This window comes from Flavobacterium sp. HTF, assembly GCF_003105115.1.
GTDB lineage: Bacteria > Bacteroidota > Bacteroidia > Flavobacteriales > Flavobacteriaceae > Flavobacterium.
Window position 1 is genome coordinate 1 of the sequence record NZ_QETH01000033.1, and the last position, 46,527, is coordinate 46,527.

Annotated in this window: 34 protein-coding genes and 1 pseudogene; 23 read left to right on the forward strand and 12 right to left on the reverse strand. The window is 33.6% G+C overall.

Annotated features, from left to right (window positions below):
* The 5 genes and pseudogenes from DCO46_RS11785 to DCO46_RS11805 all read left to right on the forward strand — a co-directional run.
* Positions 1–359: pseudogene (locus DCO46_RS11785) on the forward strand (GNAT family N-acetyltransferase); the annotation flags it as partial.
* Entirely contained in the window at positions 356–1,468 is a 1,113-nt protein-coding gene (locus DCO46_RS11790) for a DegT/DnrJ/EryC1/StrS family aminotransferase (RefSeq protein WP_116752730.1), read from the forward strand. The pseudogene DCO46_RS11785 and the gene DCO46_RS11790, both read left to right, overlap by 4 nt.
* Before the next feature lie 16 nt (positions 1,469–1,484).
* A complete protein-coding gene (locus DCO46_RS11795; RefSeq protein ID WP_116752731.1) occupies positions 1,485–2,801 on the forward strand; it encodes a CDP-glycerol glycerophosphotransferase family protein in 1,317 nt (438 codons plus the stop codon).
* Between the two features lie 37 nt (positions 2,802–2,838).
* Positions 2,839–4,194 carry a bifunctional cytidylyltransferase/SDR family oxidoreductase gene (locus DCO46_RS11800; protein WP_116752732.1) on the forward strand — a complete coding sequence of 452 codons (1,356 nt, stop codon included), beginning with the start codon at positions 2,839–2,841 and terminating at the stop codon, positions 4,192–4,194.
* A 13-nt stretch (positions 4,195–4,207) separates the two neighbouring features.
* Positions 4,208–5,671, forward strand: a complete 1,464-nt coding sequence (locus DCO46_RS11805) for a lipopolysaccharide biosynthesis protein (protein ID WP_116752733.1) — start codon at positions 4,208–4,210, stop codon at positions 5,669–5,671.
* Between the two features lie 7 nt (positions 5,672–5,678).
* Here the strand turns inward: DCO46_RS11805 and DCO46_RS11810 are convergent, their stop codons facing one another.
* On the reverse strand, positions 5,679–6,584 hold the full coding sequence (locus DCO46_RS11810) for a glycosyltransferase (protein ID WP_116752734.1): 906 nt from the start codon (positions 6,582–6,584) through the stop codon (positions 5,679–5,681).
* A gap of 89 nt (positions 6,585–6,673) precedes the next feature.
* On the opposite strand from DCO46_RS11810, the gene DCO46_RS11815 reads away from it, so the two are divergent.
* Together DCO46_RS11815 and DCO46_RS11820 are read left to right on the forward strand one after the other, a co-directional pair.
* The gene (locus tag DCO46_RS11815) at positions 6,674–7,066 is read left to right on the forward strand and encodes a sugar 3,4-ketoisomerase (RefSeq protein WP_116752735.1); all 393 of its coding nucleotides are present in this window, start codon (positions 6,674–6,676) and stop codon (positions 7,064–7,066) included.
* Positions 7,063–8,154, forward strand: coding sequence for a glycosyltransferase family 4 protein (locus DCO46_RS11820; protein ID WP_116752736.1), 1,092 nt, complete (start codon positions 7,063–7,065; stop codon positions 8,152–8,154). Before DCO46_RS11815 ends, DCO46_RS11820 begins: the two co-directional genes overlap by 4 nt.
* Here DCO46_RS11820 and DCO46_RS11825 read toward each other — a convergent pair.
* On the reverse strand, positions 8,151–9,032 hold the full coding sequence (locus DCO46_RS11825) for a glycosyltransferase family 2 protein (RefSeq protein WP_116752737.1): 882 nt from the start codon (positions 9,030–9,032) through the stop codon (positions 8,151–8,153). The two genes, DCO46_RS11820 and DCO46_RS11825, sit on opposite strands and share 4 nt — an antisense overlap.
* Positions 9,032–9,715, reverse strand: a complete 684-nt coding sequence (locus DCO46_RS11830; RefSeq protein WP_116752738.1) for a cell division ATP-binding protein FtsE — start codon at positions 9,713–9,715, stop codon at positions 9,032–9,034. Before DCO46_RS11830 ends, DCO46_RS11825 begins: the two co-directional genes overlap by 1 nt.
* Before the next feature lie 342 nt (positions 9,716–10,057).
* On the opposite strand from DCO46_RS11830, the gene DCO46_RS11835 reads away from it, so the two are divergent.
* The 10 genes from DCO46_RS11835 (at position 10,058) to DCO46_RS11880 (ending at position 27,620) form a co-directional block, all read left to right on the forward strand.
* Positions 10,058–13,072 carry a tetratricopeptide repeat protein gene (locus DCO46_RS11835; protein ID WP_116752739.1) on the forward strand — a complete coding sequence of 1,005 codons (3,015 nt, stop codon included), beginning with the start codon at positions 10,058–10,060 and terminating at the stop codon, positions 13,070–13,072.
* 87 nt (positions 13,073–13,159) lie between these two features.
* Positions 13,160–14,023, forward strand: a complete 864-nt coding sequence (locus DCO46_RS11840) for a PhzF family phenazine biosynthesis protein (RefSeq protein ID WP_116752740.1) — start codon at positions 13,160–13,162, stop codon at positions 14,021–14,023.
* A 114-nt stretch (positions 14,024–14,137) separates the two neighbouring features.
* Positions 14,138–15,895 (forward strand): TonB-dependent receptor, encoded by a 1,758-nt coding sequence (locus DCO46_RS11845; protein ID WP_116752741.1) that lies wholly within the window; start codon positions 14,138–14,140, stop codon positions 15,893–15,895.
* Between the two features lie 131 nt (positions 15,896–16,026).
* Positions 16,027–16,476 carry a hypothetical protein gene (locus DCO46_RS11850; RefSeq protein ID WP_116752742.1) on the forward strand — a complete coding sequence of 150 codons (450 nt, stop codon included), beginning with the start codon at positions 16,027–16,029 and terminating at the stop codon, positions 16,474–16,476.
* A 360-nt stretch (positions 16,477–16,836) separates the two neighbouring features.
* A complete protein-coding gene (gene asnB / locus DCO46_RS11855) occupies positions 16,837–18,513 on the forward strand; it encodes an asparagine synthase B (protein ID WP_116752743.1) in 1,677 nt (558 codons plus the stop codon).
* A 232-nt stretch (positions 18,514–18,745) separates the two neighbouring features.
* On the forward strand, positions 18,746–20,362 hold the full coding sequence (gene asnB / locus DCO46_RS11860) for an asparagine synthase B (protein ID WP_116752744.1): 1,617 nt from the start codon (positions 18,746–18,748) through the stop codon (positions 20,360–20,362).
* A gap of 357 nt (positions 20,363–20,719) precedes the next feature.
* Positions 20,720–22,660 carry a DNA topoisomerase (ATP-hydrolyzing) subunit B gene (gyrB, locus tag DCO46_RS11865; protein ID WP_116752745.1) on the forward strand — a complete coding sequence of 647 codons (1,941 nt, stop codon included), beginning with the start codon at positions 20,720–20,722 and terminating at the stop codon, positions 22,658–22,660.
* A 111-nt stretch (positions 22,661–22,771) separates the two neighbouring features.
* Positions 22,772–23,707: a malate dehydrogenase gene (mdh, locus tag DCO46_RS11870; protein WP_116752746.1), complete on the forward strand. Its 936-nt coding sequence runs from the start codon at positions 22,772–22,774 to the stop codon at positions 23,705–23,707.
* Positions 23,708–23,934: 227 nt separating this feature from the next.
* Complete coding sequence (gene secDF, locus DCO46_RS11875) at positions 23,935–26,922, forward strand: protein translocase subunit SecDF (protein ID WP_116752747.1); 2,988 nt, start codon at positions 23,935–23,937, stop codon at positions 26,920–26,922.
* A gap of 86 nt (positions 26,923–27,008) precedes the next feature.
* The gene (locus tag DCO46_RS11880; protein WP_116752748.1) at positions 27,009–27,620 is read left to right on the forward strand and encodes an acyloxyacyl hydrolase; all 612 of its coding nucleotides are present in this window, start codon (positions 27,009–27,011) and stop codon (positions 27,618–27,620) included.
* Between the two features lie 55 nt (positions 27,621–27,675).
* On the opposite strand, the gene lgt is transcribed toward DCO46_RS11880, so the two are convergent.
* From lgt to DCO46_RS11910, 6 genes are all read right to left on the reverse strand, one after another.
* A complete protein-coding gene (gene lgt, locus DCO46_RS11885; protein ID WP_116752749.1) occupies positions 27,676–28,608 on the reverse strand; it encodes a prolipoprotein diacylglyceryl transferase in 933 nt (310 codons plus the stop codon).
* Positions 28,609–28,671: 63 nt separating this feature from the next.
* Positions 28,672–28,911 carry a membrane protein insertion efficiency factor YidD gene (yidD, locus tag DCO46_RS11890; RefSeq protein WP_116752750.1) on the reverse strand — a complete coding sequence of 80 codons (240 nt, stop codon included), beginning with the start codon at positions 28,909–28,911 and terminating at the stop codon, positions 28,672–28,674.
* 24 nt (positions 28,912–28,935) lie between these two features.
* Positions 28,936–30,414: a cysteine--tRNA ligase gene (gene cysS, locus DCO46_RS11895; protein ID WP_116752751.1), complete on the reverse strand. Its 1,479-nt coding sequence runs from the start codon at positions 30,412–30,414 to the stop codon at positions 28,936–28,938.
* 55 nt (positions 30,415–30,469) lie between these two features.
* Positions 30,470–30,859, reverse strand: a complete 390-nt coding sequence (locus tag DCO46_RS11900) for a four helix bundle protein (RefSeq protein WP_116752752.1) — start codon at positions 30,857–30,859, stop codon at positions 30,470–30,472.
* Positions 30,860–30,893: 34 nt separating this feature from the next.
* Positions 30,894–31,565: a GTP cyclohydrolase I FolE gene (gene folE, locus DCO46_RS11905; protein WP_116752753.1), complete on the reverse strand. Its 672-nt coding sequence runs from the start codon at positions 31,563–31,565 to the stop codon at positions 30,894–30,896.
* Between the two features lie 205 nt (positions 31,566–31,770).
* Entirely contained in the window at positions 31,771–32,970 is a 1,200-nt protein-coding gene (locus DCO46_RS11910; protein ID WP_116752754.1) for a pyridoxal phosphate-dependent aminotransferase, read from the reverse strand.
* 122 nt (positions 32,971–33,092) lie between these two features.
* Here DCO46_RS11910 and DCO46_RS11915 point away from each other — a divergent pair, with 122 nt between their 5' ends.
* The 5 genes from DCO46_RS11915 to DCO46_RS11935 all read left to right on the forward strand — a co-directional run bounded on the left by DCO46_RS11915 (position 33,093) and on the right by DCO46_RS11935 (position 40,867).
* The gene (locus DCO46_RS11915; protein ID WP_116752755.1) at positions 33,093–34,418 is read left to right on the forward strand and encodes a PDZ domain-containing protein; all 1,326 of its coding nucleotides are present in this window, start codon (positions 33,093–33,095) and stop codon (positions 34,416–34,418) included.
* Between the two features lie 112 nt (positions 34,419–34,530).
* Complete coding sequence (locus tag DCO46_RS11920; RefSeq protein ID WP_116752756.1) at positions 34,531–37,164, forward strand: gliding motility-associated C-terminal domain-containing protein; 2,634 nt, start codon at positions 34,531–34,533, stop codon at positions 37,162–37,164.
* A 32-nt stretch (positions 37,165–37,196) separates the two neighbouring features.
* A complete protein-coding gene (locus DCO46_RS11925; protein ID WP_116752757.1) occupies positions 37,197–38,132 on the forward strand; it encodes a type IX secretion system membrane protein PorP/SprF in 936 nt (311 codons plus the stop codon).
* Positions 38,133–38,142: 10 nt separating this feature from the next.
* The gene (locus DCO46_RS11930) at positions 38,143–40,272 is read left to right on the forward strand and encodes an OmpA family protein (protein WP_116752763.1); all 2,130 of its coding nucleotides are present in this window, start codon (positions 38,143–38,145) and stop codon (positions 40,270–40,272) included.
* A 112-nt stretch (positions 40,273–40,384) separates the two neighbouring features.
* Entirely contained in the window at positions 40,385–40,867 is a 483-nt protein-coding gene (locus DCO46_RS11935; RefSeq protein ID WP_116752758.1) for a hypothetical protein, read from the forward strand.
* 103 nt (positions 40,868–40,970) lie between these two features.
* Here DCO46_RS11935 and DCO46_RS11940 read toward each other — a convergent pair whose 3' ends face one another.
* Positions 40,971–41,351 (reverse strand): DUF1573 domain-containing protein, encoded by a 381-nt coding sequence (locus DCO46_RS11940; protein WP_116752759.1) that lies wholly within the window; start codon positions 41,349–41,351, stop codon positions 40,971–40,973.
* Positions 41,352–41,573: 222 nt separating this feature from the next.
* Between DCO46_RS11940 and DCO46_RS11945 the strand changes: the two genes are divergently transcribed.
* On the forward strand, positions 41,574–44,207 hold the full coding sequence (locus tag DCO46_RS11945) for a valine--tRNA ligase (RefSeq protein ID WP_116752760.1): 2,634 nt from the start codon (positions 41,574–41,576) through the stop codon (positions 44,205–44,207).
* A 193-nt stretch (positions 44,208–44,400) separates the two neighbouring features.
* On the opposite strand, the gene DCO46_RS11950 is transcribed toward DCO46_RS11945, so the two are convergent.
* Entirely contained in the window at positions 44,401–45,024 is a 624-nt protein-coding gene (locus DCO46_RS11950; RefSeq protein WP_116752761.1) for a hypothetical protein, read from the reverse strand.
* Between the two features lie 67 nt (positions 45,025–45,091).
* Entirely contained in the window at positions 45,092–46,405 is a 1,314-nt protein-coding gene (locus DCO46_RS11955) for an APC family permease (RefSeq protein WP_116752762.1), read from the reverse strand.
* Positions 46,406–46,527 lie beyond the last annotated feature (122 nt).

Below are 46,527 nucleotides of genomic sequence, written 5' to 3' on the forward strand. Positions count from 1 at the left end.
ACCTGTTAAAATCTTTTTTTCCTCAAAATATGCATCAGTTTAATGTTTATTCCGAAGATAAAATAATAGCCGGGACGACTGTTTTTGAAACAGAAACCGTTGCTCATTGCCAGTATATCTCAAAGTTTGAAAATGACAATGACTCAGGAAGCCTGGATTTTTTATTTCAATATCTGATTCAGGAAAGATTTGCCAATAAACGTTTTTTTGATTTCGGTGTTTCGAATGAAAATCAGGGCAAAAAACTAAATGAAGGATTGTCTTACTGGAAAGAAAGTTTTGGAGCCGGTACAATTGTCCATGATTTTTATAAAGTTGAAACTTCCAATTATACTTTATTAAATAATGTTTTGATATGATTTCTTTTTTAGATTTAAAAAAAATAAACGAACCGTACGAAACTGCTTTTCAGGAAAAACTGAAAACGGTTTTGAATAACGGCTGGTATATTTTAGGAAAGGAAACTGAAACATTCGAAAAGGCTTTTGCAGAATATTGTAATGCTAAATATTGTATCGGAGTAGGGAACGGTCTCGATGCTCTAACTTTGATTTTTAAAGGCTATATTCAGTTAGGAAAACTCCAAAAAGGAGATGAAGTTATGGTTCCTGCGAATACGTATATCGCCAGTATTTTGGCCATTTTAGGAGCAGATTTAGTTCCGGTTTTGGTTGAACCAAGACTTGAAACCTACAATATAAATCCTGATTTGATTAAAGAAAAAATCACCTCTAAAACAAAAGCAGTTTTAGCAGTCCATTTGTACGGGCAATTGGCAGAAATGGATGAAATCAATACAATTGCAACGGAAAATAATTTATTGGTTGTAGAAGATGCTGCACAGGCACATGGAGCTATCGATAATCGGAATTCTAAAATTTATAATGCAAAACCAGCAATTGCTTACAGCTTCTATCCCGGTAAAAATTTAGGTGCTTTAGGCGATGGCGGAGCTGTTGTTACAAATGATTCGGAGCTATCAAAAGTGATTTTATCGCTCCGGAATTATGGTTCTGAAAAAAAATACCATAATGAATATATTGGCGTAAATTCAAGATTAGACGAGTTGCAGGCAGCATTTCTTAACCTGAAATTACCGAATCTGGATGTTGATAATGATAAACGCCGCACAATTGCAAAACGTTATTTATCTGAAATTAAAAATGATAAAATCATATTGCCTTTTTGGGATTTTTCGAACAATCATGTTTTTCATTTATTTGTTATCAGAACAGAAAACAGGGATGAATTGCAGGACTATTTAACTCAAAATAATATTCAAACCGTAATTCACTATCCGATTCCCCCGCACAAGCAAAAAGCATTTCTTCCTGAAGTTTCGGGATGGAATAATTTGTCGTTTCCCATAACGGAAAAAATTCATGATGAAGTTTTGAGCCTTCCTATTAGTCCTGTTTTAACGGATGACGAGGTGGATTTTGTTGTTGATATTTTAAATCGATACTAATTTTAATTTGGCAAAAATGACAGAACTGAAATTAGCTATCAAAAAATATGTACCGGAAAAAATCTGGATTTCGCTTATTAAAATTTATAATTTCATGCATTTCAGGGCGTTTTATAGCTCGTATTTAATCAGTAAAGCGCCTGAAAAACATCAAAAAGCTCTTGAAATTGTCAGGAAAAAGGATAAAGTAAAAGTTGCCTTCTTTTTGATTCATGAATCTGTATGGAAATATGATGTTCTTTTTGACTTAATGATAAAACATCCCAGATTCGAACCTGTACTATTTGTTTGTCCGGCAGTAAATTTTGGTATGGAAAACATGTTGTTTGAGATGAACAAATCATACGATGCATTTAAAAAGAAAGGCTATGATATCATTAAAACGTATGATAATGAAACGGGAGAATACCTGGATATAAAAAAAACATTCTCACCGGATATAGTTTTTTTTACAAATCCATATGAAGGTCTTCAGGATTACAGGTACTATATAAAACATTTTTCAGACACACTGACGTGTTATGTGCCTTATGCTATTATGACCACGAATTATGATGCTTTTTATAATTTAAATTTTCATAATCTTGTCTGGAGATTTTTTTCAGAAACTCCAATTCATCAAAAAATAGCATTTCAGAAACAACGCAATAAAGGAAAGAATAATATTGTAACAGGTTATCCGGGATTTGATCAGTTGTTAACTAATAAAACTCCAAATAATACTGTTTGGAAAAATAAAAATGCCAACCTAAAAAAAATAATCTGGGCACCGCACCATTCTATGAATGAGCTAAATAAGGTGTCAAATTTTTTAGAGTATTTCGATGTGTTTTTAGATTTAGCAATAATGTACAAGGATAAATTACAAATAGCATTTAAGCCACATCCGTTATTAAGAGTTAAATTAGAGAATGATTTAAACTGGGGTAAGGAAAAAACGGATAATTATTATAATAAATGGATGAATCTGGAAAATGGTCAGTTTGAAAATTCAGATTATGCAGATTTATTTTTAACATCAGATGCTTTGATTCATGATTGTGGGTCATTTATGGCAGAATATCTTATCACAGGAAAGCCTTCTCTTTTTATGATCCGAAATGAAGCTGTGATGAAAGAATGGAGTGAGTTTGGCGAAAAGGCTGTCGGGGTACATTATCAATCCAGAAATAAAGAACAATTGATTCATTTCATTGAAAATGTTGTTTTGAATGAAAATGATCCGATGCAAAAAAAGCGTAATAATTTTGTAGAAAATAATTTATTGCAAAAAAGCAATTTAACTGCATCTCAAAACATAATGAATTATTTGGAAACGCAATTTTTTAATTAATTCACCTGAAAATTTAAACTTTATTTAAAAATAATAAATGAATATAGCTGTCATTTTAGCGGGAGGAACGGGAATCAGGCTGGAAAAATCTTTGCCTAAACAGTTTTTTAAAGTTGCCGGAAAGATGGTTATCGAACATGCAGTTGATGCATTTGAAAGAAATGAATTAATTGATGAAATAGCCATTGTTATTAATAAACACTATCTTTTTATGGTGGAAGATATGATTATTAAAAACGAGTGGAAAAAAGTTAAAAGAGTTTTAATTGGAGGCGAAGAACGATATCATTCGAGTCTTGCAGCCGTTAATGCTTATAATGAACTGAAAGATGCTAATCTGATTTTTCATGATGCTGCGCGTCCCTTAATAAGTCAAAGAATTATCAATGATGTTGTAAAAGCAATGTACAATTATCATGCTGTTGATGTTGCTATTAATTCTGCGGATACCATTATTGAAATTGAAAATGATATAATAACTGCTATTCCGGAGAGAATAAAAATGCGCAGAGGCCAGACTCCACAAGGGTTTAGGCAGGAAATTATTTCTAAAGCATATGAGTTGGCGCTAAAGGATAAAGATTTTAAAGCAACTGACGATTGTGGAGTGGTGAAAAAATATTTGCCTGAAGAAAAAATTTATGTGGTAAACGGCGAAGAAGTCAATATGAAGCTGACTTATCCCGAGGATACTTATTTACTTGATAAATTATTTCAATTGCGTTCGGTTGAAATTCAGAATATCCAACTGTCTACAGCATCTTTATCGGATAAGGTTTTGGTTGTTTTTGGGGGGTCTTATGGAATCGGAAAAAGTATTGTAGATTTAGGAAAACTAAACGGAATTCGTGTTTATAGTTTTTCCCGAAGTGAAAACAATGTAGATATTTCTGATATGGATTCGGTTAAGAATGCTTTAGAGAAAGTATATCAAATAGAACATAAAATCGATTTTATAATTAACACAGCAGGAGTATTATATAAAGAGCCATTAGAGACAATGAAGTATGAAAATATTATGGATTCTATAAATGTTAATTATACCGGAATGATTAATATTGCGCTTGCATCATTGCCTTATTTTAAAAAATCAAAAGGACGTATTTTGTTTTTTACTTCCAGCTCGTATACAAGGGGAAGGGCTTTTTACAGTATTTATTCGTCTAGTAAAGCTGCAACTGTCAATTTTGTGCAGGCAATTTCACAGGAATGGGAAACACTTGGGATTAAAGTAAATTGTATGAACCCTGAGCGTACACAAACACCTATGCGAATAAAAAATTTTGGTAACGAACCCGAAAACACTTTGTTAAAACCGGAAACTGTAGCTTTGCGATGTATCCAGACTTTGTTGTCTGATTATACTGGACAAGTTATAGATGTACGACTTTAAACCAATAAATTAGATGCACAATACCTCTCTGAAATCAATAGCAACAAAAGGGATTTTTTGGTCTGCGGTTGATAAATTTGCCGTTCAGATAGGGCAATTCATTGTGAGTGTCGTTCTTGCCCGAATTTTATTGCCGGAAGATTTTGGCTTAATAGGAATGTTAGCCATTTTTATAGCTCTTTCGCAGACTTTTATCGAAAGTGGTCTGGGCATTGGATTAATTCAAAGACAAGTTAGGTCCGATATTGATTTTTCGACTGTATTTGTATTTAATTTAGTGGTAAGCAGTTTTTTTTATTTACTGTTGTTTTTCTCAGCACCATTTATAGCGATATTTTTTAATCAGCCACAATTAACAGATTTAGTACGGGTTTTAGGCTTGAGCTTATTTTTAAATGCTATTGCAATAGTTCAAAAAACTAAATTAACAATTGCTATCGATTTCAAATCTATTGCCAAGAGTAATGTAATAGCAGTGTTTGTGGGTGGGTTATGTGGTGTGTTAGCTGCAATAAACGGATATGGAGTCTGGTCATTGGTTATTCAGAGTTTAGTTGGGGCTTTAGCATCATCAATTACGTTATGGTTTTTAAGTAAGTGGAGCCCGTCAATTTTGTTTTCAAAGAAATCATTTGAATCTTTATTCCGCTACGGTTCAAAAATTCTTCTTGCTGGTTTGTATGCCCAGTTGTTAAATAATGTTTATAATATATGTTTGGGAAAATTCTACCCGACAGCTTCACTAGGTTATTATACAAGAGCTAAAAGTTTTGCAGACTTGTCAGCAGGGACAATTGTTAGTGTAATACAGCAGGCGACATTTCCAGTTCTTACCACAGTCCAAAACGATAAGGAGAAATTAGTTTCTATTTACAGTCGGATGATTCGTATGTCGGCTTTTTTAATTATTCCGCTTATGACACTTATTGCTTTACTGGCAAAACCTATCGTCATATTACTACTTACTGAAAAATGGATTTCTCTGATTCCGCTTTTACAATGGATGGTTTTCGCACGTATTTTTCTTCCTATGAGTGCAATAAATATGAATTTATTAAATGCAGTTGGTCGCTCTGATTTATACTTAAAAGTCGATTTGTCTAAATTGCCATTAATTATATTAGCCATGATAATCACAATTCCGTTAGGAGTAAAAGCGATTATAATTGGTCATGTAATTACATCAGCGATGGCATTTATTATAAACGCATATTTGCCCGGAAAGCTATATGGCTATGGGGCAATAAGTCAGTTAAAAGATATGCTGCCTGTTTTTGTAGCTACAGTAGGAATGGCAGTTTCGGTATTTGCTGTGTCCTGTTTTATAGAAAATTTAATACTTCAGTTATTTTTAGGATCTCTACTTGGACTGATAACTTATTTGTCTATATGCAGACTGCTAAAATTAGAGGAATTAAAAGAGTTTTGGAAGTTGTTTTTAAGTCTGAAAAGAAAGGTGGTAAAAGAAGAGATTTAAAATATTCTTAGTATTTTTTAAAATTTGTTCTCAAAAATAGCCAAAATCGTAAGCCTATATTTCTGCAAAGTAATCCATAAGCCTTTATTTTAAAAGTATGTACTATTTCATGATGTACCCTTTTTTGTATACCAAGATCTTCCTTTTTTGTTTGATTTAGTTTAATAGCTTTTTTTAAAATCAGATAAGTTGATAAGTTGATTTCTTTAAATCGTGCTTTACGACTATTATAAAAGTTATCAGTTAATGAGTTGTGTGAAATCCTTTTTTTAATTAGAATTTTATCGATATACTCAAATTCATATAAACGGGATGATCGTATCCAAAAATCCAAATCCTCATAAGCAAGCATTTCGTCGTAACCATTTAACGAATCATAAACTGATTTTTTAGCCATTGAAGAAACAGAACAAATACTATTTCCACCAGAAAGAACACTCAGATAAATATTGCCAGTTTGTCTTTTTTCGATAGTTTTAAGATTTTGATCTACTGGAAAGAAATAAGAATTAAATTCGCCGGTTTCATTAATCAATTCAGCATTTCCATAAACAACTCCCAGATTTTTAAAAGAGCTTTCTGTAAAGGTTTTTATTTGCTGCGAAATGCATTCAGGAAATAAAACATCATCTGCAGCAAGATCTATTATATAATCTCCTTTTGCTAATCTAAGCGCTTTATTAAAGGATTTAGTATTTCCTAAATTGGTTTTATTATGGATAAATTTAGCTTTTGGATAATCTAAAATCCATTTCTCAATTACGTTTTTAGAATTATCACTGCTGCAGTCATCTACAATTATTAATTCAATATACGGGTAATCCTGATTGATAACCGAAAGTAAACTCTCAAAGACAAACTTTTCATGATTGTAACAAAGGCAAATAACTGTAACTAATAATTTATTTTGCATATTGTTTTTAAAGAGTTATATATTTGATACGAAAATAACAAATCAATAATTATTGTGCCTAACAAAAAATGTAAAATTGAGATAAGCTTATGAATATAATTTTGATTGATTTTCCAAAAGTTGAAAATATATTAGGCAATATTGCAGTAATTGAAAATGATACTATTCCTTTTGAAATAAAAAGGGTCTACTATTTGTATGATATCCCAAGTTCTTCTAAACGAGGAGGGCATTCTCATAAAAAACTACAACAGATTTTAATTGCAATTTCAGGAAGCTTTGATGTAGTTTTAAAAGATGGTAAAACTAAAAAAACAATCACTTTAAATAAACCGGATAAATGGTTGTTGATTGAAAATAATATTTGGCGCGAACTTGAAAATTTTTCATCAGGAGCAGTTTGTCTCGTTTTAGCTTCGGAAGTTTTTGATGAAGATGATTATTTGCGAGATTATAATGATTTTTTGAAATCAAAAAAATGAAGTTACTCTATATAACACAAAGGGCAAATGAAGAAGGAGGAGTGCAGAGAGTACTTTCAGTAAAAACAAATTATTTGATCGAAAAATTTAATTATGAAATTTCTGTTATTACTCAAAATGCAGGAGATAAAGATCTCTTTTTTGAGTTTAATAAGAAGATAAAATTTTATGATATTTCATTAAAAAGCAATAAAGCTTTCAATTTACTTCAGTATAAAAAAGAGTTACAGCAATACATTAAAAAAATACAGCCGGATTGTATTATTGTTTGTGATTTTGCTTTAAAATCATTCTCAATTCCTTTGCTGATAAAAACTAAAACTCCTATAATATTTGAAGCACATGGTTCTAAATTTAATGAATATAAAGAATCTCGTTTTTATGGTCTTATAAATAAACTTAAATACCAATATCGAAATTATTGTGCTTCTCAATTTTTGTATTTTGTTGCGCTTTCAGAAGAGAGCCTTAACGAATGGTCCGTCAAAAATGGTGTAGTAATTTCTAACCCTTTATGGATTGGGACCAAATCTTTTTCTGATCTGGAGTCAAAAAAAATTATTGCCGTTGCAAGGCATTCGTATGAAAAAGGAATTGACAGGTTACTGCAAATCTGGAAATCTGTTACCGAAAAACACCCAGACTGGTTATTGGAGATTTATGGTAAACCGAGCGAAGATTTACAATTTCCCAACTTGGCAAAAAAGTTAAAGATTGAAAATAGTACTGCATTTTTAAATCCGGTTAAAGATATTCATGAAAAATATAAAACCGCATCAATATTGGTAATGACTTCCAGAAATGAAGCGCAGCCGATGGTTTTAATTGAAGGCATGGCTTTTGGTTTGCCTTCTGTTGCTTATGATTGTCCTGTTGGGCCAAGGACAATTATACGTAATAATAAAAACGGATTTTTAATAGAAGACGGAAATAAAGATTCTTTTATTGAGAAATTAAACCTTTTGATAGAGGATAGCAATTTGAGAATAAAAATGGGAGCAGAAGCAATAAAAAGTGTGGAAAAATATAATTTGGAATCTATAATGCAGCAATGGAAAACCTTATTTGAATCAATAGTAAAATCTTAGTCGACACTACAATAATATCCCAATCGATAAATATCAAAAAGAAAAAGCGATGGTTTTTTACTTAATAACTGCTTTACAAATAATGGTTTAAAAACTCTAAAGCCAAAACCAATCAGAGATGTAAGACGATATTTTTTTATGATTTGAAAATAGTGTGAAAGTTTTACATAATCAGAAGAAATTAAATTGGAATCAACTAAATTCTTTAATCCAATAACTGCTTCTTCAGATTTTTTTAAAAACGTTTTGCTATCCTCAATTCCTAAATGATAAACCGGATTTTCAATATGAATACTTTCAACTTTATTTTGCATTAATTCATACGAAAACAAAGTATCTTCATGTCTAAGATTCGGAATGTTTTCATTAAAATGTACCTTAGAAAAAAGACTTTTTTTAATTAAAAAATTCAAAGTCAGGAAAGAGAGATACAGATTTTTTCCCCGTTCAGAAGCACTTAAAGCTTCTCTTTTTATACCGTAAATCCACCGCAAAAGCTCATTCTTTGATGGTTTGCTGTTTTGATATAAAATACCTCCGTAAACTACCTTTTCGCTGGTATTAATTTGTGAAATATAGTTAGAAATAAAGTTATCATGAACGGGAATTGTGTCTGCATCCAGAAAAAGCAGATTTTCATAAACTGCTTTTTGAGAGAGTAAATTCCGAATGGCACTTCGTCCGATATTTTTTTCTAAAACAACAAATGAAGAATTTTGAAATTGATTAATTTGTTGATTTTCATTTGTAAAAAGACTTGATGCATCATCCAGACAAATGATTTCAAAAGGGATATTTAATTCCGCAACCTGATTATGCAGTTTTTCAACTAATGAAAAGGCATTATAATTATAAACCGGAATTAAAATAGAAAGCATTACACGCTGCGTTGCACAACCTCAAAAATTCTTTCGTCCTCACATTTTAATGTTTTAGAAGGGAATTTCATCAATAAAGCATAATCATGTGTTGCCATGATAACAGTTTTACCGTTGGCATTGATTGTTTTTAATACCTCTAAAACTTCTGAACTGGTCTGCGGATCAAGATTTCCGGTTGGTTCATCGGCAAGGATAAATTCAGGATCGTTAAGCAAAGCTCTTGCAATCGCAACACGCTGCTGTTCTCCGCCTGAAAGCTGGTGAGGCATTTTGTTTAAGAATTCTTTCATTCCAACTTTATCCAGAACTTCATCAATTTTGTGTTCCATTGCTTCTTTTTCTGTCCAGCCTGTTGCTCTCAGAACAAAAAGCATGTTGTCTTTCACAGAACGGTCCGGAAGCAATTTAAAATCCTGAAATACAATTCCGATTTTACGTCTTAAGTACGGAATATCTTTTTCTTTTAAAGTTGCCAAATCAAATTCAACTATGTGCGCTTCACCTTCAGTTAAAGGCAGATCTGCATATAAAGTTTTTAAAAAAGTACTTTTTCCGGAACCAGTTTTTCCGATAATGTAGATGAATTCACCATGTTGAACATCTAAATTAATATGAGAGATAATTTTTCTTCCTTCTTGATATATAGTGACTTCCTTAAGAGATAGTACGGTTTGTGACATAATAAATTGATTTGAATGGTAAAAGTAATAAGATAACGGATGGATTCAAAATAAATTTCAATGATTTCCAAAGAAAATCTTTCAAAAACAGATCATAAAATCTAAACCTGATAAGGGGTGTAAGCGTATTTAAGTACTAACTGTTTGACAAAAATCACTTTCACTTATACAGATTAAACTAAAGATAATAAAATATTTGTATTGATGGTTTGAGAACCAATTATTTGTGGCTGACAATGTTGTAAAATAACAACTATTAAAAAAAATGTTCATAATAAAAGCCTGAAACGTTTCGTTATAAACGTTATAAAATGATAAATTTGAATACTAAACATAATTAAAATGCGTAAACTTTCCTGGTTCTTTTTATTCCAAATTGTCCTTTTTTCGACCATAGTTTCGGCACAAAAATCAGCTATATATACTTACGAATTAAAGGATTTTGACAAAGCACTGGCTTTATATAATGACAAACAGTACGCTTCGGCACAACATATTTTTGAGTCTGTAAAAACTAATGCAGTAACTGAAGAAGTGAAGTCTGACTGCGCTTATTACATTGCAAACTGTGCAATCAGAACCAATCAGCCAAACGCTGATGCCCTGATGGAGAAATTTGTTGAGGAGTACCCAACCAGTACCAAACAAAATCAGGCTTACATAGAAGTTGCCCATTTTTTCTTTGAACAGGGAAATTTCCCAAAAGCATTACAATGGTTTGATAAAGTAGATGAAAGCTATATGAGCAAATCTGATTTGGATAAGTTTAATTTCCAAAAAGGATACAGTTATTTTAATGCAAAAAAGAAAAAGGAAGCCACGACTTATTTTAATAAAGTGGTAAATTCTACCGAATATGGTTCTCAGGCCAAATACTATCTGGGATTCATGGCTTATGAAGGTGACGATTACAAAGAGGCAACCAAATATTTTGATGAAGTTTCAGGCGAAGAAAAATACAAGGAAAAACTTTCGTATTATCAGGCCGATATGAATTTCAAACTTGGAAATTTCCAGAAAGCAATCGATTTGGGGCAGACTGCCATGGCTAAATCAAATGAAATTGAAAAATCGGAACTAAATAAAATTATCGGAGAAAGTTATTTCAACCTGAAACAATATGGTAAGGCGATTCCGTTTTTAGAGCAATATGCAGGTAAAAAAGGAAAATGGAATAACACGGATTTTTATCAGTTAGGATATGCTTATTATGAGCAGAAAGAGTATGAAAAAGCCATTTCACAATTTAATAAAATTATCGAAGGAAAAGATTTCGTAGCGCAAAATGCCTATTACCATTTGGGATTAAGTTACTTAAACACCGGTAAAAAACAAGAAGCACTGAATGCTTTTAAAAATGCCTCAGAAATGGATTTCAATGCTTTGATTCAGGAAGACGCGGCTTTAAATTATGCTAAACTAAGTTATGAAATCGGAAATGCCTACCAAACCGTTCCGGGAATTTTACTTGATTTCTTAAAGAAATACCCAAATAATTCTAGCAGATCCGAAGTAGAAAAACTATTAGTTGATTCCTATATTTCATCTAAAAACTACAAAGAAGCTTTGGTTTTATTAGAAAAAAACAGAACTCCCGAAAATAAATTAGCCTACCAAAAAGTGCTGTTTTACAGAGGGGTAGAATTGTACAATGACGGGAATTATGCCGAAGCGCTAAAAATGTTCAACAGTGCAGTCAAAGAACAAAAAAATCCTGATTTTACCGCTCGTGCCACTTTCTGGAAAGCAGAATCAGAATATGTTACAGATGACTTTCAGTCAGCATTAATCAGCTATAAACAATTTGCAGGTTTGGCAGCTGCCAAAACAACGGATGAGTATAAAAACATTAATTACAATATCGCCTATACTTATTTTAAACTAAAAGAATACGATCAGGCCGGGAATTACTTTCAGGCACAAATTGACAATTCTAAAGAAGATAAAGTTCGTTTAAACGATTCGTATTTGCGTTTGGGAGATTGCCGTTTTGTAAGCGCGAAGTACAGCTCCGCAATGGAGGCTTACGCAAAAGCTATGGATGCAAAAGGAGTTGATGCTGATTATGCACAGTACCAAAAAGCACTTTCATATGGCTTTATGTCAAGAAATGATAAAAAAGTTGACGAGCTGAATAACTTCCTTCAGATGTATAAAAAATCACAGTACAGAGATGATGCTTTATATGAATTAGGAAATACTTATGTGGCTCAAAAGAAAAACGATCAGGCAATAAAAACCTATGATCAGTTAATTTCTGAGTACAAAAATGGTTCATTTACATCAAAATCAATCCTGAAACAAGGTTTGATTTACTACAATACAGATCGTGATGATCAGGCATTAGTAAAGTTTAAAAAAGTAGCAGCTGAATTTCCAAAAACTCCCGAAGCTTTAGAAGCCGTTTCTACCGCAAGATTAATTTATGTTGATTCAGGAAAAGTAGATGAATATGCAAGCTGGGTAAGAACTTTAGATTTCGTTGCCGTAACAGATGCAGAACTGGATAATGATACTTACGAAGGTGCTTTTAAACAATACAGCCAAAATAACAGCAAAGTTGCCATTACAGGTTTTGCGGGTTACATAAGCAAATTTCCAACGGGAATTCATGCGCTTGAAGCAAATTATTATTTAGCACAATTGTACGCTGCAGAAGGTTCTGAAACTAAAGCTGCTGCTAATTACCAATACGTTGTCGATCAGCCAAGGAATGAATTTACAGAACAGTCATTAAATAAACTGGCTCAGATATTTTTGAAAGCAAAAGACTGCGATAAAGCGATTCCGGTTTTGGTTCGTTTAAGTGAGGAATCTGATTCTGCTCAAAATCAAAACTTCGCACAAGCCAATCTGATGAAGTGTTATTATGATAAAAAAGACTATAACAATTCTGTAGTATATGCCGATAAAGTGTTGCAAAACCAAAAAGCAGATGCTAATGTAAAAGCAGATGCACAAATTATTGTAGCACGTGCAGCAATGCAAACCGGAGATGAAGATAAAGCAAAAGCTGCTTATGCAAAATTAGCAACAACATCAAAAGGAGAACTGGCGGCAGAAGCATTGTACTATGATGCTTATTTTAAAACCAAAGAAGGAAAATTTGATGCTTCGAATACAGCGGTTCAAAAATTAGCCAAAAATTACTCAGCTTATAAATATTACGGAGCGAAGAGTCTGGTCCTGATGGCAAAAAACTTTTACGGATTAAAAGACAGTTATCAGGCAACTTATATTCTGGACAACGTAATAAATAATTTTACGGATTATCCGGATGTGGTTGAAGAAGCAAGAAAAGAATTAAGTGCTATAAAAATAGAAGAATCTAAAACGAATTCGTCGATTTCAAAATAGCTTTATTAGTGAGAAGTAAGATGTTATCTGTGATAAGAAACAAACAGAAAGTACATTTTACATCTCACAAAACACATTTTACAAATTATGAGTTTACCTTTTTATATAGTAGATGTTTTTGCCGATAAAAAATATGCAGGAAATCAGCTTGCGGTTTTTTTAGAAGCAGAAAATTTAAGTTCGGAAGAAATGCAGCAGATAGCTCGCGAAATTAATTTTGCAGAAAGTACATTTATCACCAGGCTTGACAAAGAAAACAATAGCGCTGAAATTAGAATATTTACTCCGTCACAGGAAATGCAATTTGCCGGTCATCCGATAATTGGAACATCGTGGGTTTTGATCAATAAAATATTTGAAAATTCTCCTGATGAAATTAAACTGGAAGTTCCTATCGGGCCTATCTCAATTCATAAATCGGAAGATTTAATTTGGTTAAAAGCAGCACAGCCGAAATTTTGGGATACTTTTTCCAAAGTAGATTTTACATTTTTCAGCAATCTGATCGTGAGCGATTTCGAAAATCAGTTTCCGATTCAGGAAGTGACAACCGGAAGTGCTTTTGTAATGGTTGGATTAAGCAGTAAAAGAGCACTTGAAAATCTGGTGTTAGACAAAGATAAAACAGACGAATGGCTAAAACAGCATTGCAAAACCAGTCACAGAGGACTATATTTTTATTACCTCGAAGGATCAAAACTGTTTAGCAGAATGTTGTGTATAGAACATAATCAATTAGTTGAAGATGCTGCAACCGGAAGCGCCAGTACTTGCTTACAGGCCTTTCTTCTGAAATATCATTCTTCTGAAATTGAATTGATTAATTACCAGGGAGATTATATTAATCGTCCGTCTGAGATTTATTTCAAAGGAAAATTAACCGATGGCCAGTTTGATATAAAAATTGGAGGAAAAGCCCAGTTTATAGCCAAAGGGGATTGGGAAGCGTAAAAAAAACAGAAAATTGAGAGAATTAGAAAATTAGATAATGTAATCAATCATTGTAAATATAATGTAAATGCTTTGTAGCCTATTTTACAGTATTCATTACAAAATAAAATAAATATGAAAATTAATTTCCAGAATAAAACCATCATTTTGATTTTGCTGTTTGTTTTTCAGCTTTCATCTGCGCAAGTGAAGAAAGAGGAAAGCATCGGAACAGAAACCGTAAATGTTGTAAAACCATATTCGCCCACAATTTCAGATGCTTTTAAGGTTAAAGAAACTCCTTCGCTTGACGATGCGGGAAATCAGCCAAAAGAAACTATTAAATATAGTATTTTGTCGGTTCCGGTTGCTTCTACTTTTACCCCTTCAAAAGGAAAAGCAGCTGGTGTTGAAAAATCAAAACAAGACCGCTTATTCAGTAATTATGCTACATTGGGAATCGGAAATTACGCTACTCTAAACGCTGAGTTATTTGTAACGGAGGATTTGGGAAACAATGATTACCTATCGGGAATGTTTCGTCATCACTCATCTCAGGGAGGAATAAAAGACGCAGAATTAAACGATGAATTTTACGATACGGCTTTAAATATCGGTTACGGACAAAATAACCGTGATATGTCATGGGCTGTAGATTTGGGTTATCAGAATCAAATATATAACTGGTACGGCTTACCTGCTGATTTTGGGGCAACTTTACCTTTTGACGATCGTTTTGATTTAATAAATAAAATAAATCCGAACCATTCTTATAATACCATTTCTTTGGGCGGACATATTGATTTTAATGAATCCATATTTAATAAAATAGAAACAAAATTCACCCATTTTTCAGATAGTTTTTCTTCGTCTGAAAATCGTTTTTATGTCAAGCCTTCTTTTAAAGTTGATGTAATGGACCAGTCTATTAATACCAATATTATTGTAGACCACGTAAGCGGTTCTTTTGAACATAATTACACGTATGATAATGAAAAACCTTTGGATTATAGCCTTACCAATTTTGGAATTGAACCAAGTTTTGTAATTCTCGAAAACGACTGGACTCTTGAACTGGGCGCCGGAGTCTATTATGGTTTGGATTCTGAAAACAGCGGGAACAAATTTTATTTTTACCCGAAAGTAAATGCTTCTTATAAACTGGTTGGTGACTTAATGATTTTTTATACGGGAGTAAATGGCGCATTAAACCAAAATTCCTATGCTGATTTTGTAACAGAAAATCCGTTTTTGTCTCCAACTCTAAATATGAGACCATCTAGTACTCAATATAATGTTTTTGCGGGTTTAAAAGGAAAGCTGGCTAATAATATAAGTTATAACTTAACCGGTTCTTATTTAAATGAAAAAAACAAGGCATTGTTTAAAAGCAATGATTATACAGAAGATTTGCCAAATCAGAATTATGCCTACGGAAACTCTTTTGGGGTGGTGTATCAGGACGTAAGAACGCTGCGTTTTTATGGAGAATTAAAAGCTGATTTTTCTGAAAATGTCAGTTTTGGAATCAACGGAACTTTCAATAGTTATAAAAATGACGGTCCACAAGAAGCCTGGAATTTACCAACGATGAAATTGAGTTCGAACCTGGATGTCAATATTACAAAACAATGGTTTGCAGGTTTAAATGTTTTTTATGTGGGAGAACGTAAAGATATGCAGACTAATTTAGATATTTCACCAAGCGCAACTGTAGTAGATTTAAAAAGCTATTTTGATGCAAATGCACATTTAGGGTATAAATTTAGCGAACGTCTGACTTTCTTTTTAAAACTTAATAATATAGGAAATCAGGCTTACGAAAAATGGCTCAATTATCCGGTACAAGGATTTCAGGTATTAGGCGGAGCAAATTATAAATTTGATTTTTAAATATTGCCACTAAGACGCTAAGGAGCAAAGTTTTTTATGCCACGAATTCAAGAATTAATTTTTATTCATGAATTTGTGGCTAATTTTTTTTTACGACCTTTGCGACTTAGCGCCTTTGTGGCAGATAACTTATGGAATTCAAACAAAAAATACATACACATTACTTACAAATGGTTCAGGACAGAATTGATGTTTTTAGGGACATGATTACAAACCTGACCGAAGATTCTAAAAATGATGCCAAAGGTTCGGCAGGCGACAAACATGAAACCGCTTTGTCAATGATGCACATCGAGCAGGAAAAACTGACGAATAAACTAAAGGAAGCAATTGCTCAAAAAGCCGTTTTGGACAAAATTGATTCTTCAAAAACAACAGAAAATATTATTTCCGGAAGTTTGGTAAAAGCCAACGGAATTCATTTGTATCTAAGTGTGGCACTTCCTAAAATTACAATTGAGGGTATAAATGTAATTGCACTTTCCCCGCAATCACCGCTAGGTTCTCACTTAATGGGAAATAAAGTTGGTTTTCAGTTTGAGATTAATAAGACACATTATATTATTCAAAGCGTTGAATAATCTTAATTATTCTGCGAAGAACTTTGTCAAAGTTTTACGCAATCTAATTATATATTGAAAATAGAATAATTTCTGAACAGCTTTCTCTATTCTCTTTGTGAATTTTTCATCGATATTCAAATATCTTAAGATTTAATTCAAAGATTACTGTAAAACCCTCAGTTTTACTCGTGCTTTACCTGCAAAATTGAAATTTATAAGTTCAAGTCATTTTTTAAGACCAAAATTTTACATTTTATATGTAAAAATAAATTTATGGTTTAAAATTGTAACCGAAATAACTATTTGTGTTTTGTAATTATAACCATTATTACATCTTTGCCCTATCAAAATAAAATTTACAATAAAAAATATATAATTATGTGTGGAATCGTATGTGCCTTCGATCTAAAGCAAAAAGCTGAAACGTTAAGACCTCAAGTATTAGAAATGTCTAAAATCATTCGCCATCGCGGACCGGACTGGAGCGGTATTTACAGCAATGAAAAAGCGATTTTATCTCACGAGCGTTTAGCAATTGTAGATCCTGCTTCCGGAAAACAACCTTTGTTTACAGAAGATAAAAAATTGGTTTTGGCTGCAAACGGTGAAATCTACAACCACAGAGAATTGCGTAAACAATTTGAAGGAAAATATAAATTTCAGACAGAAAGTGACTGCGAAGTAATCTTGGCATTATACAAAGAAAAAGGACCTCATTTTGTAGATGAGATGAACGGAATCTTCGGATTTGCAATTTATGATGTTGATAAAGACGAATATTTTATTGCCCGTGACCATATGGGAATCATTCCATTATATATCGGTTGGGATCAACACGGAACTTTTTATGTAGCTTCAGAGTTAAAAGCTTTGGAAGGATACTGCACAAAAATCGAATTATTTCCTCCGGGACATTATATGACAAGCAAAGATGGTGAATTTGTACAATGGTACAAAAGAGATTGGACAGAATATGATGCAGTAAAAGACAACGAAACCAGTATTCCTGAAATCAAAAAAGCATTAGAAGCTGCCGTTCACAGACAATTAATGAGTGATGTTCCTTACGGAGTTTTACTATCAGGAGGTTTAGATTCATCTATTACTTCTGCTGTAGCCAAAAAATTTGCTCAAAAACGTATTGAGTCTGATGATACTACAGATGCCTGGTATCCGCAATTGCACTCTTTTTCAGTTGGATTAGAAGGTTCTCCTGATTTAGCTGCAGCTCAGGTGGTTGCAAAACATATCGGAACGATTCACCATGAAATTAAATTTACAATTCAGGAAGGCTTAGATGCGGTTCGTGATGTAATTTATAACTTAGAAACTTATGATGTAACTACTGTTAGAGCATCAACTCCAATGTGGTTGATGGCAAGAGTTATCAAGTCTATGGGGATTAAAATGGTACTGTCAGGTGAAGGTGCTGATGAATTATTTGGAGGATATTTATATTTCCACAAAGCACCAAACGCAAGAGAGTTTCACGAAGAAAACGTTAGAAAATTAGGTAAACTTCATATGTATGACTGTTTACGTGCGAACAAAAGTTTAGCAGCATGGGGAATTGAAGGTCGTGTTCCTTTCTTAGATAAAGAATTTATGGATGTTGCGATGCGCATCAACCCACAGGATAAAATGATCAACAAAGAACACCCGATGGAAAAATGGGTAGTTCGTAAAGCTTTTGAAGATATGCTTCCTGAAAGTGTGGCATGGAGACAAAAAGAACAATTTTCTGATGGAGTAGGATATAGCTGGATTGATACTTTGAAAGAAGTAGTAGCAAAAGAAGTTTCAGATGAACAATTGGCAAACGCGAAATACAAATTTCCGTTACAGACTCCGACTTCAAAAGAAGAATATTACTATCGTTCTATTTTTGCTGAACATTTTCCAAGTGATGCAGCTGCATTATGTGTGCCTCAGGAAGCAAGTGTGGCTTGTAGTACAAAAATTGCTTTGGAGTGGGATGAAGCTTTCAAAAACATGAACGATCCTTCAGGAAGAGCCGTTGCAAGTGTTCATGATGATGCCTATGTTAAAGCATAAAACTCATATTAAAATTTAGTATTTTAAGGAAAGCGTTCTCATTTAGAGAACGTTTTTCTTGGTTTAAATACCAAATTGTATTATTTCAGCTACTTAAAAATAATTATTAGTAATTATTTAACTTTCTTTTCTATATTTGACATTCCCCAAAAATGCCTCTCCTGATCCGAAAGTAATGAAATAAAATTATGGTTACTTTGAAAATATTTAGAAATAATAAAACTAGAATGGTATGTCTGGAATATTAGCCGTTATTGGCAAAGGAAAAGACCCGCAGCTCGTGAGAGAGCTTTCTGCAAGAATGTCGCACCGCGGTCCCGATGAAAGAGGTTATCATATAATGGAAAATGGCAGTATTATTTGTCATGAAAGCTTGTCGATTATAGATTTAGATTCAGGTAAGCAGCCTATTCAGGGTGCACAAAAAGCATGGATGGTTCATGATGGGGAAATCTATAATTATCAGGAATTAAAAAACGGAATCTTAAAAGATTATACTTTCAGAACAAAATCAGATTCAGAAGTTATTGTACATCTGTATGAGGAATTTGGATATGATTTTTGTAATAAATTAGACGGAGACTGGGCTTTTGTAATCATTGATGGAGATGATTATATGGCAAGCAGGGATCCTCTTGGTGTAAAACCTTTGTATTATGGTCTGGATGAAAGAGGAAGGATATATTTTTCTTCTGAAATGAAGTCCATTGCCGATCAGTGCAAAACATTTTCAACTTTTCCTCCGGGACATTATTATACCCCAAAAAAAGGTTTTGTGAAATATTATCAGCCTGAATATGAAGATTACGAAAATGCCAATAATGATCTTAAATTAGCCGAAATTAGAGAAGCGCTAACTGAGGCAGTACACAAACGTTTAATGGGAGATTTACCTGTTGGAGTTTTGCTTTCGGGAGGTTTGGATTCTTCCTTGATATCTTCAATTGCGGCAAGAGTATTAAAGGATTCAGGAAAAAAATTACAATCATTTTCAATTGGTTTAAATGCGGATACCCCTGATAATAAAGTGGCGAGAAAAGCCGCTGAATTTTTAGGAACAGAACATCATGAAATTCATTTTTCGGTAAAAGAAGGAATTGAACTTCTGGATGAGATAATCCAGAACATTGAAACGTATGATATTATTTCGGTAAGAGCAAGTGTTCCGATGTTTATATTGTCTAAAGCTATTTCTGATCAGGGTATAAAAGCGATACTCTCGGGAGAAGGTGCAGATGAAATATTCGGAGGGCATTTGTATTTTAGAAACGCTCCTTCAACAGAAGAATTTCAAAAAGAAACAATCGAAAGAGTTCAGAAGTTATTTACAGCCGATTTATTGCGTGCCGATAAATCTACAATGGCAAATGGTATAGAAACAAGAATTCCGTTTTTAGATATAAATTTCCTTGACACCACAATGTTGATCAGACCAGAGGAGAAACAGCCTAAAACGTACGACGGAATTGAAAAATATATTTTAAGAAAAGCATTTGATACTCCGGAAGATCCTTATTTGCCATCGGAAGTTTTATGGCGCCAGAAAGAGCAATTTTCTGATGGAGTAGGCTATAGCTGGATTGATGAATTAATAGAATATTGTGCTACTCAGGTTTCTGATAAACAATTAGAAGGAGCTAGTGCCGAATTTCCGTATAATTCGCCAACAACAAAAGAAGCTTACCTGTACCGTTCGATTTTCTATAAATACTATCCACAGGTTAGTGCGGCGCAAACTGTCCGAAAATGGATCCCAAAATGGCAGGAAAACCAGGATCCGAGCGGAAGAGCAAATGCAGCCCACTTAAAAGGAAATTTCGAAAGCGTAAAATCCGGAATTGCAGTTTAAAAAATAAATTCCAAAATCCAAAATCCAAATTGGATTTAAAATGTAAAAAAGCCGAATGTATTTAAATGTATTTTCGGCTTTTTTATGCATATTAATTTAGGTTTTCGGATTTGAAAAATGAGATTTGGAATTTTGAAAAAGAATGTTTTTAAGTTATTTTCAGCCTTGGAATTTGGTCCCGATGCTTGGGGATAGAAAAATTGGAATTTAAAAATTCATTTTTAGTTTTATTTTTTGGTTTTTCAGACAATTGTGTTAATAACTTAAGTGCTTTAAGTCAGATTTTAATGGGTATATAGTCGGCGTTTTTATATATTTGCGTGTTAGACAATAAATACATTTTTTAGAATAAATTATATGAGCGAAGAAATCAAGAAGAACAATTATTCAGCAGATAGTATTCAGGCATTAGAAGGAATGGAGCACGTAAGAATGCGTCCATCGATGTATATTGGAGATGTAGGGGTTCGAGGGCTACATCATTTGGTTTATGAGGTTGTTGATAACTCTATTGATGAGGCAATGGGAGGACATTGTGACACTATTGGTGTTGCAATAAACGAAGATGGTTCTGTAACAGTTGAAGACAACGGTCGTGGTATCCCGGTTGATTTGCATAAAAAAGAAGGAGTTTCTGCACTTGAGGTTGTAATGACTAAAATTGGTGCCGGAGGTAAATTTGATAAAGATTCTTATAAAGTTTCCGGAGGTTTGCACGGTGTTGGGGTTTCAGTTGTAAACGCACTTTCAGTTCACATGAAATCTACAGTTTTTAGAGACGGTAAAATCTATGAGCAGGAATATGAAAGAGGAAAATCATTATATCCGGTAAAACAAATCGGAGAAACAGATAAAAGAGGTACCCGTCAGACTTTTTACCCTGATAATACCATCTTTACCCAAACTACAGAATTCTCTTACGACACGTTATCAGCACGTATGCGTGAGCTTTCGTTCTTAAACAAAGGAATCACGATTACCTTTACAGACAAAAGAGAAGTAGATGAAAAAGGCGAATTTAAAGTTGAAGTATTTCATTCTGATGAAGGTCTTAAAGAATATATTCGTTATTTAGACGGTAACCGTGAGCCAATCATCTCACACGTTATCAGCATGGATAATGAAAAAGGGGAAATCCCGGTTGAAGTAGCCTTGATTTACAATACAAGTTATACTGAGAATATTTTCTCTTATGTAAATAATATTAACACGCACGAAGGAGGAACGCATTTACAAGGTTTTAGAAGTGGTTTGACAAGAACCCTTAAAAAATATGCCGATGCTTCAGGAATGTTAGATAAATTGAAGTTTGAAATTGCGGGAGATGACTTCCGTGAAGGATTAACAGCGATTATTTCGGTAAAAGTTGCTGAACCACAATTTGAAGGACAAACAAAAACAAAATTAGGGAACAGAGAAGTAGTTTCTCCGGTTTCTCAGGCAGTTGGAGAGATGTTAGAGAATTATTTGGAAGAAAATCCAAATGATGCCCGAATCATTATTCAAAAAGTTATTTTGGCTGCTCAGGCACGTCACGCGGCGAAAAAAGCGCGTGAAATGGTACAACGTAAAACCGTTATGGGTGGTGGCGGATTGCCAGGAAAACTTTCAGATTGTTCTGAACAGGATCCTGCAAGATGCGAGGTTTACCTTGTCGAGGGAGATTCGGCTGGTGGAACAGCAAAACAAGGTCGTGATCGTAATTTTCAAGCGATTTTACCATTACGTGGTAAGATTCTGAATGTGGAGAAAGCGATGCATCATAAAGTATTTGAAAATGAAGAGATTCGTAATATTTTTACTGCTTTGGGAGTTACCGTTGGAACTGCAGAAGACAGTAAAGCATTAAATCTTGAAAAACTAAGATATCATAAGGTAATCATCATGTGTGATGCCGATGTCGATGGTAGTCACATTTCTACCTTAATATTAACGTTCTTCTTCCGTTTCATGAAAGAACTTATCGAAGAAGGTCACGTTTACATTGCGGCACCTCCTTTATATTTAGTTAAAAAAGGAACTAAAAAGGAATATGCATGGAATGACGTTCAACGTGATCAGGCAAACGAAAGAATGGGAGGAAGCGCCGCTATTCAGCGTTATAAAGGTCTTGGAGAGATGAACGCAGAACAATTGTGGGAAACTACAATGGATCCAAATTTCAGAACTTTACGTCAGGTGACAATTGATAGTTTAGCGGAAGCTGACAGGGTTTTCTCGATGTTAATGGGTGACGAAGTACCGCCACGTAGAGAGTTTATCGAGAAAAATGCAGTTTATGCAAATATCGACGCATAAATTATAAAAATTAATAATTCTAATTCGTTTAATTGTTTAAATTTACTAAAACAATTAAACGAATTTTTTGTTTAAAATATAATTTAATTAATAACCGATAAAGTATAAAATATGAAAGTTACCATTGTAGGAGCAGGAAATGTTGGAGCTACATGTGCAGATGTTATTTCTTATAGAGGGATTGCGAGCGAAGTAGTATTGTTGGATATTAAAGAAGGTTTTGCCGAAGGGAAAGCACTGGATATTACTCAATGTGCTACGAATACAGGTTTTAATACCAAAGTATCCGGAGTAACCAATGATTATTCTAAAACTGCAGGAAGCGATGTAGTAGTTATTACATCAGGAATTCCAAGAAAGCCGGGAATGACACGCGAAGAATTAATAGGTATTAATGCAGGGATTGTTAAGACAGTTGCTGAAAATGTATTGAAATACTCACCAGATACCATTATTGTTGTTGTTTCAAATCCAATGGATACCATGACGTATCTGGCACTAAAATCTACAGGATTGCCTAAAAACAGAATTATTGGCATGGGAGGAGCTTTAGATAGTTCACGTTTCAGGACTTATTTATCTTTGGCCCTGGATAAACCCGCAAATGATATTTCTGCAATGGTTATTGGCGGACATGGTGATACTACAATGATTCCGTTAACCCGTCTGGCTTCTTATAACGGTATTCCGGTAACAGAATTTCTTTCAGAAGAAGTGCTGCAAAAAGTGGCTGCTGATACAATGGTAGGCGGAGCGACCCTTACAGGTCTTTTAGGAACTTCTGCGTGGTATGCGCCAGGAGCTTCTGTTGCGTATCTTGTGGACAGTATTTTAAATGATCAGAAGAAAATGATCGCATGTTCTGTTTTCGTAGAAGGAGAATATGGTCAAAATGATATTTGCATAGGAGTACCTTGTATAATTGGTAAAAACGGAGTAGAAGAAATTCTGGACATTCAGTTAAATGATCAGGAAAAGGCTTTATTTGCTAAAAGTGCAGATGCTGTTAGAGGTATGAATGATGCTCTAAAATCAATTTTAGTATAATGAAATTGGTAAAAAAAAGATAAGGCTGCACTTTTGCAGTCTTTTTTTTGAGATTTAATTAATAAATAAATTGGTTAATCTTTTCGTAAATTATATATTTGCTCGGTTTAAAAAAAATGTTGTAATTCGTGATCTAGTTTTTTTGTTTTAAAAAAATCTGTCAGGGCTTATTTTATGGCACTTTAAAGCAAAAACAAACAATAAAACATAATTAATTTTTAGTAATAATGCAGAATAAAGGACTTATTAAATTTTTCGCAATTCTATTTGCATTGGTAAGTATTTACCAACTTTCGTTCACTTACCTGGCAAGCAATGTCAAAAGTGAGGCTAAAGCTTTCGCAGGAGATAATCCTGACAAAGAGCTAAAATATTTGGATTCTATTGGTAAAGAAAAAGTACTGGATCTTGGTTTTACGGATTTTACTTACAATGAAGTAAAAAACAAACAAATCAATAAAGGTCTTGACTTAGAAGGAGGAATCAACGTTATTCTTCAAATTTCTATCAAAGACGTTTTAAAAGGATTGGCAAACAATTCTAAAAACCCTGTATTTAATAAGTCTTTAGCTGATGCGACTGCAAATTTAGAAGGGAATAAATCTTATTTAGATAAGTTTTTTGAAGCTTTTGATGCCAATTCAAACGGAACAACAACATTAGCATCTCCTGAGATTTTCGCTAACAGAAACTTACAGGGTGAAGGCGGAATTGCTTTTGAAATGACTAATGCGCAAGCGCAAAAAGTTATTAGAAAGAAAGTTGATGAGTCTATCGAAAGTGCTTACAAAGTATTGAGAGAGCGTATTGACAAATTCGGTGTAACTCAGCCAAATATCCAAAAATTAGGTTCTACAGGAAGAATCTTAGTAGAGCTTCCAGGTGCAAAAGATGTTGACAGAATCAAGAAATTATTAGGTGGAAAAGCACAATTAGAGTTCTGGGAAACTTATAAAATTGAAGAAATCGGAAACTTTTTAGTAACGGCTAACGAAGCTTTAAAGAAAACTGAAATCAAAAGAACAGAAACTAAAACAGTTGCTAAAGATTCATTGAATGCTTTATTAACTGATGCAAAAGATTCTACTGAAGCTAAAAAAGGAAATAATCCATTGTTTGACAAAATTGTTATGCAGGGTGGCGGACCGATTTTAGGTTATTTTGCTCCAAAAGATACTGCTACTATCAATTCTTATCTTAAGAGACCGGAAATCAGAATTTTATTGGGTGCTGATCAGCACTACGCAAAATTTGTATGGAGTAAACCAACTACTATTCCGGGAGCTACTACAAAAGATCCAAAAGCAAAAGATATTGAAGTAGTTGAATTATATGCTTTAAAAGGAAACAGAGACAACATTCCGGCAATGAACGGTGGTCTTGTAACTGATGCAAAAGATACTTTTGACCAAATGGGTAAACCAGCTGTTTCTATGCAAATGAACAGTCAGGGAGCTAAAGTTTGGGAAGAATTAACAGGAAGAGCTTATTCTCAAAAAAGCTACATTGCTATTGTTTTAGATGATATCGTTTATTCTGCACCAGGTGTTACAAGCGGACCAATCGCTGGAGGAAGATCTGAAATTACAGGTTCTTTTGATGTAGCTGAAACTAAAGATTTAGCAAACGTATTAAACGCAGGTAAATTACCGGCTTCTGCAGATATTATCCAGTCAACTGTTGTAGGACCATCTTTAGGTCAGGCTGCAATTGACGCAGGAACAATCTCTTCTGTATTAGGATTTTTATTAGTTTGTTTATGGATGGTATTTTATTATGGTAAAGCAGGTTGGTATGCTAATCTTGCCTTATTATTAAACTTACTTTTCTTATTCGGAATTATGGCAAGTTTTGGTTTTGTACTTACATTACCAGGTATTGCAGGTATCGTATTAACATTAGGTACAGCGGTAGATGCCAACATTATTATATTTGAAAGAGCTAAAGAGGAATTACGTGAAGGTAAATCATTAGCTGAAGCGGTTGCTGCATCTTACGGATGGCATGGTGCAATGCGTTCAATTATTGATGCAAACGTTACTCACGTTTTAACTGGAGCAATCTTGTTTATTTTTGGAACAGGACCAATTAAAGGATTCGCATTAACATTACTTATTGGTATTATAACGTCTATGTTTACTTCTATCTTTATAGCTAGAATCTTTATTGACAGAAACATTGCCGGAAAAGGAGATTTAACTTTCTCTACAAATATTACTAAAAACTGGTTTACTAATTTCCACTTTGATTTTATCAAAATCAAAAAATTCACTTATATCTTCTCTTCAATTGTTGTAGTTGTGAGTTTAACTTCTATTTTCTTTATTAACGGATTAGATGAAGGTGTTGATTTTGTTGGAGGAAGAACTTTCCAGGTTAAATTTGAAAAACCGGTTGATGCAACTGTAATTTCAGATGAATTATCTGCTGCTTTCGGGACTCCGGTAGAAGCTAAAATTCTAGGTGATGATGACCAGTTAAAAATTACAACTAAATACAAAATCCAGGAAGATGGAGTAGCGGTTGATGAAGAGGTGAATCAAAAATTATACAAAGCATTAGCTAAGTATTATCCAAACACTTCTTATGATAAGTTTACTAATACTTACGATGGTAAAACTGTTGGAGTATTACAAGCTTCTAAAGTAGGAGCGTCTATTTCTGAGGATATCAAAACAAACTCATACTGGGCAGTTTTAGGTGCTATGGCAGCTATCTTCTTATACTTAATGGTATCTTTCCGTAAATGGCAATATTCATTAGGTGCGATTGCAGCTGTTGCACATGACGTTATCTTCGTATTAGGAATTTACTCTTTATGTTATAAATTCATGCCTTTCCACATGGAAATGGATCAGCACTTTATTGCTGCAATCCTTACCGTTATTGGATATTCAATGAATGATACTGTAATTGTATTTGACAGAATCAGAGAGTTTATCATCGGAAACCGTAAAGGATCTTTTGAAGATATCGTAAATGCTTCTATTAATACTACATTATCAAGAACATTAAATACATCATTAATGATGATCATTGTATTATTAACAATGTTTATTTTTGGTGGGGAATCTATCAGAGGATTTATCTTCGCTATGTTGGTAGGTATTGTTGTAGGTACTTATTCTTCATTATTTATTGCTACACCAGTATTGGTTGATACAATTTCTAGTGATGATAAACATACAATTGAAGACAAACATAATAAGGCATAATTTAAACCTTATAGTTTATATATCAAAAAGATCCAGTGAAAGCTGGATCTTTTTTTATGCTTATATTTAACTTATAAAAAGTGTGTATGAGGAGATTTTTGCTGTTAACTTTATTCTCTTTTCTGTTTCTTACTAAGATGTATGGACAACATGCAGATAAGTTCGCAATTGGGTTTAATTATGGGTTTGGAAATGAATTTAAAAACAAGGATTATATTTTTGATAATCATTTTTATAAACTTCAGGTCTATTATAACTTAAAAGAAAATAAAAATATTCAGTATCAAATCCTTTTACAGCCTGAAATTAATTTTGCCAGACACAAATTGTTGAATTTGTATTTTGTGAAACCGGAAACTGCTGATTTTGAAGAAAAGAGAATAACGTATACACAATTAAAAAAGATTCATGAATACGTATTGAATGTTGGTTTTTTGGTAAGGAAGCCTATAAATGAGAAATTCTCAGTTTATGCTTTGGGAAGTATCGGCCCGATGATTACAGAGACGGAAACGGAACGAATGTCTGAGGGGTTTGCTTTTGCAGATGTTTTAGCAATTGGTCTTTGTGTAAAAGTTCAAAGATTTCAGTTTGATGTACGTCCAGGCGTGAGACACGTGTCAAATGCAGGATTAGGGGACTCTAATTCAGGATATAATACTAAGAATATTGAGTTTGGAATTTCTTATTGTCTATAAAAAAACGCCCGGTATTTCAAATTACCGGGCGTTTTAATTTTTTTATATTGCTGTTTTATGAAGCTGCCAAAGGATTTCTTTTGGCTCTGATAATGAAAAAAGCACCAATAATTATAAAAGGTATACTTAACCATTGACCAGTAGAGAATAAGCCTAATTCGCTTTCTATACCACCCTGGCTTTCTTTTACGAACTCTACTATAAATCGTACTACGAATAACAATACAAGGAATAATCCAAATAAATAACCGGATCTTAGTCTTGCATTTGTTTTCCAGTACAAAAAGAATAAGATTGCAAATACAAAAATATAACTGAAACCTTCGTACAATTGAGTCGGATGCTTCGCAGGAACTGTAGCTAATAAATCGGCAAATTTCGGATCTGTTACAATTGCATTATAAGCATCTTTTGGATTTGGAATATTAGTAGCATTTACTGCTTCGGCTTTGCTGAATTTATCATGAAGAAAGCGAATTCCAAATGCTGAAGTAGTTTCGTGACCAATAATTTCTGAGTTAAAAAAGTTTCCTAAACGCACAAAAATAGCACCACTGGCAACAGGAATAACGACTCTGTCCAAAATCCATAATAACGGACGTTTTAAGATCATTTTACTGTAGTAATACATTGCGATAATTATAGCAATCGCAGCTCCATGACTTGCTAATCCCTGAAATCCTGTGAATTCGAACTTTGGCTCGAATTTAAAAGGTAAGAATATTTCAAGTAAATGGTTTCTAAAGTATTCCCAGTCATAAAATAAAACATGCCCCAAACGCGCACCTATTAAAGTTGCTAAAACAGTCCATACAAATAAGGAATCTAATTTATCCAAAGGTTCATTTTCGCGTTCGAAAATCTTTTTCATTAAGAACCATCCCAGTCCAAAAGCGATTACGAACATTAAACTGTAGTAGCGAATCATAAAAAATCCTAAATCAATCCCTTCAGAAGGATTCCAAATGATATTTAAGGCGTGTGTCATATGTTAATTTTTTTGTTTGTTGTAAAAATATATATTTAAAACAGAGTAAATCTTTATTTAAAGTTAATGTTTATGCGAACATTTCTTTTCCGGAACCGGATCGTAACCGGTTCTTCCCCACGGATGGCAACTCAGGATTCTTTTTATTCCTAAATAACCTCCATAAAATAATCCGTGCATTTGTAACGCCTGAATCATATAGCTCGAACACGTGGGTTCAAACCTGCAGCTCGCCGGTGTAAAAGGTGAAATTGCAGTCTGGTAAAAGCGCACTAATAAAACAAATGGAGTGATTAATTTCATGGTTTATTAGAATTGACTGATTTATTATATAGAAAAACTGGTTCCTTCTTTTCCGTCTTTTAATTGAATTCCCAAAGCAATTAACTGGTCACGAATCTGGTCTGAAAGTGCGAAGTTTTTATCGGCTCTTGCCTGATTTCTCATTCCGATAAGCATATTAACAACACCTTCAAGTTTATCATTATTGCTGTCGGCTGCTTTGTCATCACTTAAACCTAAGACATCAAAAACAAAAGCATTGAGAGCAGCTGTAAATGTTTTTAGATCCTCGGCAGAAATAGTTTCCTTTCCTTCTTTCAATAAATTAATATAACGAACAGCTTCAAATAACTGCGCAATCAAGATTGGCGTATTAAAGTCGTCGTTCATTGCATCATAGCACAACTGTTTCCATGATGCGATATCAATAGAGCTTGTTGCGCCTGCAGAAATTGTTGGTAAAGCATCAACGGCTTCCATTAATCTTTTATATCCTTTTTCGGCAGCGACAATCGCATCATCAGAAAAGTCTAAAATACTTCTGTAATGTGCCTGTAACATAAAAAAACGAGTGACAGAAGCAGAAAAAGCTTTGCTTAATATATTATTGTCTCCGCTTAAAATTTCACCTGGTAAAATATTATTTCCGGTTGATTTTGCCATTTTCTTACCGTTTAAAGTAAGCATATTCGCATGCATCCAGTAATTTACCGGCGACTGACCTGTACAGGCTTCGTTTTGTGCTATTTCACATTCATGGTGAGGGAATTTCAAATCCATTCCACCTCCGTGAATATCAAAATGATTTCCAAGATATTTGGTACTCATTGCAGTACATTCAAGATGCCAGCCAGGAAAACCATCACTCCATGGTGAAGGCCATCTCATAATATGTTCCGGCTCTGCTTTTTTCCAAAGAGCAAAATCCTGAGGGTTTCTTTTATCCGATTGGCCATCAAGATCACGGGTGTTGGCAAGCATATCTTCTATATTTCTGCCGCTTAAAATTCCGTAATTGTTGGTTTCGTTATATTTTACAACATCAAAATAAACCGACCCGTTGGCTTCATAACCAATTCCGGTATCAATAATTTTTTTGATGATTTCAATTTGTTCAATAATATGCCCTGTAGCGGTTGGCTCAATACTTGGCGGAAGAAAATTAAATGATTTTAGAATATCATGAAAATCTACCGTATAACGCTGTACCACCTCCATAGGCTCTAACTGCTCTAAACGCGCTTTTTTGGCAATTTTATCCTCACCTTCATCAACATCGTCAACAATATGGCCTACGTCAGTAATATTTCTAACATAACGCACTTTGTAATCTAAATGGAGGAAATACCTAAAAATAACGTCAAAGGACATAAACGTCCTCACGTTTCCTAAATGTACATTACTATAAACTGTAGGACCGCATACATACATTCCAACATTTCCTTCATGAATAGGGTTGAAATTTTCTTTTTCACCCGAAAGTGAGTTGTATATTTTTAGCGATTGTGAGTTGTATAAAGGCATATTTTTTTGCTGTTTATGTTTGTGGTTTATTGTTTTTGGTTTGCTGTTGAAAATCTTACTTGAATTTAAGGCCTTTAATTTCGCATTTATTTAAATAGTTCATCATCGCACCAATTTTATTCTTAACCAACTCCACCATTTCATTTAAGTTTAAATGTTGTTCTTCAGTAATCAATTTTTTGTCAAAAGCTCTGTAAGACTGTGATTTTACTTCTCCTGCTGAGCCTTTTGCTATACTCAGAAATTGAATAAATTCTCTATTGCCATTTCGTTCAAAGCCTTCAGCAATATTATCCATAATTGAGCCAGAACTTCTATCAATTTGATCTTTTAAAGAATAGTTTGTTTTTAAGTTTGTATTTTGAATTAGAAATTCAATTTTTTGACAGATTTCTCTAGCTAGTCTCCAAATTTCTAAATCTTCGAATTTTTCTATTTTCGCCATTACAACAAACTATAAACTAAAAACAATAAACTTTTTAGAACTGAGTATCAAGTTTGATGTAATCAAGAAATTCTCTCTTAGTCTGAGGATCTTTAAATTTTCCTCCGAATTCAGACGTTACAGTGCTGCTTTCGATGTCTTTGATTCCTCTTGAGTTAACACAAAGATGTTTTGCGTCAATAACGCAGGCAACATCTTCAGTACCCAAAGCTTTTTGAAGTTCCTGAACAATCTGCATTGTTAAACGCTCCTGAACCTGAGGTCTTTTTGCGTAGTATTCCACAATTCGGTTCATTTTGGATAAACCAATAACTCTTCCGCTTGAAATATAAGCTACGTGAGCGCGTCCGATAATTGGTAGTAAATGATGTTCGCAGGTAGAATAGACTGTAATGTTTTTTTCAACCAACATTTCGCCGTATTTGTAATTATTGTCAAAAGTTGAAGCTTTTGGCTGTTTTGAAGGATTCAGACCACCAAAAATTTCCTTTACAAACATTTTTGCAACTCGGTTTGGAGTACCTTTTATACTGTCATCTGTCAAATCCATTCCAAGAGTTTGGAGAATGTTTTCGACATCTTTTTTTATTTTTTCTATTTTTTCTTCGTCGCTTAAGTCAAAAGCATCCTTTCTTAAAGGGTTTTGTGCATTACTGCTGAAGTGATTGTCACCTATTTCGTCTAAAAAATCTTCGTTATTTATCATTAAAAACTACAATTATAATGGGTATATCTTTTTAAGGAGGTAAAGATAATTAATAAAAAGGAAAACTTTTCTATCGTCTTTACTATTTAGTGGTTACTTTTTGGTAATAGTACAAATTAAAACCCAAACGGTATTTTTAAAAGAAAAAAGACAATAACCGCAATTGGCTATTGTCTTTTACAATTTATGTTTTTTTGTTTGATTGTTATTTTCGGCTGTTATAGACTAAAAGTGCTTCCTTCAGTATATTAACTGCTGTTGTCAGGTCTTTTTTGTTTAAAACATATGCAATTCTTACCTGATTTAACCCCATTCCCGGAGTAGAATAAAAACCTTTGGCCGGAGCGATCATTACAGTTTCTCCGTTTAGGTCGTATTTTTCTAAAAGCCACTGAGCAAAATCATCAGAATCTTCTATTGGCAATTGTGCTATACAATAAAAAGCCCCTTTTGGTTTGGTTACAATAACACCTTCGATTTTATTTAATTCAGTGATCAAAGTATCACGTCTGCTTTTGTATTCAGAAATTACTTCATCAAAATAGCTTTGTGGAGTGTCAATAGCAGCTTCGCAGGCAATTTGTTCTATTGTAGGCGGACTTAAACGTGCCTGTGCAAACTTCATTACCGTTGCAAGTACGTTTTTATTTTTGGTAACCAGACAGCCAATTCTTGCACCGCACATACTGTAACGCTTAGAAACAGAATCGACCATAATAACATTTTGCTGTACGTCTTCTAAATTCATTACAGAAAAATGAACATCATCTCCGTCATACAAAAATTCACGATAAACTTCGTCAGCGATTAAATACAGGTCGTGCTTTTTGATCAGACCTGCTAATTGCTTAATTTCTGCTTCTGTGTATAGATAACCCGTTGGATTTCCAGGATTACAAATTAAAATGGCTTTGGTTTTTGGAGTAATCAGTTTTTCAACTTCGTCAATACCCGGCAAAGCAAATCCGCTATCTATTGTAGATATTACGGGAATTACTGTGGCACTTGTTGATGAAGCAAACGCATGATAATTAGCATAAAAAGGCTCCGGAATAATAATTTCGTCTCCCGGGTCTGTTATCGTGGCCAGTGCAAATAATAAAGCTTCAGAACCACCGGTAGTTACGATGATATCTTCTGAGTTAACATTTACATTTTGGCGTTGGTAAAAATGAGCTAATTTTTTTCTATAACTTTCATATCCGGCTGACGGACTGTATTCTATAATACTTAAATCAATATTTTTTACCGCCTCGATGGCCACTTCGGGTGTCTTGATATCCGGTTGACCAATGTTTAAATGATACACTTTATGTCCTTTTTGTTTTGCAAGATCTGCATAAGGAGCAAGTTTACGTATCGGTGATTCGGGCATGTTTCTGCCTTTGTGTGATATTGTTGGCATGAGCTAAATTATTGAAGTGCAAATTTGCATTTTTTTTTCGAATATAACATGCAGAATACTAGTAGTTATGAAAATGTAACAATTATCAATATTTTTATTAATTTTATATTAAAAAATTATCAATGAAAAAATATATTGTGTTGTTTTTTGGGGTTTTAACACCTTTTTTTCTAAATGCTCAAAGTGATTTTTTGATTGAAAAAGGACATTCAAAGGTTACTATTCCTTTTAAATTGATAAACAACCTTATTTTTATTCCAATAAAAGTAAATGGTATAGAACTAAATTTCCTTTTGGATTCCGGTGTAGAGGAAACTGTTTTGTTTAGTATGGAAGAAAGACAGGAAGTTAGTTTTAACAATGTAGAAAAAATAAAATTAAGAGGATTAGGAAGTGAAGAAGAGATAGAAGGGTTAAAATCTACAAACAATGTTTTGTCCAGCCATAGTTTTAAATCACAAAATCATTTGTTATATATTATTCTGGATCAAAGTTTTAATTTGTCTTCACATATCGGAATTCCGGTAAACGGAATCATTGGCTATAAGTTCTTTAAAAATAATCTGGTCGAAGTCAATTATCAAAAAAAGAAAATTACGATACATCTGAATAATGAAGAAGTCAGAAAAAAACTGGACAAAAAGTTCAAGTCCATTCCCATTACTATAGAAAAATCAAAACCATATATTGAAGCCGTAGCTGTTGTCAATTCAGAAGATATACCTGCCAAATTGCTTATAGATATTGGAAACAGTGATTCTTTTTGGGTTTTTGAAAATAATAAGATTAAATTACCTAAAAAGAATTTTCCTGATTTTTTAGGAAAAGGCTTTAGTGGTGATATTGAAGGACATCGTGCCAAAATAGAAAAATTTTCTCTGGCTGATTTTGATTTTAAAAATCCTATTGTATCTTTTCCTGATTCATCATCCATCAAAAATGTAAAAATGGTTCCGGGAAGAATCGGTTCTGTTGGAGGAGAAATTTTGAAACGATTTACCCTGGTTTTAGATTATGCAGGAAGAAAATTATACCTGAAAAAAAACAGTAAATTTTCAGAACCATTTACTTATAACAAGAGTGGGATCACAATTCAGCATAATGGTTTGCAATGGGTTCAGGAAACGGTTCATTTGCAAACAGTACAAGTTGCTTCATCGTTGGGGGAGGCTGAGCAAAATTTAAAAAAAGACGATAATTTCAGGTATAAATTTTCATTAAAACCAGTTTATGAAATAGTAAATATTCGTAAACGTTCTGCTGCAGAGAAATGCGGCTTGCAAAAAGGGGATATTATCGTAAGTATCAATAACAACTTACCTTATAAGTATTCCTTGCAGCAAATAAATGCTCTTCTGAAATCTGAAGAAGATACCTGGATTAATATGGAAGTAGAAAGAAATAGTCTGATTTTGAAATTTAGATTTAAATTGGAGGATGAACTGTAAATAAATTTCTCAGGGTAATTTTTGTTTGAATTTTCTTTAAAATATTGGTTATCTTGCATTTTTGTTTACTTAGCGATATAATTTCACTAATTTTATCCCAAAATAGAAGTTTATGATCAAAAAATACACGTATTTCCTACTAATTTTAATATTTATTTTTTCTTCATTTTTATCTAATGGACTTTATGCACAATGCGCAGGAGATGATGCAGACTTAACCGTATGCGATGTAACAGATCCTGCCAATCAAACGGTAGACTTATTTGCAGCCTTAAACGGAACTCCAACCTCAGGCGGTATATGGACGGACGAGGATGGTTCAGGAGGTTTAAATCTCACAACCGGTATTTTGAATGCACAACTTATTCGTCAGAGCGGTATTTTTCACTACACATACACAGTTACAGGTGTAGCAGGATGTACAGATAATTCTGCTGTTGTAACCGTTATAATAGGAGGATATTCAGGGGTTACTTCTCCGAATGTTTCAGTTTGTAGTGCCGTTAAAAGTTTTAATCTTTTTCAGGCATTCAATGGTGTTTTTCTAAGCCCGCATTCTAATGGAGTATGGCACAATGATACTACAAATCAATATGTACGATCTGTTATAAATGTAGAGGACATAGAAGGTACTTTTCAGTTTACTTATACAATGCCGGCAATAGGCACCTGTCCGGCAATGTCTTCTACAGCAATAATTACCATTTTCAGAGCGCCTGAATCGGGCGATTCTACAGGTTTATTTTTGTGTGCAAGTGATGGTTTATCAGGTTATACTAATTATGATTTGTTTACAGCACTTTCCGGGCAAGATCCCGGAGGTACATGGAGAGACTCTAATGTCATATCTACAAATGAACTGACTACTCCCGGAGATCACTTCATTGATGTAGAAAAAATATATAACAGATTTGGTGAAGGTGATTTTTATTTTACTTATACCGTTCCGTCTACTAATCCTATTTGTCAGGATGCACAAACAACAGTACGAGTTCATCTTGAAGACAAGTTTGATTTTACAGGAGCTACTATGACTGTAAATAGTGATATATGTGAAACTGAAATTTTAACAGCAAATTATTCGGTCAGGGTCAATAAAGGTCCTGCCGCTATTCCAAATGGATCTTATTTTGTTACTCTCAGAGTGTCAGGACCAAGTGGAGTAACTACCGAAAGAATAACGGCAACTTTTAATAATGGCATTATGTCATTTTTTATAAAGTCCGATTATTTTCAGCAGACAGGTATTTTTAATGTAAGTATTACAGGTATAGCTTCTACAAACAGTACAGGTGTATGTGTAAATATTATTAATAATTTGTCAGACGATCTGATTGTTTATGCAATACCAGATCTGGATGGTGCAAAAATTACAGAGTCCCATATTTGCCTCAACAGTGATGCTTTGATACAAATCTCAGATGCGGTAAAAATCACAGATGGAACGTACGATATCAGATATAATCTGTCTGGTGCCAGTAATGTGTTTAATCAAATAGCCACAGTTACATTTACAGGCGGCAAAGGTAGTTTTACGATTCCTGCAGTATTTAATACAGCTACTGGTACTACACAAATTACAATTACAAATATAACGCAAACTGCTTCTCAGTGTACCAATACGGCAAACCTTACTGGGAATTTAATTATCGATCCGTTACCTGATTTGTCAAGTCTAATCATACGGGCCAATGATGTATGCTTCGGAGGTGTTGTCACAGCAGTTGTCTCGGGATTTAGAAATTTAACTGATGTTACCTTGTCTTATACTCTTTCAGGGAGTAATACATCGACAGTACAAGTGCTTCCTCTAACAATAGTAAATGGATCAGTTAGCTTTATAATTCCTTCCGGTTTAATTCCAAATACAGGATCTACAACAATCTCTATTACAAATTTGGTTAATAATACAACCAACTGCGGAATCAATGTCAGCAATATAACAGATGTTTTTTTAATAAATGCTTATCCGGCAGCCCCAGTAGCAAATAATCATGATTTTTGTAAAATTGATCAGGCTACGATTGCCAATCTGATTCCTAACGGAAATCAATACAAATGGTACGATTCTGCTACAGCGACAACGGCTCTGGCAGATACAGATCTTCTGAAATCTCAAAATTACTATGTGAGAGAAACGCTAAGCAATTGTACATCAGAACCAAGTATGATTACGGTTACAATAAATGATGTGCCCGCGCCAGTATTAAATCAGGACGGACAAAACTTTTGCGGCTTAAAGAATCCAACTATTGCAGATTTAACCAATAATACAAATGTACCGGCTACAGTAGTCTGGTACGATGCTCCAAATAACGGAAACTTATTGCCATCGACTACACCATTGATTGATAATGGATTATATTATGGATTTGATCTTTCAGAGACAAATGGTTGTATATCAAATGACCATATTGAAGTAAAGGTCTCATTGCTGGATTGTGATTCCCCGGAGTATTCTTTCTTTATACCTGATGGATTTTCGCCAAACGGAGATGGGGTAAACGATGTTTTTGTTATTCCGGATATCGATTTTTTATATCCTGATTATACCCTTGAAATTTTTAACAGATACGGAAACGGAATGTATAAAGGCCATAAAAATAAACCGGGTTGGGACGGAATAAATTATGAAACTAATGGGATTGCGAGCGGAATAGCACCAAACGGAGTTTACTTTTATATTCTATATTTTAATAAAGATAACAGACCACCTAAACAAGGACGTCTTTATTTAAATAGATAAATTCCCTCCTCATTATTTAATATAATTTTCAGATGAAAAAAATAATACTTTTTATAAGTTTTCTCTTTTATATAACCTCAGTTTCCGCGCAACAAGACCCGGAGTACACACACTATATGTATAATATGAGCGTGGTCAATCCTGCGTATGCAACAGGAACCCCTTCGATGTTAAATCTTGGCGGATTGTACAGAACCCAATGGGTGGGAGCAGTTGGAGCACCAAAAACGTTTACTTTTTTTGGACACAGCGCTTTGTCTGAAAAAGTTGAAGTGGGTTTGTCATTAATATCCGATGATATTGGTGATGGCGCTAAAAAAGAAAATAACGTATATGCAGATTTTGCTTATGTTTTGGACTTAGGTGGGAAAAATAAACTTTCATTAGGGCTTAAAGCCGGATTTTCATCCATGCAAACCAACTTTAACGGGTTTGTTCTTCAAAGCGGAAATGCAAGTACAGATAAGGCTTTCGCTGAAGATGTAAATGTGACGAAGCCAAATATTGGTGTAGGGGCTTATTATTTTAGGGATAATTTATATGTAGGACTATCAGTTCCCAATTTATTAAAATCAAAACATATTGAAGAAAAATCAGGAATAAACGCTTTTGGTTCAGAAAATATTCACACCTTCCTGACTGCCGGATATGTTTTTGAGGTCAATGACAGGCTAAAACTGAAGCCTGCAGTGATGTCAAAATTTGTAAAAGGCGCACCCGTTTCTGTAGATTTGACCGCCAATGTTTTATATAATGAAAAATTTGAGCTGGGAGCAGCATACAGAATAGATGATTCTGTAAGTGCTCTGGCAAATATCAACATTACTCCATCTCTGAGAGTGGGTTATTCATACGATTACACACTGACAAATTTAGGTCAGTTCAATTCAGGAACACATGAAATTATGTTGTTGTTTGATTTAGATTTATTAGGAAAAGGATATGATAAATCACCAAGATTCTTCTAAAATGAAAAATATGAAAAAACTACTCGTTATTATATTCGTATTTTCAATACAGTTTATAAATGCCCAGGATAAGGATTTGGTCAGAGCAAAACGTTTTTTTGATAAAACATATTATGCCGAATCTATTGTATTGTACACAAAATTAGCAGAAGAAAAACCATCTCAGGAAGTCATTAAAAATCTGGCAGATTCTTATTATTACACTAACAATCAGGTCAAAGCTCAACAATATTACAGACTTTTATTTCAGACCTATAATCAGGATTTAGAAAAGGGATATTATTTCAGATATGCCCAAACCTTAAAAGCCACAAATAATTACGATGAAGCGAATGTGATTCTAAAAGAATATTATTCTAAATCGGCAAATCCTGACGATATAACTTATTTTGAAAAAGAATTAAAAGAGCTTGAAAATGTTTCTGCCATTGGCAATAGATTTGAAATTAAAAATCTGGCGGTTAATACTCCAAACTCTGAGTTTGGAGCTGTTAAATACAATGATAATTTAGTTTTTGCAGCAGTAAAATTAAAACCCGGCCTATTTGATAAAAAATTCAAATGGGATAATGAAACGTATTTGAATCTGGTTAAAGTGCCCATAAAAAATACCAATTCTGCGGATTCTCTGGTGCAGTATTTTGCCAGCGAATTAAAAACCGGAATGCACGAATCTAATGCTGTTTTTACAAAAGACGGCAAAACAATTTACTTTACACGTAATAATTCCAAAAACGGGAAGAAAAGAAAAAACGATCAGAAAGTTTCAAATCTTCAGATTTTCAAAGCCGAATTAGTAAACGGAAAATGGACAAATGTAACATCGCTTCCGTTTAATAGCCCAAATTATTCTACTGAACATCCCGCTTTGAGTCCGGATGAAAAAATACTGTACTTTTCTTCTGATATGCCGGGATCAATTGGTTCGTTTGATATTTATTCGGTAAATGTAAATAAAGGAGCATTTGATACCCCAAAAAATTTAGGACCAGTGATTAATACCGATAAAAGGGAACAATTTCCTTTTGTTGCAGCAGATAATAAACTCTATTTTTCTTCGGACGGACATCTGGGATACGGATCTCTTGATGTATTTGTTTCTGAAATAAACGAAAATGAATATGCTAAACCAGTAAATGTGGGATTGCCGCTAAATTCAAATTTAGATGATTTCTCATTTAATATAGATTCAGAGACTAAAGAAGGTTATTTTGCTTCCAACAGAGAAGGAGGAAAAGGCAGCGACGATATTTATCAGTTCAAAGAAACAAAAGAGTTAATAGTAGAAGATTGCAAACAATTTATAGCCGGAACAATTACAGATATTGATACCAGACTGGTTTTAGAAAATGCTACAGTATTATTGCAGGATTCAGATAAAAAGACTTTGAATACAATTGTAACTGCTGCAGATGGTAAATTTAGTTTTACAGTTGACTGCGAAGCTTCTTACACCATTGTTGCGTTTAAAGAAAAATATACAAACGAATCTAAATCATTCACTTTAGATAAAACCAGAAACGTAACAAACGATGGTTCGCTGGCATTAAAATCTTTAGAAGCTATTAAACTGGAAGAAAAGGAAACTGCAGAAAAGAAAAGAAAGCAGGAAATCATTATTGAAGAAGAAAACAAGAAAAAAGAAGAACTGGCTATTATCGAATTAAAACAAAAAGAGAAAAAAGCCAAAGAAGACGAAATTGTTACGGCAGAAATAAAGAAGAAAGAAAAAATAGATCAGATCTTAAAACAGGAAAAAGATGTAGTAAGAGACAAAGATCGTTTGATTATCAAAACAGATCCTATTTATTTTGATTATAATATGTGGTACATCCGAAAAGAATCAAAAGTGGTTTTAGGAAGGGTAGTGGCTTTAATGAATAAATACCCGGGAATGACTATCGAGATCGGATCTCATACTGATACTCGTGGAAATGCAAAATTTAATGAGAACCTGTCTCAGAAAAGAGCCGATTCTACACGAGATTTTATTATTCAGTCCGGTATAGATTCTAAAAGAGTTACTTCAAAAGGTTATGGGGAGTCGATGCCAATTGTAAAATGTAAAACTGACGATTCGTGTACAGAAGAAGAACACGAGCTCAACAGGAGATCGGAGTTTGTGATTAAAAAATTGTAGCATAATTCCGAATCATAAGAAAAAGAAAAGCTTCAAAATAAATGTTTAATTTTGAAGCTTTTCTTTTTTTTTAATTATTTTTATAGAATAACAATGACTTAAAAATTTAATTATGAGAAAACTTGTCTTATCTTCTTTACTATTAACTTGTATTGCATTTCAAAGTTGTAAAAATGAAGAAAAACAAAAAGAAGCAGAAGCGGCAAAAGAAGAAGCCGAAAAAATTGTAAGATCTGAATGTTACAAAGCAATTTATGAAAATGATACAATTGATTTAAAACTAAATACGTTAAAAAACGGAAAATTAGCCGGTGACCTGATTATGAAAGTGGCTCCTTCAACGGTAAGAAAGGGTGAAGTAGCAGGTGAATTTCATGGTGATACATTGTTTATTGATTACCCATCTACAGACGCAGCCACTAAAAATAAAACATTCAAAAACCCTATGGCGCTTTTAAAAAAGGATAAGCAGCTTATTTTAGGAAACGGAACCATGCAGACTACAATGGGAGTTACATATTTAGTCAAAGATAAACCAATTGATTTTGAACGTGTAAAATACAAGTTCGAAAAAACGGAATGCTCTGATAAATAATAAAAAAACAGATAATTAAAACCTCTCAGGTTTAATTTGGAAATTATAAAAAAAAGCCGTTTCGATTAAGAAACGGCTTTACTATTTTTAGATTTTAATTTTTTTAGAAAACTTCACCTTTGATTTTTAAGGCTACACGACCGTCAGGATAATTGACAGCATTGGTTTCAACCGTAATTGTTTTACGAATTGGTCCGGCAGTCATATTGTATTTAACGTCAATTTTCCCTTTTTTTCCGGGCATAATTGCACCACCTGGTTTTGTAACAACGATTGAACTTACAGTAGATTCAGCAGATGTAATTAATAATGGAGCATCTCCGGTGTTTGTAAACTCAAAAGAGCGAACCCCGTTATCACTTTTAGAAATTTTTCCATAATCGATTGTGTTGTCTGGCGCTGTAAATTCAATTTTTGGGCCGTTTTGTGCATAACCGAGTGCGCTAAACAATACGATTACAATAAAAGAGGCAACATTTTTCATTTGAAATTGTTTTTAAGTTGTAAGTAAATATACTTTGTTTTAATTAATACACAAATTATTATTTCTCTTTTTATAGTGTACTTAATTATTTACTTTTGCTGACAATACAAATACAAAAACTGAACCAAAGTATAAAAGTGAAGTTCTTTAGCCATTTTTAAAGCAAAAGGTTAAACGTCCGACAAATAAATAATTTAACAGAAATAACATATCCACGATAAAATGACAATTCCAGCACAATTTGACGCTAAGACGATCGAGAATAAATGGTATGAGTATTGGATGAAAAACAATTATTTTCATTCAGAACCAGATCACAGAACACCTTATACAATTGTAATCCCGCCGCCAAACGTCACTGGAGTCCTTCATATGGGGCATATGCTGAACAATACAATTCAGGATGTTTTAATTCGTAGAGCACGTCTTAAAGGATTCAATGCCTGCTGGGTACCGGGAACGGATCACGCTTCTATTGCTACAGAAGCAAAAGTTGTGGCTAAATTAAAAGCAGAGGGAATCAACAAAAATGATTTAACACGTGAAGAATTTTTGGCCCATGCCTGGGAATGGACTGATAAATATGGCGGGGTAATCTTAGATCAGCTTAAAAAACTGGGAGCTTCCTGCGACTGGGAAAGAACTAAATTTACAATGGATCCTGACATGTCTGCATCTGTAATTAAATCTTTTGTTGACTTATACAATAAAGGATTAATCTACAGGGGCTACCGAATGGTAAACTGGGATCCCGAAGCAAAAACTACTTTATCAGATGAAGAAGTTATTTATGAAGAACAACAAGGGAAATTATTTTTCTTAAAATATAAAATTGAAGGAACTGAGGAATTTTTGACCATTGCCACAACTCGTCCGGAAACTATTTTTGGGGATACGGCAATTTGTATCAATCCGAACGACGAGCGTTTTACACATTTAAAAGGTAAAAAAGCAATCGTTCCTATCTGCGGCAGAGTAATTCCGATTATCGAAGACGAATATGTAGACGTTGAATTCGGAACAGGATGTCTGAAAGTAACTCCTGCACACGACATGAACGATAAAACTTTAGGAGAAAAACACAATCTTGAGATCGTTGATATTTTTAATGAAGATGCGACTTTAAACAGCTTCGGATTGCATTATCAGGGAAAAGACCGTTTTGTTGTTCGTACAGAAATCGCAAAAGAATTAGAAGAAATTGGAGCTTTGGCGAAGACCGAAATCCATTTGAATAAAGTTGGAACTTCTGAAAGAACCAAAGCCGTAATCGAACCAAGATTATCTGATCAGTGGTTTTTGAAAATGGAGGATTTAGTAAAGCCGGCCATTAAATCTGTTTTAGAAACAGGAGAGATCAAATTACATCCAAAACGTTTTGAAAACACGTATGCGCATTGGTTAAATAATATTCGTGACTGGAATATTTCCCGTCAATTATGGTGGGGACAACAAATTCCGGCATATTATTACGGAGACGGAAAAGAAGATTTTGTAGTTGCTGAAAATATCGAAGATGCACTAAAATTAGCACAAGAAGCAACAAACAATAAACAATTAACAACAAACGACCTTAAGCAGGATGTTGACGCCTTAGATACCTGGTTTTCATCATGGCTTTGGCCAATGTCGGTTTTTGGAGGAATAATGGATCCTGAAAGTGCGGATTATAAATATTATTATCCAACAAATGATTTAGTTACCGGTCCGGATATTTTATTCTTCTGGGTGGCCAGAATGATTATAGCAGGTTATGAATATGCAGGTGAAAAACCATTTACAAATGTATATCTGACTGGTTTGGTTCGTGATAAACAACGTCGTAAAATGTCTAAATCATTAGGAAATTCTCCTGATCCTTTAGATTTAATTGACGCTTTTGGTGCAGATGGTGTTCGTGTAGGTTTGCTTTTAAGCGCTTCTGCAGGAAATGATATTATGTTTGATGAAGAATTATGTAATCAGGGAAAAGCGTTTTCAAACAAGATTTGGAATGCTTTCAAATTAATCAAAGGATGGGAAGTTTCAGAAACAATTCCACAGCCAGAATCATCAAAAGTGGCAATCGAATGGTACGAAGCTAAGTTGCAACAGACTTTAGTTGACATTGAAGATAATTTTGAGAAATACAGAATTTCAGATTCTCTTATGGCAATTTATAAATTGGTTTGGGATGATTTCTGTTCATGGTTCTTAGAAATGATCAAGCCGGCTTATCAACAGCCAATTGATAAAGCGACTTTTGATAAAGCAATCGAAATGTTAGAAAGCAACCTGAAGTTATTGCATCCGTTTATGCCTTTCTTAACGGAAGAAATCTGGCAGTTAATTGCTGAAAGAACTCCGGTAGAAGCTTTAATTGTTTCGACCTGGCCGGAATTAAAACCATTTGATGCTAAATTAATTGCTGATTTTGAAAATTCAATTGAAGTAATTTCCGGAATCAGAACCATTCGTAAAGACAAAAATATTCCGTTTAAAGATGCTATCGAATTAAAAGGAATTAACAGTGAAAATGTTTCGACTTATTTCGATTCAATTGTAACAAAATTAGGAAACGTTTCTGCTTTCGAATATGTTTCTGAAAAAGTAGACGGCGCGTTATCTTTCCGTGTAAAATCAAATGAATATTTCATTCCGATTACAGGAAATATCGATGTTGAAGCTGAAATCGCAAAACTGACAGAAGAATTGAATTACACAAAAGGATTCCTGAAATCTGTAGAAGCAAAACTTTCAAACGAGAAATTCGTAAACGGAGCTCCGGAAAAAGTTTTAAACATAGAAAAACAAAAACAAGCAGATGCTTTAGCAAAAATTGCTACAATCGAGCAGAGTTTAGCCGGTTTGAAATAAGAGATTTCTCTGTTAAATTATAAAATTAAAACCCGACAGGATTCAAAATCTGTCGGGTTTTTTGATTTATACGGTACTATTGTCATCCTGACGAAGGAAGGAATGATAAACAATACGTTTTTTTTCTTGTTGAATTAAAAAATGATAAGAAATGTTGTAATGTTTGAAATTCAAGGATTTTAAAACAAAGGTATTATTTCCAAAAAATGTCTTTTATATAAAATACTGTATCTATAAACTGAAGAATACCATTTTCTGTTAAAACGTTTTCATCATGCAGATCTTCAAGAATAATTCCTAGCTCAGGATTGTAATAGTCATTATTTTTGGTGTTTAAAAATCCATTAGCAATCATGAAGTTCTTAACTGATTCTAAATCAGTTTTTTGAGTTGCTTTTACATATGGCTGTTCAACAACTGCAAATAAAATATCCTCAGTTTTATAAAATCCGAGTAAGTTGTAAGCAGTGTCGGGAAAAAAATAATTATTTAAAAGTAAGTTGTTAAAATAATCAACCCAGGAACTATAATATATGGAATCATTTAGTTTGATTACCGTTTTTCCATCTTTTAGGTAAACTTTTTGTTCAGCACCTTCAGAAATATAATCATCAAGATTAATGTCAAAAATCCAAAGATTGTTTTTTCTGATAAATCTTTCTAAGGTCTCTGTTTCTTGCTTTTTGAAATGCTTGAATTCTTTAGCCATTTCACTTGTTCTTTGGCTTCGGCTAATGTAACGGGTTGCTGCTTGGATAATTGATCCATGCTTAACTTCGCTCTTTCCTGAAATGATAAGTTGCAATTCATGTTTCATATAATAAAATGTAAAAGTATTATATTTTATTATAATATCAAATGATGCCAGATATTGCAGGTTTTGTTTACTTTCTCTTCCTCAAAGCCAAAAACAACGGATAAGAAACCAAAGTAATCCCGACAATAATGATAAAGCTTTTTGGATCACTGTAAATAAAACCGATCAGTAATGCTATAGAAGCAATAATAGCAATTATCGTACTCCACGGATACCAAAAGGAATGATAAGGTCGTGGTAAATTTGGTTCTTTGGTTCTTAATTTCAGAAGTGAATAATAAGCCAGTCCCCAAACAATAATCGAGATAAAAGCAGCAAAAGAAAAAAGTACTTCGAAAGATCCAATGCAGATTAAAAACAGACTGAAAAGCGATGAAACTAAAAGCGCAACAATTGGAGTTCCGCCTTTATTTACCGTTGTTCCTTTTTCGATAAAAAAACCGTCACGACTTAATCCATAAAGAATTCTTGGCGGAATCATCATAAAAGCATTCAAAATACTGATTAAAGAGAAAATTGAAATTACGGTAACAATAATGGCACCGTTTTCTCCAAAAAGAATCTTCGCAACATCGGCCGCAGCCAGATTCGATTTGGCTAAAGTTTCGATTGGAAGAACATGAAAAAAAGCAATGTTTACCAAAACATAAATCGCTACAACAAGCAAAACACCACTGTATAATGATTTTGGAATGTTTTTGCCAGGATCCTCGTTTTCTTCGGCAAAAAAACAAACACTGTTCCAGCCATTATACGTTCCTATGATAAGCTGTAATGATTTGAAAAAGCCAAAAATAAGTCCGATTTGAAAGATTGAACTATCGGTTTCAATTTTTGGAACCTCAACACCAGAATACATAAAACAAGCGATTACCAAAGCCACAAAACAAATTACTTTTAAGAAACTGGTAATCTGCTGAATCACACTACCGTTTTTTACACCGCTCAAGTGAATAAGTACAAAGGCAATTAATAACGAAATAGATATTACAGTTGAATAGTGGGCAAGTTGTGGAAATAAAATAATAGTGTATTCACTAATCACAATGCAGTAAAATGCAGGCGGAATAGCATTGACAATGTAATCAAACCAACCGGAAAGAAATCCGGCATATTCGCCCAAAGCTCTTTTGATGTAATTATAAGACCCGCCGGCTTTTGGCAGCATTGTGGCAAGTTCAGAATAGGAGTTTGCACCCAGCAAAACGTAAAAACCACCAAAAAGCCAGGAAGCAATAATGAGCCAGTAATTATCAAGCATTTCTGCAATCGTTCCGGGTGTTCGCAAAATACCAACTCCAATGGTTCCGCCAATTAAAACGGCAATATTAAAACTTAAACCTAAACTCTTTTTTAATTGGTTCTTTGTGGAATCTGACATTTTTAAATTTTATTTTTGTGTGGTCTGTGGTGGTAAAAGTAATTATAATAAAAATAGTTTCTTTTTTAAAATCAAAAAAACCTCATCTATTGCTAAATGAGGTTTCGGTGTATTGAAATATT

Excerpts from the sequence above, each read along its gene's own strand:
- DCO46_RS11920 (WP_116752756.1), top strand. The coding sequence starts at position 34,531 with ATGATCAAAAAATACACGTATTTCCTACTAATTTTAATATTTATTTTT.
- folE (WP_116752753.1), bottom strand. The coding sequence starts at position 31,565 with ATGATAAATAACGAAGATTTTTTAGACGAAATAGGTGACAATCACTTC.
- DCO46_RS11805 (WP_116752733.1), top strand. The coding sequence starts at position 4,208 with ATGCACAATACCTCTCTGAAATCAATAGCAACAAAAGGGATTTTTTGG.
- secDF (WP_116752747.1), top strand. The coding sequence starts at position 23,935 with ATGCAGAATAAAGGACTTATTAAATTTTTCGCAATTCTATTTGCATTG.
- DCO46_RS11915 (WP_116752755.1), top strand. The coding sequence starts at position 33,093 with ATGAAAAAATATATTGTGTTGTTTTTTGGGGTTTTAACACCTTTTTTT.
- lgt (WP_116752749.1), bottom strand. The coding sequence starts at position 28,608 with ATGACACACGCCTTAAATATCATTTGGAATCCTTCTGAAGGGATTGAT.
- DCO46_RS11850 (WP_116752742.1), top strand. The coding sequence starts at position 16,027 with ATGGAATTCAAACAAAAAATACATACACATTACTTACAAATGGTTCAG.
- DCO46_RS11935 (WP_116752758.1), top strand. The coding sequence starts at position 40,385 with ATGAGAAAACTTGTCTTATCTTCTTTACTATTAACTTGTATTGCATTT.
- asnB (WP_116752743.1), top strand. The coding sequence starts at position 16,837 with ATGTGTGGAATCGTATGTGCCTTCGATCTAAAGCAAAAAGCTGAAACG.
- DCO46_RS11820 (WP_116752736.1), top strand. The coding sequence starts at position 7,063 with ATGAAGTTACTCTATATAACACAAAGGGCAAATGAAGAAGGAGGAGTG.
- DCO46_RS11925 (WP_116752757.1), top strand. The coding sequence starts at position 37,197 with ATGAAAAAAATAATACTTTTTATAAGTTTTCTCTTTTATATAACCTCA.
- DCO46_RS11840 (WP_116752740.1), top strand. The coding sequence starts at position 13,160 with ATGAGTTTACCTTTTTATATAGTAGATGTTTTTGCCGATAAAAAATAT.
- DCO46_RS11880 (WP_116752748.1), top strand. The coding sequence starts at position 27,009 with ATGAGGAGATTTTTGCTGTTAACTTTATTCTCTTTTCTGTTTCTTACT.
- DCO46_RS11795 (WP_116752731.1), top strand. The coding sequence starts at position 1,485 with ATGACAGAACTGAAATTAGCTATCAAAAAATATGTACCGGAAAAAATC.
- DCO46_RS11810 (WP_116752734.1), bottom strand. The coding sequence starts at position 6,584 with ATGCAAAATAAATTATTAGTTACAGTTATTTGCCTTTGTTACAATCAT.
- gyrB (WP_116752745.1), top strand. The coding sequence starts at position 20,720 with ATGAGCGAAGAAATCAAGAAGAACAATTATTCAGCAGATAGTATTCAG.
- DCO46_RS11910 (WP_116752754.1), bottom strand. The coding sequence starts at position 32,970 with ATGCCAACAATATCACACAAAGGCAGAAACATGCCCGAATCACCGATA.
- asnB (WP_116752744.1), top strand. The coding sequence starts at position 18,746 with ATGTCTGGAATATTAGCCGTTATTGGCAAAGGAAAAGACCCGCAGCTC.
- DCO46_RS11815 (WP_116752735.1), top strand. The coding sequence starts at position 6,674 with ATGAATATAATTTTGATTGATTTTCCAAAAGTTGAAAATATATTAGGC.
- cysS (WP_116752751.1), bottom strand. The coding sequence starts at position 30,414 with ATGCCTTTATACAACTCACAATCGCTAAAAATATACAACTCACTTTCG.
- DCO46_RS11825 (WP_116752737.1), bottom strand. The coding sequence starts at position 9,032 with ATGCTTTCTATTTTAATTCCGGTTTATAATTATAATGCCTTTTCATTA.
- DCO46_RS11940 (WP_116752759.1), bottom strand. The coding sequence starts at position 41,351 with ATGAAAAATGTTGCCTCTTTTATTGTAATCGTATTGTTTAGCGCACTC.
- DCO46_RS11950 (WP_116752761.1), bottom strand. The coding sequence starts at position 45,024 with ATGAAACATGAATTGCAACTTATCATTTCAGGAAAGAGCGAAGTTAAG.
- DCO46_RS11945 (WP_116752760.1), top strand. The coding sequence starts at position 41,574 with ATGACAATTCCAGCACAATTTGACGCTAAGACGATCGAGAATAAATGG.
- DCO46_RS11830 (WP_116752738.1), bottom strand. The coding sequence starts at position 9,715 with ATGTCACAAACCGTACTATCTCTTAAGGAAGTCACTATATATCAAGAA.
- DCO46_RS11835 (WP_116752739.1), top strand. The coding sequence starts at position 10,058 with ATGCGTAAACTTTCCTGGTTCTTTTTATTCCAAATTGTCCTTTTTTCG.
- DCO46_RS11800 (WP_116752732.1), top strand. The coding sequence starts at position 2,839 with ATGAATATAGCTGTCATTTTAGCGGGAGGAACGGGAATCAGGCTGGAA.
- mdh (WP_116752746.1), top strand. The coding sequence starts at position 22,772 with ATGAAAGTTACCATTGTAGGAGCAGGAAATGTTGGAGCTACATGTGCA.
- yidD (WP_116752750.1), bottom strand. The coding sequence starts at position 28,911 with ATGAAATTAATCACTCCATTTGTTTTATTAGTGCGCTTTTACCAGACT.
- DCO46_RS11845 (WP_116752741.1), top strand. The coding sequence starts at position 14,138 with ATGAAAATTAATTTCCAGAATAAAACCATCATTTTGATTTTGCTGTTT.
- DCO46_RS11955 (WP_116752762.1), bottom strand. The coding sequence starts at position 46,405 with ATGTCAGATTCCACAAAGAACCAATTAAAAAAGAGTTTAGGTTTAAGT.
- DCO46_RS11930 (WP_116752763.1), top strand. The coding sequence starts at position 38,143 with ATGAAAAAACTACTCGTTATTATATTCGTATTTTCAATACAGTTTATA.
- DCO46_RS11790 (WP_116752730.1), top strand. The coding sequence starts at position 356 with ATGATTTCTTTTTTAGATTTAAAAAAAATAAACGAACCGTACGAAACT.
- DCO46_RS11900 (WP_116752752.1), bottom strand. The coding sequence starts at position 30,859 with ATGGCGAAAATAGAAAAATTCGAAGATTTAGAAATTTGGAGACTAGCT.